General features: G+C 61.6%; 43 protein-coding genes and 1 tRNA gene (1 of these 44 only partly in view). 24 read left to right on the forward strand and 20 right to left on the reverse strand.

The window, feature by feature from the left end:
- Positions 1 to 314, reverse strand: the 5' portion of a protein-coding gene (locus AC3WJM_RS02600; RefSeq protein WP_441437643.1) for a 5-formyltetrahydrofolate cyclo-ligase. It extends 292 nt beyond the left edge of the window; the window shows 314 of its 606 coding nt (coding positions 1-314); it begins with the start codon at positions 312 to 314; its stop codon lies beyond the left edge, outside the window.
- Positions 315 to 431: 117 nt separating this feature from the next.
- Here AC3WJM_RS02600 and galU point away from each other — a divergent pair, with 117 nt between their 5' ends.
- The 5 genes from galU (at position 432) to AC3WJM_RS02625 (ending at position 3,910) form a co-directional block, all read left to right on the forward strand.
- On the forward strand, positions 432 to 1,337 hold the full coding sequence (gene galU / locus AC3WJM_RS02605) for a UTP--glucose-1-phosphate uridylyltransferase GalU (protein WP_441437642.1): 906 nt from the start codon (positions 432 to 434) through the stop codon (positions 1,335 to 1,337).
- 6 nt (positions 1,338 to 1,343) lie between these two features.
- Positions 1,344 to 1,964 carry a GNAT family N-acetyltransferase gene (locus AC3WJM_RS02610; RefSeq protein WP_284991345.1) on the forward strand — a complete coding sequence of 207 codons (621 nt, stop codon included), beginning with the start codon at positions 1,344 to 1,346 and terminating at the stop codon, positions 1,962 to 1,964.
- 309 nt (positions 1,965 to 2,273) lie between these two features.
- A complete protein-coding gene (locus AC3WJM_RS02615; protein ID WP_492271124.1) occupies positions 2,274 to 2,999 on the forward strand; it encodes a hypothetical protein in 726 nt (241 codons plus the stop codon).
- 6 nt (positions 3,000 to 3,005) lie between these two features.
- Complete coding sequence (locus AC3WJM_RS02620; protein WP_492271125.1) at positions 3,006 to 3,806, forward strand: SDR family oxidoreductase; 801 nt, start codon at positions 3,006 to 3,008, stop codon at positions 3,804 to 3,806.
- A 31-nt stretch (positions 3,807 to 3,837) separates the two neighbouring features.
- A tRNA-Ala gene (locus tag AC3WJM_RS02625) sits at positions 3,838 to 3,910 on the forward strand.
- Positions 3,911 to 4,456: 546 nt separating this feature from the next.
- Here the strand turns inward: AC3WJM_RS02625 and AC3WJM_RS02630 are convergent.
- The 4 genes from AC3WJM_RS02630 to AC3WJM_RS02645 all read right to left on the reverse strand — a co-directional run bounded on the left by AC3WJM_RS02630 (position 4,457) and on the right by AC3WJM_RS02645 (position 9,339).
- Positions 4,457 to 6,913, reverse strand: coding sequence for a hypothetical protein (locus AC3WJM_RS02630; protein ID WP_492271126.1), 2,457 nt, complete (start codon positions 6,911 to 6,913; stop codon positions 4,457 to 4,459).
- 372 nt (positions 6,914 to 7,285) lie between these two features.
- The gene (locus AC3WJM_RS02635) at positions 7,286 to 8,305 is read right to left on the reverse strand and encodes a tyrosine-type recombinase/integrase (protein ID WP_492271164.1); all 1,020 of its coding nucleotides are present in this window, start codon (positions 8,303 to 8,305) and stop codon (positions 7,286 to 7,288) included.
- 171 nt (positions 8,306 to 8,476) lie between these two features.
- Positions 8,477 to 8,692, reverse strand: coding sequence for a helix-turn-helix domain-containing protein (locus tag AC3WJM_RS02640; RefSeq protein WP_492271127.1), 216 nt, complete (start codon positions 8,690 to 8,692; stop codon positions 8,477 to 8,479).
- On the reverse strand, positions 8,689 to 9,339 hold the full coding sequence (locus AC3WJM_RS02645) for a winged helix-turn-helix domain-containing protein (RefSeq protein ID WP_492271128.1): 651 nt from the start codon (positions 9,337 to 9,339) through the stop codon (positions 8,689 to 8,691). Before AC3WJM_RS02645 ends, AC3WJM_RS02640 begins: the two co-directional genes overlap by 4 nt.
- On the opposite strand from AC3WJM_RS02645, the gene AC3WJM_RS02650 reads away from it, so the two are divergent.
- Complete coding sequence (locus AC3WJM_RS02650; RefSeq protein WP_492271129.1) at positions 9,268 to 9,738, forward strand: hypothetical protein; 471 nt, start codon at positions 9,268 to 9,270, stop codon at positions 9,736 to 9,738. The genes AC3WJM_RS02645 and AC3WJM_RS02650 overlap by 72 nt on opposite strands.
- On the opposite strand, the gene AC3WJM_RS02655 is transcribed toward AC3WJM_RS02650, so the two are convergent.
- On the reverse strand, positions 9,692 to 10,015 hold the full coding sequence (locus AC3WJM_RS02655; RefSeq protein ID WP_234749182.1) for an ArsR/SmtB family transcription factor: 324 nt from the start codon (positions 10,013 to 10,015) through the stop codon (positions 9,692 to 9,694). The two genes, AC3WJM_RS02650 and AC3WJM_RS02655, sit on opposite strands and share 47 nt — an antisense overlap.
- A 191-nt stretch (positions 10,016 to 10,206) precedes the next feature.
- Here AC3WJM_RS02655 and AC3WJM_RS02660 point away from each other — a divergent pair, with 191 nt between their 5' ends.
- From AC3WJM_RS02660 to AC3WJM_RS02670, 3 genes are read left to right on the forward strand one after another with little or no spacing between them, the layout of a single operon-like run.
- Entirely contained in the window at positions 10,207 to 11,103 is an 897-nt protein-coding gene (locus AC3WJM_RS02660; RefSeq protein WP_492271130.1) for a hypothetical protein, read from the forward strand.
- Positions 11,104 to 11,154: 51 nt separating this feature from the next.
- The gene (locus AC3WJM_RS02665) at positions 11,155 to 11,880 is read left to right on the forward strand and encodes a hypothetical protein (RefSeq protein WP_492271131.1); all 726 of its coding nucleotides are present in this window, start codon (positions 11,155 to 11,157) and stop codon (positions 11,878 to 11,880) included.
- Entirely contained in the window at positions 11,880 to 12,998 is a 1,119-nt protein-coding gene (locus tag AC3WJM_RS02670; protein WP_492271132.1) for a C40 family peptidase, read from the forward strand. Before AC3WJM_RS02665 ends, AC3WJM_RS02670 begins: the two co-directional genes overlap by 1 nt.
- An 82-nt stretch (positions 12,999 to 13,080) precedes the next feature.
- Here AC3WJM_RS02670 and AC3WJM_RS02675 read toward each other — a convergent pair whose 3' ends face one another.
- Entirely contained in the window at positions 13,081 to 13,329 is a 249-nt protein-coding gene (locus tag AC3WJM_RS02675) for a DUF4236 domain-containing protein (RefSeq protein WP_492271133.1), read from the reverse strand.
- 856 nt (positions 13,330 to 14,185) lie between these two features.
- Here AC3WJM_RS02675 and AC3WJM_RS02680 point away from each other — a divergent pair.
- From AC3WJM_RS02680 to AC3WJM_RS02720, 9 genes are all read left to right on the forward strand, one after another.
- Complete coding sequence (locus AC3WJM_RS02680; RefSeq protein WP_078108165.1) at positions 14,186 to 14,473, forward strand: hypothetical protein; 288 nt, start codon at positions 14,186 to 14,188, stop codon at positions 14,471 to 14,473.
- Between the two features lie 11 nt (positions 14,474 to 14,484).
- Positions 14,485 to 15,882: a type IV secretion system protein gene (locus AC3WJM_RS02685; protein WP_492271134.1), complete on the forward strand. Its 1,398-nt coding sequence runs from the start codon at positions 14,485 to 14,487 to the stop codon at positions 15,880 to 15,882.
- On the forward strand, positions 15,875 to 17,326 hold the full coding sequence (locus AC3WJM_RS02690) for an SCO6880 family protein (protein ID WP_492271135.1): 1,452 nt from the start codon (positions 15,875 to 15,877) through the stop codon (positions 17,324 to 17,326). Before AC3WJM_RS02685 ends, AC3WJM_RS02690 begins: the two co-directional genes overlap by 8 nt.
- Positions 17,327 to 17,445: 119 nt before the next feature.
- The gene (locus tag AC3WJM_RS02695) at positions 17,446 to 18,783 is read left to right on the forward strand and encodes a putative type IV secretion/conjugal transfer ATPase (protein WP_492271136.1); all 1,338 of its coding nucleotides are present in this window, start codon (positions 17,446 to 17,448) and stop codon (positions 18,781 to 18,783) included.
- Positions 18,783 to 20,600 (forward strand): type IV secretory system conjugative DNA transfer family protein, encoded by a 1,818-nt coding sequence (locus AC3WJM_RS02700; RefSeq protein WP_492271137.1) that lies wholly within the window; start codon positions 18,783 to 18,785, stop codon positions 20,598 to 20,600. Before AC3WJM_RS02695 ends, AC3WJM_RS02700 begins: the two co-directional genes overlap by 1 nt.
- A complete protein-coding gene (locus AC3WJM_RS02705; protein WP_492271138.1) occupies positions 20,587 to 21,096 on the forward strand; it encodes a hypothetical protein in 510 nt (169 codons plus the stop codon). Before AC3WJM_RS02700 ends, AC3WJM_RS02705 begins: the two co-directional genes overlap by 14 nt.
- Before the next feature lie 79 nt (positions 21,097 to 21,175).
- Positions 21,176 to 22,339, forward strand: a complete 1,164-nt coding sequence (locus tag AC3WJM_RS02710) for an ArdC-like ssDNA-binding domain-containing protein (protein ID WP_492271139.1) — start codon at positions 21,176 to 21,178, stop codon at positions 22,337 to 22,339.
- A gap of 55 nt (positions 22,340 to 22,394) precedes the next feature.
- Positions 22,395 to 22,907 carry a single-stranded DNA-binding protein gene (locus AC3WJM_RS02715; protein ID WP_492271140.1) on the forward strand — a complete coding sequence of 171 codons (513 nt, stop codon included), beginning with the start codon at positions 22,395 to 22,397 and terminating at the stop codon, positions 22,905 to 22,907.
- Between the two features lie 287 nt (positions 22,908 to 23,194).
- Positions 23,195 to 23,818: a hypothetical protein gene (locus AC3WJM_RS02720; protein WP_492271141.1), complete on the forward strand. Its 624-nt coding sequence runs from the start codon at positions 23,195 to 23,197 to the stop codon at positions 23,816 to 23,818.
- Positions 23,819 to 23,842: 24 nt separating this feature from the next.
- Here AC3WJM_RS02720 and istB read toward each other — a convergent pair whose 3' ends face one another.
- The 6 genes from istB to mobF all read right to left on the reverse strand — a co-directional run bounded on the left by istB (position 23,843) and on the right by mobF (position 33,057).
- Positions 23,843 to 24,601 (reverse strand): IS21-like element helper ATPase IstB, encoded by a 759-nt coding sequence (istB, locus tag AC3WJM_RS02725; RefSeq protein WP_492271142.1) that lies wholly within the window; start codon positions 24,599 to 24,601, stop codon positions 23,843 to 23,845.
- Positions 24,598 to 25,842 (reverse strand): IS21 family transposase, encoded by a 1,245-nt coding sequence (gene istA, locus AC3WJM_RS02730; RefSeq protein WP_492271143.1) that lies wholly within the window; start codon positions 25,840 to 25,842, stop codon positions 24,598 to 24,600. Before istA ends, istB begins: the two co-directional genes overlap by 4 nt.
- Before the next feature lie 525 nt (positions 25,843 to 26,367).
- A complete protein-coding gene (locus tag AC3WJM_RS02735; RefSeq protein ID WP_492271144.1) occupies positions 26,368 to 26,970 on the reverse strand; it encodes a hypothetical protein in 603 nt (200 codons plus the stop codon).
- Positions 26,967 to 28,547 carry an RNA-directed DNA polymerase gene (locus tag AC3WJM_RS02740; RefSeq protein ID WP_492271145.1) on the reverse strand — a complete coding sequence of 527 codons (1,581 nt, stop codon included), beginning with the start codon at positions 28,545 to 28,547 and terminating at the stop codon, positions 26,967 to 26,969. Before AC3WJM_RS02740 ends, AC3WJM_RS02735 begins: the two co-directional genes overlap by 4 nt.
- Before the next feature lie 368 nt (positions 28,548 to 28,915).
- The gene (locus tag AC3WJM_RS02745; protein WP_492271146.1) at positions 28,916 to 29,488 is read right to left on the reverse strand and encodes a hypothetical protein; all 573 of its coding nucleotides are present in this window, start codon (positions 29,486 to 29,488) and stop codon (positions 28,916 to 28,918) included.
- A 20-nt stretch (positions 29,489 to 29,508) separates the two neighbouring features.
- Complete coding sequence (mobF, locus tag AC3WJM_RS02750) at positions 29,509 to 33,057, reverse strand: MobF family relaxase (RefSeq protein WP_492271147.1); 3,549 nt, start codon at positions 33,055 to 33,057, stop codon at positions 29,509 to 29,511.
- A 134-nt stretch (positions 33,058 to 33,191) separates the two neighbouring features.
- On the opposite strand from mobF, the gene AC3WJM_RS02755 reads away from it, so the two are divergent.
- On the forward strand, positions 33,192 to 33,380 hold the full coding sequence (locus tag AC3WJM_RS02755) for a hypothetical protein (RefSeq protein ID WP_492271148.1): 189 nt from the start codon (positions 33,192 to 33,194) through the stop codon (positions 33,378 to 33,380).
- Between the two features lie 477 nt (positions 33,381 to 33,857).
- On the opposite strand, the gene AC3WJM_RS02760 is transcribed toward AC3WJM_RS02755, so the two are convergent.
- Entirely contained in the window at positions 33,858 to 34,046 is a 189-nt protein-coding gene (locus tag AC3WJM_RS02760; protein WP_492271149.1) for a hypothetical protein, read from the reverse strand.
- A 274-nt stretch (positions 34,047 to 34,320) separates the two neighbouring features.
- Here AC3WJM_RS02760 and AC3WJM_RS02765 point away from each other — a divergent pair, with 274 nt between their 5' ends.
- Positions 34,321 to 34,671, forward strand: a complete 351-nt coding sequence (locus tag AC3WJM_RS02765; protein ID WP_492271150.1) for a hypothetical protein — start codon at positions 34,321 to 34,323, stop codon at positions 34,669 to 34,671.
- A gap of 493 nt (positions 34,672 to 35,164) precedes the next feature.
- Here AC3WJM_RS02765 and AC3WJM_RS02770 read toward each other — a convergent pair whose 3' ends face one another.
- From AC3WJM_RS02770 to AC3WJM_RS02780, 3 genes are all read right to left on the reverse strand, one after another.
- Entirely contained in the window at positions 35,165 to 35,353 is a 189-nt protein-coding gene (locus AC3WJM_RS02770) for a hypothetical protein (RefSeq protein ID WP_492271151.1), read from the reverse strand.
- A 1,508-nt stretch (positions 35,354 to 36,861) separates the two neighbouring features.
- A complete protein-coding gene (locus AC3WJM_RS02775; protein ID WP_492271152.1) occupies positions 36,862 to 37,152 on the reverse strand; it encodes a hypothetical protein in 291 nt (96 codons plus the stop codon).
- Positions 37,153 to 37,396: 244 nt separating this feature from the next.
- Positions 37,397 to 38,449, reverse strand: a complete 1,053-nt coding sequence (locus tag AC3WJM_RS02780) for an aldo/keto reductase (RefSeq protein WP_492271153.1) — start codon at positions 38,447 to 38,449, stop codon at positions 37,397 to 37,399.
- 450 nt (positions 38,450 to 38,899) lie between these two features.
- Here AC3WJM_RS02780 and AC3WJM_RS02785 point away from each other — a divergent pair, with 450 nt between their 5' ends.
- From AC3WJM_RS02785 to AC3WJM_RS02800, 4 genes are all read left to right on the forward strand, one after another.
- Positions 38,900 to 39,094, forward strand: coding sequence for a ferredoxin (locus tag AC3WJM_RS02785; RefSeq protein ID WP_492271154.1), 195 nt, complete (start codon positions 38,900 to 38,902; stop codon positions 39,092 to 39,094).
- Between the two features lie 2 nt (positions 39,095 to 39,096).
- Entirely contained in the window at positions 39,097 to 40,299 is a 1,203-nt protein-coding gene (locus tag AC3WJM_RS02790) for an NAD(P)/FAD-dependent oxidoreductase (protein WP_492271155.1), read from the forward strand.
- Between the two features lie 147 nt (positions 40,300 to 40,446).
- Positions 40,447 to 41,718, forward strand: a complete 1,272-nt coding sequence (locus AC3WJM_RS02795; protein WP_492271156.1) for a serine hydrolase domain-containing protein — start codon at positions 40,447 to 40,449, stop codon at positions 41,716 to 41,718.
- Positions 41,719 to 41,898: 180 nt separating this feature from the next.
- Entirely contained in the window at positions 41,899 to 42,630 is a 732-nt protein-coding gene (locus tag AC3WJM_RS02800) for a cysteine hydrolase family protein (protein WP_492271157.1), read from the forward strand.
- 665 nt (positions 42,631 to 43,295) lie between these two features.
- On the opposite strand, the gene AC3WJM_RS02805 is transcribed toward AC3WJM_RS02800, so the two are convergent.
- The 3 genes from AC3WJM_RS02805 to AC3WJM_RS02815 all read right to left on the reverse strand — a co-directional run bounded on the left by AC3WJM_RS02805 (position 43,296) and on the right by AC3WJM_RS02815 (position 46,784).
- Positions 43,296 to 43,511, reverse strand: a complete 216-nt coding sequence (locus AC3WJM_RS02805; RefSeq protein ID WP_492271158.1) for a hypothetical protein — start codon at positions 43,509 to 43,511, stop codon at positions 43,296 to 43,298.
- A 111-nt stretch (positions 43,512 to 43,622) separates the two neighbouring features.
- On the reverse strand, positions 43,623 to 43,922 hold the full coding sequence (locus tag AC3WJM_RS02810) for a hypothetical protein (protein WP_492271159.1): 300 nt from the start codon (positions 43,920 to 43,922) through the stop codon (positions 43,623 to 43,625).
- Between the two features lie 1,347 nt (positions 43,923 to 45,269).
- Positions 45,270 to 46,784: an MmgE/PrpD family protein gene (locus AC3WJM_RS02815; protein WP_492271160.1), complete on the reverse strand. Its 1,515-nt coding sequence runs from the start codon at positions 46,782 to 46,784 to the stop codon at positions 45,270 to 45,272.
- Positions 46,785 to 47,039 lie beyond the last annotated feature (255 nt).

Here is a 47,039-nt window from a genome sequence, read left to right on the forward strand (position 1 = left end):
ATCGGGGCGTAGTTCGAGCGGACAAAAGACGTTTCCGGTGTCCAATAGACCCAGCTCAGATGCCGTTCCGGTTCACAGACGGGAAGGAGGACCCGGTGCCCGGCGGCGTGGAGCGCAGCGAGCAAGGGCATTGTCGGCGGCTCGGCAGCCACGCCGACATAAGCCGCGAAAGTCGACGGATTCCCTTGGGTAACCGCATCCGCCCACAGGAGGCCATGGCGGGCAATCCCCGTTCCAGCGTCAGCACGCTGTTGCGCGGTCAAGGTGAGCCTGCGCTTGCGGTTGTCCCGGCGGATATCGTCCTTCAAAGTCATCTTTGCTCCAGTTCTTGCTGCTGTGCGGCCCGGGGATGGGCAGGAAAGGGAGCTTCACCGCTGTGCGCCCCGGGACTCTTTTGCCCAATGTCCAGCTCCTTCCGTTAGATTAGTCCGGTGACTTCCAATAGCTGCGCCGTCCGCAAGGCCGTGATCCCCGTTGCGGGGCTCGGTACCAGATTCCTGCCGGCTACAAAGGCCATGCCCAAGGAAATGCTCCCGGTGGTCGATAAGCCGGCCATCCAATACGTGGTTGAGGAAGCCGTGGGCGTCGGCCTCAACGACATCCTGATGATCACGGGACGCAACAAACGCGCATTGGAAGACCACTTTGACCGTGTCCCGGCTCTTGAAGCGACCCTTGAGGCCAAGGGAGACCTCACAAAGTTGGACGCTGTACAGGCCACGAGCGGCCTGGGCGACATCCACTATGTTCGCCAAGGCGACCCGAAGGGCTTGGGCCATGCGGTGCTGCGTGCCAAGCAGCACGTCGGCTATGAACCGTTCGCGGTTCTTCTCGGTGACGATCTGATCGACGCCCGGGACACTCTCCTCAGCGACATGATTGAGGTCCAGCAGAAGACCGGCGGATCCGTCGTAGCCCTCATTGAGGTGGAGCCCTCCCAGATCAGTTCCTATGGCTGCGCTGACATCGAGGATATCGGCGAAGACGGCTACGTCCGGATCAAGCAGCTTGTGGAAAAGCCAGCCGCAGATGAAGCTCCATCAAACCTGGCCGTGATTGGCCGCTACGTGCTTCACCCCGCCGTATTTGACGTCCTTGAGCACACCGAGCCGGGACGCGGCGGGGAAATCCAACTGACGGATGCCCTCCAGGTCCTGGCCGCCGAGGAGGGCGAAGGCCGCGGCGTGTATGGAGTGGTCTTCCGTGGCCGTCGATACGACACCGGGGACAAGCTGAGCTACCTCAAAGCCTGCGTCCAGCTGGCGTGCGACAGCGAAGATCTCGGTCCCGGTCTGCGTGAGTGGTTGCCCGGCTTCGCCGCCGGCCTCAGCAAGTAGCTCATCGTGTGGGGGTCGGCCATTTGGCCGGTGACGTTGGAGAGCGGCGACCTCATCTTGCGTCCCATTCACTACCGGGACAAGAAGGAATGGACCGAGGTCCGCTCACGCAACAGTGATTGGCTGGCGCCTTGGGAGGCCTCCAACCCGGCCCCTGGCGGTCGCCTGCCGAATTATCGGCAGATGGTGGCTTCCCTCAACTCGCAGGCTCGGCAAGCGAGTGCCCTTCCGTTCGTGATCACGGAGCGCATTCCCGGGTTCCCCGAGCCCAGGATCGTCGGGCAGCTCACGGTCTCCTCGATAATGTGGGGGTCGGCGATGACGGCCACGCTTGGTTATTGGGTCGACCAGGCGCGGGCCGGCCGCGGAATAGCTCCCACCGCGGTTGCCATGGCCACCGACCATTGCTTTGAGGCTCTGGGCCTGCACCGGATGGAGATCAACATCAGGCCCGAGAACGGGCCGAGCCTACGCGTCGTTGAGAAGCTGGGATTCCGTGACGAAGGCCGCCGTGAGCGTTTCCTCCACATCAACGGGGAATGGGCTGACCACCGAAGCTTTGCGTTGACCTCGGAAGAGGTCCCCGGCGGTTTGCTGGCCGCTTGGCTGAGACGCGGAGCCAACTAGTCGGCCAAGGTGGATGAGAGCCGGTAAATCCATTGATTTGCCGACTCTCCGACGACACACCGTGGGCAATGCGGCGGCCTCTGCGTATTTCCTTCTACGGTTTTCATTGTGGACTTCCCTCTCAGCAGCTCGGTGATATTGGTCATTGCTGTCGCGCTGTGGATTGTTTGGGTTGCGCCATACATACTGCGGAATCGTCACAACCACGTCCAAATGGCCGGTGACATCCCGGCAGATGTCATCGACGAAGACGCTCATGAACTGCAAGCCGGGGTGGTTCTGTCAATCACCCCTCGGCAGGAGAAAGCAATGGAAACCATGCAGAGCACCGCAACCGCATTGCCCGAGGTATCGGCCGGCGCCGGCGAACGGCGTGATGCTGCATCGGATGCGGCGGTCTTCAAAGTCAGATACGGGCGCTGCGCCCTTGCACTCGGCGGTCTCCTCCTGCTGTTCACGGCGGCCGTTTCAGGCGTTCTTCGCATTCTTGGCCTCGTTTCGGGTTGGCTGCCGCTGGCATCCATCGTCGGTGTGGTCGGGACCGTTTTCCTGCTTCGCCGGCTCGCCATCAGGGACCGCCGGGCGAAGATGAACAGGGCCTTCCGTAATGCAATGGGTCCCGCGGTCGAGAGCCCCCGAGAAAGTGCGCCGGCGTCGGACCGGCCTGCGACCAAGATCTTCGACGCCGAAGCCCACGCCCGTGAGGCCACCCGACTGACCGCCGTCGAGCTCCGTCAGGCCGCCCTTAACGTTGCCGTCGCCGCGGGCGACAACACAGTCCGGTTTACGGCGGAATCCAAAGAGTCTGAATGGCGGCCGGTGGACGTACCCAAACCAACATACGTCGACGCCGCCAAGGCGCCTCGACCGGCGCCCGAACCCCTCGACTTGCCTGAGGCCCCCAAGCCGCTAGGCAAGCCGACGTTGAAGCCGGCCAGCGCGCCGTCCGCGGGTCCGTCGGTCCAGGTACAGCACGGCAAGCCCCAGAGTGCCCTCAGCAACCTCGACGACGTTTTGCAGCGCCGCCGGGCATAGCCTCCCTTGACTACCGTCTGCGTCGCAGGTGGCACGGGACAGGTGGGCCGTGAAGTCGTCCGCTTGGCGCTCGACGCCGGACTCGACGTGACGGTGCTGAGCCGCCGGCCGCCGTCGGGCACGTCGACAGCCCATCACGACGGCGCCCGCTACTTTCAGGCTGACGTCACCACAGGGGCCGGGCTGGCAGAAGCCCTGCACGGGGCCGACGTCGTGATCGATTGCTTGGAAGGGCAGTTCGGGAAAGCCCTCAAGAATTTCGCCGACGGCGGCGCGCGCCTGCTCGCTGCGGCCTCCGGTGCCGGTGTCCGCAAGGCTGTTGTCCTCTCGATCATCAACTGCGACCAGAGCAACGCGGCGTTTTATGTCTCCAAGGCAGACAAAGAACGGGTCTACGAGAATTCTGCGCTTGAGACGGTTGTTGTGCGGGCCACCCAGTTCCACAGCCTCCTGACGGCGGTTTTCCAGGCCGCGGCGAAAATTCGCCTCATCCCGGTCTTCAAGGGTGCCCGCTTTCAAACGATTTCGCCTTTGGACGTGGCGTCGGAGTTGCTTGCCGAGGCCATGGGGGAACCTTCCGCTGAGCGACACCGGACACGAACCATCGGCGGACCGGACATCCGGACCATGCGTGAACTCGCTGAGATCTGGCTCAAGGCGACCGGGCGTTCTGGACGGATCGTAGAGGTGCCGTTGCCCGGAGCGATGGGCAAATATCTTCGAAACGGACTGAATTTGGTGCCAAGCCAGCGGACCGGGACAGACACGTTCGAGTCGTGGTTGGCAAAGCGCGAAGATAGTTTGTAGCCTAGGGACACTGGCAATGCACAGTTGACCAGGGGCTATAGCTCAGTTGGTAGAGCGCTTCGTTCGCATCGAAGAGGTCAGGAGTTCGAATCTCCTTAGCTCCACAGTGAAGCCCTTTGACCTGCGGAAACGTTGGGTGGGAGGACATTTCTTGTGCCGAAAATGGGGCTAACTCGACGTTTACCCGACGTTTTGGGATGAAAACCAGTGGCAGACGATGGCGATCGTTGAGGGTTGCTCTTGGAGTTCGGGTGTCCGTCGCCCTCAGCAAACTATGTCCGAGAAGCCCGTCGTAAGATGATTTGCTCCGGTCTTGGCGGACACTGACCGTCGTCGGCTCGCTTGCGAGAGGCTCGCCAAGGGCACGAGTCAGCCCCCTGTGCCGCGCTCAAGCGGGTGGGAGGATTGGGCGCGCCAGGGAGTTGCAGTCCGGTTCGATGCCGAACCTGCAGCCGCTAAACACAGCTGGCACCGGTGATTGGACAACTTATCCGAGCAGCCGACGGGAGTTGGCGGCCAGCCTGGAGGCGTTTTCGGCCGTGCAGGCACGACTCAGGGCCAATTTGCCGCCGATTCGCCCAACCGATTCGAGGACAGGCGGCCGGTGAGTTGGGCGTGATTGCTGCTGTGGTAACAGGTCTTTCGCACGTCTACCGTCGCTTGCGCTTTTTCTTACCAGCGTTCAATCGCTTCGTGGTTCTTCGAGCAGACGGCGGTATTGCTCTCGCTGTGAATTCCGGGGGTAATAGGCCTATTGCGTGGCTGAGCGCATCAAGATCCCGATGGTCTCCGAGTGGGCTGTTGTCGTAGCGCACAGATCGAATACTTCCGCGTTGATCCAACAAAACCATGAGGGCTCGATCTGACTTGATTTGGTGTTTCTTAGTTGTCCCATAAGTTGCCAGTCTGTGACTCGCGTCCGCCTGAGCCATCCCGTTTGGTTGAGTGCCGATGAAAAGCGTCGGATAACCCCAGGCACCGGCGAAGCCGACGAAAAGGCTGTGTGGCTGGCCGTCATTCTTCGTCGTGGTGATGAGGTTTTTCATCTGACGGGAGAGGTCTTCTTGAGAGTCGCCGCCGAGATTCAGCAAATCTGCGGAGAACCGGAACCATCCGGGCTTCTTCCCATCTTGTAAGAAGTCGACGAGGTTGAGCACATCGGGATGGGATTCGAAGACGGGTTTGGATGCCGGCTCTTGCACCGACCCCTCTTGGTAATAGACCCAGGCATCGAGCGGATCCGTATGCGTCATGACGCGCGTCGGGACGGCTCTGCTGCGATATCTCCGCCTATCACCGGCGGATGGACGGCGGACTCCCAAAAACTCCTCGCTGACACGGTCTGGGTCGGGTTCCACGTATAACTGTCCGGACAAGAACAGCATGAACAGATCGAGCTCATCGATGGCCCAGAACTTAAGCGAAACCTCCGACTCGGTGCGGCGGCGAAGATAAAGAAGAAACTCCGCTGGCCGGTCAAGTACCTCCGCGATGATCGCGAGATCATGCAGCGAGACAATCCATGGGAATCGATCACTCTTAATGACATTCCCGCGGACCAGTTCATCGAGTGCCGTGCCGAGGGGGCCAATGTCGTCGAGGCATACTGCAATGGATCGCACCTCTCGGACTCCGGATAAATCGAGCCAGCTCTTATCCTCGAGCCAGAGCCCACCGTTGGTGCGAATCAGTCCCTCGAGTCGAAGAGCTTGATCGGTGGCCTCGCCCACCGTGGACTTGAGGTCTCCGGTCAGGCGCTGAACGTGCCCGCCCCGCGCCTGATGCGACACACTTCGACCCTTGACCTCAACACAGACCGCGACATCCTCAATAAGGAACAGTGAATCGGACTCTGTCTGCTCGGCGATGGATGTGATTTCGACTGCCGTTGAGCCTAACTGCGTTGGGTCAACTTCAGGATTCGGCCTGAAGTATTTGAGGTTCACATGGGTGGCGTGTGCTCCGAGCAGCTTCGTCAGATACTCAACGGAAAACTGTTCGCTTACCGTCACGCGACGCTTCTCGTACCGCCGCCACCGGGTCGAGTTCTTCTTGAGTTCGGCCTCAATAACCTGCCGGAAACAATCTGTGCCGATGGGCACGTTCATGGTCACATAATTGCCGGCGTCGTCAGCGATAAGTGACGCATTCCGGAAAGGATTGTCGCCTGCCAAGAAGGACTCGATCAAGGCGACGGGGTCGCGCTCCGCGCCGAACGAGACGCTGAATCGCTCAAGTACGCGCTCTACACGATCTGCTGGAACGGATGATGCATCCGCGATCTCTGTCGCCGTGAAGCTCGCGCGCTTCCCTGGAAAGAACATGAGATCGGACCAGGCCGCTCTACCTTGCTCAACACGTTCAGGCGACTGGTCGTTCCGACCGCCGGTCTCCCACTCCTGCGCGACTTCGCCGAGTATGTCTCTCGCTGCAAAGAAGCGGTCCAAATAGACCGATTTGATGGCTTCGCGAACAGCCAAGAAATCCTCGTATGTAAAACCAAAGGCTTCGAGAAGGAGATCTCCGAGGAGCTTGCTGCTGAACAGTGCTTCATTAAGCCGATCATGAACGTGCGCATATTGCTTGAACTTCACGTTGAGCTCGTGGCCTACATATGTAGCCGCCAAGCTTGTCAGGGGGCCGAATTTCTCTGTCTCGCCGTCTGACAGAAGCATGAACTGCCCCACACTGAGCAATACTCCCGCGCGTTCGTGAAGGTCGGGAATTACTTGGGCGGGGCGCGCTGCGTTCGGGTCTGCGTCCGGCAAAACGCGCACGCCTCGTGCGAGCAGGATCAGTGCGACCAACTCGACCGCCGCGAGCCGCTGATCGGAGAGGCTCTCTCTATAACCCTCGAGCACCATCGGGGTTTCGCGAAGCCGCATCAGTTCGATGACATCAAAAGCGTCCGCATTGCGGAGCGCCTTAGTAATCGCTTTGACATTCTCGCGTATCACTTCGGGCCCGCGAGCTACAAAGTCGAGAAGTGTTTCGCCTGGGTGGAGGCTGGCAAGGGTAGCCGCCATGCTCTGAAAGGCAGACTGCATACCTTCGTCGTCGGCAGTGATAATCCGCCCGTCAGGCAGACTCTTAGCCTTCCTTGCCATGTTTGCTCTCTTCCGTTGGGTGAACGCCACATCGCGCGTTGGGTCCGTAGTCGCCTACGCCGTCATCACAGCCTAGGACGAGTGCCGAAGAAGCGTGACATAGTGAGTCGGCCGGGTGCCTAAGACAGTGCGGTCGGTCCTCATGCGGTAGCGGCGAGCATGGAGCGGCGGCGGCCTTCGGGGTCTTACAGTCAGTCAGGAGACCGGCGGAACACGATCCGCGCTGGGCGTCGAGGGTGACCCCCTGGCCCCGATCTCTAGTGAGTTTGGCCAGTCAGACCCACTGATGGCGGTTGACAAATCGGCGACGGTTTGCCAGTCCCGAAAGTCTACGGGCGCAAACAGAGCGAGCCCTGTCAGTTTGCTCCGGATTCATACGGTAGGACCACTGTCCGGTTCTTGGCTGCCAAATCGCTCAAGTGCCGCCGTAAGGTCCGGGGACTCGGTCGCCTTGGCGATGTAATGCTTTTCCGTAATCGCGGTTCCTGAATGACCGAGCTGCGCAGCAGCATGTTTGGAGCTGTATTCCTTGTCAATAAGGGTTGCCACGGACTTTCGGAAGACGTGCGGAGTCACCCATTCATAGGGCGAGCCTGCGCGCGCGTCCCGCCACTGCCTGCGGAAGTTATGAGGACTCCGCACGGTTCCGGTAGATGAGGGGAACAGCATATCCTCGGGCATAGGCTGTTCCGTCGCGTACTTGCGCTCGAGAGTATGCGCGGCGAAAGGGGGTATCTTCATCGTCCTGAAACCGGCTTTTGTCTTGGGATGGTCCTGCCGGTAGGCGCTTTGCCCCCTTTCCATCACAACCGTTCCAGAGATTGTGATGGTTGGTGGCTTTGCCTCCAGGTCGACGTCTTGCCACCGGATAGCTAGGACCTCGCCAATGCGGGCACCGGTTGCGAGGAAGATGTCCAGCACATCAAGCAGATCTGTTGTCCGGGGCCGCCCCTTTTGGGCAGGGTCGTTCTGCCAGTCGCGGATGATCGTGCGGAGCTTCTGAACGTCCTTGACAGAGAGGGCTTTGACGTTCTTCGTTGCGACCTTGATGGGTCCGACGTCACGGATCGGATTGCTGTGGAGGGCATCGTGTCTTACGGCCAGCCCGATGATTCCTGTGAGAACGATCTTTGAGTGTCGCGCGGTGGCCGGATGGTCAACGGCCACGCTTTTCAAGAATCGGTCGAGGCGGCCGGTTGTCAGTTCGTTCAGTCGCAGCCCTGATAACGCAGGTGCTATTACACGCTTGTAGGTGTCCTTGTAGCCGTCGATCGTCCGCCGACCGGCGCGGCCGCTGCTTTCGATTTCGGCGAACCACAAGGCGCTGAGCTCCGACAGCCGCATGCTGCGGTTGATCTCGGATTTGATCGGGGTCTGCCGGTCCTTGAGCATGGTCACGAGAGCCCGTTCTGCAGCAGCGCCGGTGTCTCCCCAGGCTTCAGCAGCCCGAGTTATTCCGTCTGTGTCGCGGTATCTGGCAGTAGCCCGCCACCTGCCGCCTGGGACCTTTTGGCGGCGGATTTTGCCCCAGGTACCGAGTGGAAGCGGTGGTCGCGGGGACATCTAAGCTTCCAAGCGGGAGGACAACCACGAGTTGAAGTCGCTACGGCTGATCCGGAGATGTCGGCCGATTCGGTAGGCCCGTGGGCCGAGGTGCTTCACGCGCCACTGGTAAAAGGTCTGCTCAGGAATCTGCAACTGGGTGCAGATGTCCTTCGGGGTCAGCCATTGTTCTTCGGCAGCTTCCGATGTCATGCTGCGTTCTGGCGTCGTTGTCATCTGTATCTCCGTCGTGTCCGCGGGTTGATCGCTGGCGGAAGGGCCCGCCGTGTTTCCTCGTTCATGGGAGCGGACGGGATAGGCGGCATGACGGTGTTGTGGAAGCTCGCGCCCAGGTCATTGATCTGACCCTGGACTCGTTCGGGGGAGGCATCAAACTCCCCGGAGGATCGTTGCACCAGACCGACCCGATGCAGCAAATTGAGATGGCGGCGGATGGTGGACGACGAAGTCTGCAGTCCAGTCGATATTTCCGTGCATGTGGCCGGTCCGTTTCTGACTAGGAACCGGACGATCTGGCTTCGCGTTTTGTTCATCAGGATGTTCGACATGGAGACCAACTGCCAGAGTATCAATGACGGTTTTGCTGTAGACGGGTCTACAGCAGCAGGGTACGCCGTGGGAAGTCTTGATGGAAGAGATACGCAGTAAGCACCATTTTTGATTGCCCGGGCATGCCACCCACGGAATACTGGGACGCAGCAAGACTCCGGTTCGAGCGGGGCCGGTCGGCGCAGACAGCTGACGATGAGGAGTGGGTAATGCGGGAAGATGGGGCACGACGTGGCGACTCGTTGTCTCCCCAGGCGCAACTTGCCCGCCGTCTGAATCTGTTGCTCGACGTCGTCGTTGCCGAGCGCGGGCATCCGGTGACTTTCAAGGAAGTTCAGACGGAACTGGCCGCCAGAGGCATCAAACTCTCCCGCGCCCGCTGGTTCTACATGAAGGAAGGATCCGGTCGACTGGTGACAGACCCGGTCCTTTTGACCGGCCTGTGCGACATCTTCAATGTCGATGCCTCTTATTTGGTCGGCGGTGACGACGCGCTGCCGGATCGCATCGACTCGCAGCTTGAGTTCGTCAAGTCTTTGCGTGCCTCCCGGGTCAAGTCTTTTGCTGCCCGGACCTTGGGGGATGTGTCACCGGAAACGCTGCGCGCCATCTCGGAGTTCCTCAACAAGGACATTGGCCTCCATCCTGAAGGGGAACGCGCTGCGGCTACTCCTCCAGCAGATACTGAAGATGAGCCGCCAGTAGTTCCTTGATCCGCTCAGGGTTGGCTGAGTAGCGCGGTGAACGGCCGTGCCTCCGGCCGGGTTCAACATCGACGACGATCGCCCCCGACTCTTCGAGAGCCAGCAGGTGCTTGGCCACGCTGGGTTCGCCGGCGCTCACTGCGTCCACAATGTCTCCGCGGGTTGCCGGGCCGTGCGCTGAAAGGTACCGGAGGATCTCATTCCGGGATCTGTTGCCGAATGTCGCGACGGCAGCCTCGACGTCGGCCGACCAGGCGTCGTCGTGAGGCTGCGTAATCCGTGGCATGGATCCATTCTGGTCGAACTTATGCGAAAAAGTAAGTCTTGCAGTCTTGACGATACTTTAACTATTCTTGACAATAGTTTGTATAGCTTTATTGCGATTGTGGGTGGTGTCGCTTGCAGACTGCTACCCGTAGGTCCCGGGGGAGCCCGCGGCAGAGTTACTGGAATCTGTTTGTCTAAGCGGTGAAGACCATGAGTCTCGATGCCAGGGCGAATCAAGCCCAACAGAAGCAACCACCAACAACCACTATTGATGTATCTCTGAACAGGCCACCCGACCCTGTTCAGATCCCGGTTGACCAGATCATGGTGGCAGTTGAGGGAGTGCGGCGGTATGTCGTTTCCCACCTGTCCCGGATCGGCCGGGCGTGCGACGTCGACGACGTCATGCAAGACATCCGGGTGGCTGTATGGGACGGAGTCGCCCGCGGCCACTACCGCCAGTTCCCCGGCGTCCGCTTTGAGGCGTGGGTGCAGGGCGTGACTGCCAATGTGTGCGCGGCGCATATTCGTCACGAGCTATCCCACCAGACGCTACCGCTCCTGGTAGAACCGGGCGACGACGGCCCGACCCCGTCGAACGGGCTCGCGGTCTTGGGGCTCGACCGGAGCGGGGATAGAGGCGCCGAAGGGGTTGTCGACCAGGAGTGGGCGCGAACAATTGTCGCCCTCACCCACGCCAGCGTGCATGAGGGGATTTGGGAACTTGCCTTAGACAGCCTCAACAGTCCTCGGCGGTACGGACCGCCGTCGTCACAGGACCGACGTAGATGGCATGCGGTGACAGTGGTGCGCCAGACGGCGCGGACTGTTCAAAGGGCTCTGGAGGTTGAGCCTTCTGAGTTACAAAGCATCGACGACGTCTGCCAGCACGCTGCTGAATGCTTGCCGACTACGGTGCTGCGCCGAGTCGCAGCAGAAATTGTTCGTCGCGATGTTCATGGGCCGGAGAGAAACCGAGCCCTGCAATCCTTGGCCGTCGAGCTAGGAGTTACCGATCGCTATCTGGCTGTGCAAATCGGTTTCGCTCGGCGGCTGTATCAGGCGTCGTGGAGGATTCTCCGGAATGGAATGGCGCCCGCCTGCTGAGTCATGTCGTGAGGCCGTGCTGCTCGCAATGAAAGCGACGAGGAGGCAGACATGGGGCTGTTGCGGAGGGGTATCCTGCTGGGTTCAGTGAAACGGCGGTCCTGGTGGATCGGCGTCCTGGCAATTCTGAGCGTAGCGGGGGCAATGTTCATTCTTGCGCGTCCCTCAGGTGGGACTCGAACGGAGCCCATTCCGGCTTCGACGGCGGGCCCGGCACCCACTGGACCGGCGACGTCATCGACCTTCTCCCCGGTCGCATCGCCGACCGCAGCTTCCGCGTTGGAGACTCCACCCGCGATCGGCGAACCGCGCACGACGGACTATCGCAGACTCGCTGGCGCGGCAGCGATGGCGATTTACACCTGGGACACGCGAACGGCGTCGTACTCCGAGGTCTACTCCCGGCTCCGAGACTGGTGGGACGTTCTGCCGGACGGGTCCAACCCCCTAACGGTGTTTGTACAGGAGTTCGAAGCGACCGGCGTCAACGCGGGAACCTACGCAACCTTGGCGGGGGAGCAGGCGCGCCGTTCGGCGACGATCCGGTCTCTTGTGTGCGACGACGAGCTGGCCAAGGTGCGCGACCACCCGGCGCCCTGGGTAGGCCTCCACGTCTGCACAGCCACTCTGAGCGTTGTGGATCAATCGAACTCGGACCGCAACTCCTATGCGGCTCCCGTGAGCGTCATGGTGAATTGTCCACCGGCCAGTACAGCCCCGATCGATCATTGTGTTGTCGTTGGCTTCTACGCGATCCCGAGCAGGATCGTCTACTGATGCCTGCCCCCGCGGTTCTGGCCGGCTTGGCGAAGCGCCGGGCTATTCTGCGGGCATCGACGGCTGTGGTTATGGCAGTGACCCTGATCTGTGCCTTTGCGTTTTGCGCTGGAGTGGCAGTGTTTGCCGCCAACTCGGCGACCACCGCTGGCACTTGCTCGTTCGGTGCGATGGCCGATGACCGCCCGCCCGCGGATGGAATCGGTGGTCTCGAGATTCAGCCACACGGCCAGGCTCCGACCACCCTAACTTCGGGACAGGTGTCGGTCGCCCGGATCTACGTTGCCGTCGGAAAGCAAATGGGAGTGCCGAGGGACGGCCAAATCATCGCGATCATGATGGCCCTCCAGGAATCCGGACTAAGAGTCCTGGCGAACACGAGCGTTCCCGCTTCGCTCCTGATTCGGCACGACGGCGTCGGCAGCGATCACGATTCCGTTGGCACCGCTCAGCAACGTCCAACCGCCGGATGGGGGACCATTGAACAATTGATGGACCCCACCTACAACGCGCGCGCCTTCTACGGCGGACCGGGCGGTCCGAACCACGGCAGCCCGCCCGGGCTGCTTGATGTCCCCACTTGGCAGTCCATGGACAAGGGCGAGGCTGCCCAAGCTGTCCAAGTGTCGGCCTTTCCCGAGCTCTACGCGCGCTGGGAACCTGAAGCAACAGCCATCGTTGACGCGCTCGAAGGTGGTACTCCACCAGCTTCTTGCGACAGCTCGCCTTACGGGTCGGCGGCCCCGGTCATGCCGACGAATCTGAGCCAGATCCGGAAGGAGATCCTGTACTTCGCTCAGGAAGGGTTAGGCGGGGCGTACGTGTGGGGTGGAACGGCGTTCAAAGCGTGGGACTGTTCTGGCTACGTCCAATGGATCTATAAGCAGGTGGGAATCGACCTCCCACGTGTAGATCAGTGGACCGTTGGGCGTCAAACTGACAATCCGCAGCCTGGGGACCTAGTGGTGCAGAACCCGCAGGGACCCAACAACTGGGGACACGTCGGCATTTACGCCGGTGATGGCACGATGTATAGCGCTCTTAACCCAGCTGTTGGGACTTTGTTGCACCCTGTCGATTGGAACTCGGGGACCGCGTATTTTGATTTGGTTCCGTAGGCATATCCTCGGGACAGTGCTGAGACTCAGCAATCATTGGGAGTCACGACTTTGAGGTGTGGCTAACCCAGAAGGCTGACGGTCAACGCCGTTTTCCGCCAAAACGAAAAGTCAGGCGAGGAAGCAGCCGCACTGTTATGCGTCCTCGGCTATTCAAAGTGAGTGGCCCGATCCTCTCGGATACCGAACCGCCTGATTTTGAGAGGTTGAGAGCGGACCGTTTTCCAAGCCGGATTTTCTTGCGGAATATGAAGCCCATCGAGCTCTCCTTATGAGTTCCAGTGGTAGTGGCCATTTTTGTCCGGGCCTTTGCCTCCGCAGGTGTAAACATTTCCCGCGGCGGAAATTCCTTGCATTCCAACGTCGGCGTTCGGGCAGAAAGCGCCAGGGATCACCCCTTGCACCAGGTTTGTTGCTGGAGCTGGAGCCGGAGGGGCTGCTGGGGCAGCGGGTACTGCGGCAGGTGGCGCCACTGGGGCTGGGGGTGCTGCCGGGACGACGGGTGCCGCAGGCACTGCGGGTGCAACGGCGGGTGTACTTGGCTCGGTGGCGATGGCTTGTGTCGAGGAAGGTGTTGGTGTCGGAGTGGGCAACGCAGTTGGTGTAACGGCCGCGCTCGAGGTGGGAGTATCTGAAGGCGATGGGCTCGGGCTTGCCAAAGTTGAAGTCGGAGCCGTGGAGGGCTGGCTTGAGGTGGAAGGCTGCACATGCGAAGTCGGCGCAACGGGAGTGGCAGCGACGGCTCCGCTCATAGCGACGAAACCGATGACCAGGCTACCCACAAATGCCGCCAGGCCTAACTTGCGGCTCGGAAGATGGGCCCAGGATCGCCGTCCAGTGACCATGGTGTACAAAGCCGTCACGAGGAGCAAAAGGAAAAGGAGCAGGACCCATACTGCGGGGGCGCCTGTTGTAAAAGTCAAAATAAGCAGCAGCAGCGTAACGGCCAAGCCCACCTGTGTGGAGCGGCCAAGAGATCGAATGGTTTTCAAACTATTCCCCAATATTTATGAGAGCCGGGCATGCGCCGCTCGCGATAGACAAGTCCACTCATTAGTACAGGATATAAGTGGCATTTGGAATGCATGAAAAGAAATCGCCTCGTCATGTCGCTCCACGCCGTCGCCTCCATGAAGTCGTGAGCCCAAGCAGCTCATTCCTCTGGAAGACGACGGACGGAGCACTCAATGTTGTTGGCGGCGGTAGACCCCGGGATCACCCCGAACCCTAACTTTCCTTTTCTTGCCTCGTTGAAGGAGATCGGTGGGGGCATTCTCGTCGGTGCCTTCATCGTGATCGCCATTGTCGCGATCGTTGGGGCAGCAATGCTCCTGGCGGGCAAGTTGAGCCAGTCGTCCCGTCTGGCTTCGGGCGGCGGTATGATTTTGCTCTGGACCGGGCCGGTGGCGGCGATCCTGGGCGGGATCAACGGCTACATTCTCTGGTCCCAGTCGGCGTTCCCACTCGGATTTTAGGCCGTGTTGTCATGCCGGTTCAGTGTGACCTGAACGGATGGTGGCCGCCCGGCTGCGGTCTTGTCTCCCAGGCGAACGACGGCGTCATGGGCTCGGTCACGTCCCTCTTTGCCGAGATTCTCCAGAACATCGCGTCGTGGATTTGGTCATTCATCACGGGAGCATTCAGCGTCTCGAAAGTGGATGACTCGCAGTGGACGGCTGTCGAGGGCTTGACGAACTGGTGGGTCATCGTAATGATGACCCCGCTCGTCGTCGCGATGATCCTCCAGCTCGTTTCCGGGCTGATCAGCCAGCAGCCCCGCCGCCTGGTGAGGGCCCTGGTCGGTGGCGCAGTCGCCCTTCCGATGGTCGCCGGTGCGGTCTACCTGGCCCGGCAGCTTACGAAGGTGAGTGATTCAGCTTCCGAGGCGCTCCTCGCCTCGATGGGATCTGATCCCTACGTGCTGTTCATGCGGCTTTTCGGTTTCGAGCGCGCGCCGGCGGGATCAGGCCGGGACTGGAATATCGTCTCCCTCTCTCCAGGTTCGGGAAATGGCGCGGCTGGCGGGGTGATCGTGACGGCGATGGCCGTCGTCGTGGTCTGGATTTTGGCGTTCATCCTGATGTGTTCGATGATCTTCAGGTCGTTCGCGCTCATCGTTCTGGCCGCCGTCGCCCCGGTCGCTCTCATGCTGATGCCTTGGGAGAAGACCAGATCGTGGGGGCGGCGGTGGTGCGAGATCGTCGTCGCGCTGCTCCTGGCCAAGCCCCTGGCCGCGACCGTTTTGGCAGTTGCTATCAAACTCTTCGCCGAGTCGAAGTCGTTCGCCGGACTGGCTGCCGGCATGGTCGGAATGGCGCTTGCCTGCGGTGCCCCGCTGATGGCATTGAAGCTGGTCAGCTTCGCAGGAGGCGAGCTCGCTGCGGCCGCCCAGACCGCCGGAGGAGGGCATGTCCTCTCGCGGAGCACCGGTTTTACCGCCCGGCAAATCAGCCGGCAGACCGGCGGCCGATTCACGCTCGCGGCGATGGCCAGCCGCTCGGCGATAACCCGGCCGATCCCGTCGAGCCGCCCGCAGAATCCGCCACAGGTATTGCCGCCAAGAGAGCCGCGGCCGGGGACAGTTTCGGAGGCTAAGCCGTCGCGGAGTCCCGGTGGGAAACCAGCAGCAATGCTCGAGGCCGCGCCGTCGGCTCCGGATCAAACATCCCATCGGGCGCAAAGTGTTGGCGGGCAGCGGCGATCGAATTCGGGGTCACCGACAGCGGGGCCGGTTTCCCGCACCGTTGACGATCCGCCTCTTCCTTCAGCGTCGCATCCCTCGCCGGTTCCCAAGGCCTCTCCATCCATAGCGCCTACGTCGCCACATTTGCCCCGCTCACAAACGGTCACGCAGCCCTCGAAGGACGGTGATTCCCGTGTCTGAAAATTCACGCACGCTCAAGCCTGTGAAGTTTCCGCGCTACGAGCGTCGAGGCTTGTTCATGGGTTTGAGGTGGTACCAGCTGCTGTGGCTGGCGGCCGGGGTTCTCGTCGCGAGCGTGGCATCTGCAATCGACGGCCCGGGTGGCCTGTTCGCTTCCGGGCCGTTGTGGTTGGCCATGATGCTCCTCGGATTGTTGCAATATTCGCGGATTCCGTATCCGGTATGGGCCAGCCACGCTGTCCTGTTCTTTTATCGAGCCGTTGTCAAACAGACAAGGTTTCTCGTCAGGCCGGAGCGGGCGGCCTTGGCTGGTCGGCTGGCGCTTCCGGGTGGATTGGGGAATCTGCAGCTGCGCCGGACGGTGCGTGGCGAGTCCTTCATCGTGGACGCCCGCGGTAGGGAGGCGATAGCGGTGCTGCGCTGCAGCACCCGGTCGTTCGCACTCTTGGATACCGATGACAAAGCGTGGGCAGTGCAGGCCTGGTCGCGCGTGCAAGCCGGCATGGCCCAACGAACAAGCGTCGCGCGGATCGCCGTCCAGGACTACACCGTTCCCTATCCCTCGACCGCCCTCCGGGACTTCTATGACCGCGCCGTGGAACCGATCGGCGACGGTGAGCTGAGCTGGGGCCGACGGGCGTACGAGGATCTGATCTCGGCGGCAGGCTCAGCCATGAGTCACGACCTCCTGGTAGCCCTGGTGATAGACACAGCCAAGGCCCGACGCCGGATCAAGGAATCCGGCGGGGGAATCGTCGGCACCGAAAGAGTGCTCCGCCTGGAAGTCGAGACTCTGACAACCGGGCTGGGGACGCATGGCGTCAGAGTCGAGGAATGGCTCCCCGAGGACGGACTCCTTCATGTTGTTCGTGGTGCCTTTGATCCGGCCGCGCTTGCGTCACCATCGGACCAGCGCTCACAAGAAGCTACCGCTGGCCCGATGGCCGTTGAGGAGCACTGGACCTACGTCCGGACGGATACGGGTCTTCATCAAACGTTCTGGGTAGCTGAGTGGCCGCGGCAAAAGGTCTTCCCGGGTTTCCTGCATCCACTGATCTACGTCGGCGACTTCCGCCACACCGTGACCGAGGTGATTAGGGCCGTGCCCACGACCGAGGCATTGAGGGACATCCGTTCCGCCCAGGAAGCCCACGAAACCCGGCGGCGGATCAATACACGGTTCGACAGGCCACTCACCCGCGAGCAGCGAGCCGAGGAGGAAGAAGTGGCCCAGCGAGAGGAAGAGATCGTCGCCGGCCACGGGGACGTGCGCCCGGCAGCGTACGTCACGATTACGGCGGCCACGCTCGAGGACTTGGCAATGTACAGACAGGAACTTGAGTCGGCGGCCGCTGGTGCGTTCGTTGAGTTGCGGTTGCTGGCCGGGCAGCAGTGGGCTGCGTTTGTCACCGGGGCTCTTCCATTCGGGAGAGGGCTGCGATGACGCGGACTGTCCAGAGTGTTCAGTACCTGCCGTCGGGCGGGAGCCGTCGTTTGCGGAAAGAACGACGGCGGGGCGACGCCAACACGGGCGGCCGGCCCTTTGTTTCTGGTCTCCAAAAGATGAGTGAGGCAGCCGGTGAACGCCTCGACGGTGCCTCGCCGGGTGGGGACTGGGGGAGCCGGGAACCAAACTCCCTGCGGGGCCCGCATCGCTTGCGGCCAGCACCTCACCGCGCTTCCACGCTGACCTTTGCAGCGGCATATCCATTCATCACGGAGTCGGGCCTCGGACACGAGGGGACGTACATCGGCACGGACGTCTTCGGATCTGGAGCCTTTTCCTACGATCCGTGGATTCTCTATGACAAGGGCGTTATCAGTGGCCCGTCGATCGTTGTCATCGGTACCGTAGGCACTGGCAAGTCCATGTGCGGTAAGTCTTTGGTGGCCCGCTCGATCACGCTGGGGCGCAAGGCCGCCGTGGCGTCTGACCCCAAGGGCGAATGGGTTGCCGTGGCCAAAGCTGTTGGCGGCAAAGTCATTTCCGTCGGCCCCGGTAGGGCGGCGCGTGTTAACCCGCTCGACGCCGGACCACGCTCCAGCGCCCTGACAGAGGCGCAATGGCAGGCCGTGGTGCGCCAACGTCGCCGCTACCTGCTGGTGGCGCTGGTCTCGCTCATGCGGCAGGGCATGCCGCTGCGCCCCGTGGAGCACACAGCGCTTGATATGGCACTCATGGAGACGGTGGCGCAGAACTCGAACCCGACCCTCCCCATGGTCCTGGACCACCTGCTGAACCCCTCGAAGGAAACCCTCGGTCTCGTGGGCAGGGACGGCGGAACCGCCGTCAGCCACTCGCTGCGGCGTACGGTGTCCGGCGACTTGGAGGGCATGTTCGATGCCCCTTCAACCGTCGCCTTCGACGCCGACGCGCCCATGATGGTGATGGACACGTCCGCACTGATCGGCGCTTCCGAGCAGGCGCTGTCACTCGCCGCAGCGTGCGGCGCTACGTGGCTGGAGGCAGCAGTTACCAATCCCGACGGCGGCAAGCGGCTGGTGGTCTACGACGAGGGTTGGCGGATGCTCGCGGACCCTTACATGCTGGCCAAGATGAGCGAGCAGTGGCGACTGGCCCGCACCTACGGGATAGCGAACCTGCTCATCATGCACAAGGTGGCCGATCTCAACGAGATCGGCGACAGCACCAGCGGACACCGCCAGAAAGCCCTTGGGCTCCTCACTGAGGCCGACACCCGGATCATCTACCGGCAAAAGCACGATGCCATGCGCCTGACCAAGGAAGCCCTCGGCCTGACCGAAGCCGAATGCGAACACGTGGAGGACCTTGCCAAAGGCGTAGGGCTCTGGAAGGTCGGCAACCGCTCCTTCATCGTTGCCAACCGCGTCACCACGGACGAGCTGGAAGTCTTCGGCACCGACGACCGGATGATCTGATGTTCACCCACTCCCGGGCAGGAAACACCAGCCCACTCATCACCGCCGGACTCATCACACTCTCCGGGCTCGTTAGCTTCTCCTTCCTGGTCCAAGGCGCCGCGCGCCTCCTCGTCACGTGGCGGTGCGGCACCACGCCGCCGTCGCCCCCAAACCCGGCGGCCGCCGTCGGACTCTTCACTGGCCGGATCGATTGGATCGTGCGCCGAACTCCCGACTGCGACGTCGGCACCGGAGATGTCTGGTGGCTGGTCGCCCCGGTACTGGTTCTGGTTGCTGCGCTCGCGGTGAGTGGGGTCTTGGCCTGGCGAAGATGGAAGCAATCAGGGTCGTGGCTGCGGCAGGAAATCCTGAACCGCGACGGCATCGCGCGCCGCTCGGAGATTCTGCACGATTTCGGTGCGAGAGCCGTCCGTAAGCGCGGGAAGTTCACCCGTCCCGGACTGAGCAACCCGACCGTTCAGGACGTGTCCTGGACACTCGGCCGCTCACGGGGAATTACGATTCACGTCTCCACGGAAGAATCCATGGTCATCCAAGGGGCGCCCCGCTCCGGCAAAGGACTGTACGTGGTGATCAATGCGATCCTCGACGCACCCGGTGCCGTGGTGACCACGTCCACGCGCGCGGACAATCTCGTGGTGACTATGAAGGCCCGTTCCGCGGAGGACCGGCCTGTGACCGTGTTCGATCCGCAGGGTATGTCAGGACTGGCCTCGACGCTTCGGTGGTCGCCGGTCCGCGGCTGTCAGGACCCAGACATCGCAACGCGCCGGGCCCTGGTTATCACCGCCGACACGGAGATGAAAGGTGAGAACGCTGCGTGGCAGAAACGGTCCCTGATCGTCTTGCAGTGTCTGCTTCACGCGGCGGCGTTGTCCGGGGAGGGTGTCCGCGCCTTTAGGCGTTGGTCCTCGAACCCGGTGCTCGCCCGTGAAGCGATAGAGGTTCTGAGCGGCCCTGGGGCCGCACTTGGGTGGCAGGCCGACCTGATGGGCATCCTCGAAGACGACCCCAGAAACACCTCGAACTCCTGGATCGGTGTCTCGGCAGCCGTGACGCCGCTATCGTCGCCCAAAGTCCTGGCCGCACTGGACCCGCAGGACGAATCGGAAGAGTTCGACCCGAAACAATTCATTCGGGACCGCGGAACGCTCTATCTGATCGGTACACGGGCAGGGGCCGCCGCGGCAGGGCCGTACCTTTCCGCTCTGATTGACGACATCGACAACGCCGCCCGCGAAATGGCATTCGTCTCGCCCGGAGGCAGGCTCGATCCGCCCTTGTCTTTGATCCTCGACGAAATCGCCAACCTTGCGCCGTGGCCCGGACTGCCCATTGCCCTTTCGGATGGCGGCGGAATCGGCATCTCAACCCTTGTCGTGCTCCAGTCGCTGTCCCAGGCCCGGACCGGGTGGTCCATCGACGAAGCAGCGACGATCTGGGACTCGGCCATCATCAAGGTGATCTTCGGCGGCGGCTCCGACGAACGCGACCTCCGCTCGCTCGCCGGACTGCTGGGGGAGCGGAGCCTCACGCTGACCACGCGGTCATGGTCCTCGCAAGGACGCCAGGACGGCGAACAAATCCGCGAGAGCCCCGTCATCGCCCTGGATGAGATTCGCCGGTTGCCGGTCGGCACGGCCCTCATGTTGGGCCGGCGTACCCGACCGATCCTGCTGGACCTGCGCGAATGGCACAAACGCAAGGACGCCGCCGAACTCGGACGCTCAAAATTGGAAACCGAACGCGCCCTGACCGAAGGACACCGACAACGCCAACAGACAGCCGAAGGAACCAACGATGGGGAACTATGACGACGTCGAGCACTTCGACATTCCCTCAGCAGGAGCGGACGACGATGAGCTGACGGCGGAACTCTTCCGCTCAGCCTTCCGCGCCACGGGCGGATCCCCCGGAACGACTCACCGCTGGCGGAACATGAGTGCGCAACAGGCCGAAAGCGTCTGGGCTTCGCTTGCGGCCTGGGTGAGGTGGCTCGTCGCGACCTATCAGCTCACGACGTCGGTGGTGCCGGATTGCTGGTGGCGCCACTCCGAGATCGTCGCCGAGCTCTATGCCCTGCAGCGGGCAGAGCAGGTCTCCTACGCTACCGACGATGCCGGTTTCGGCCCCTTAGCTTTTCACGAAAGGCTGCCACACGCCGTCGAACGCCTCCGGAACCACACCCGAACGGCCGGCTGTGTCGGGCTACAAACGCACAAAGAACCCGCCCCGAGGCTCCTCACCGTTGAGGATCCGGAGTTGCTGAAGTGGCAGGTCGCCCACCATCAGCCAGGGGTTGAGCTCTGAAGTCATGCCGTGAGCCCGGCATCGGGACATGAACAGATATCCGCGTTTGCGGACTTCAAGAAGCATGGAGGTGGCCATCGTGGCTCCCAGAGGTGAGAGCGCTCCCCGTTCAAAGCGGCCGGACGCTGGTGCGGTCAGACCCGCTACGTCGGGGCTGACACCGGAAGAGCGCATCGCGGTACTCACGGACGGTCTACACACGATCCTGGAAAAGGCCGTCGAATCGCCCTCGCATTGGCAGGTCCTGTTGGACGCTTCGGCCACACTCTGGCGATACTCCGGCGGAAACGTCGCTTTGCTGATGATGCAGATGGCACAGCGCGGCACCGAGGAGCCCACGCTCGTGGCCGGGTTCAGGGAATGGGAACACCACGGGCGTTCAGTTCTGAAAGGCGAACACGCACTGTGGGTGATCGCCCCGCGCACGGCACGCATGCAGGAGTTCACGCGACCCGACGGGACCCGACAGCGGATCCGTGTAGGCGAGAAGCCTCCCACGGGCGCCGCCGATGAGGGGAAAAAGACCGTCATCACAGGCTGGCGCGGGCAAGCCGTCTTTGATGTCTCGCAGACTCAAGGGACTCCGCTGCTGGTGCCGCGGGAGGTGGCTCGACCCGGCGTCGTCGCCTCGGAGCTCTTTGACTCGCTGGCTGAGGTCGCAGACAAGCATGGCTTCGAGGTCCACGTCGATGACGCCCAGTACGGGCTGACCAGCGGCTACACGGATTTCGCCAAGCACCGGGTCCAGGTGGGTGCGTGGCTGAGCACCGAGGAGCGCACCGCGGTGCTCGCTCACGAGCTTGGGCATGTACTGCTGCACGGCCCGGACGACGACGTCGGACGCCTTTACGGCAGCAGCGCGGACCACCGCGGGCTGGCCGAAGTCGAAGCGGAATCGGTCGCCTACACGGTTCTGCGGGCGCACGGGATTGACCGCGGATCCCAGTCGGCGTCGTACCTGGCCGGATGGGCAGACGCCGTGATCGAGACAGAGACCGGTGCATCGGGGTGGGATGCGGGCAGCAGAATGCCTGTCTCCCGCGTTGACATCGCCAAGTCCGTGCTCGGACGAGTCACAGCAGCAACGAAGGGAATCCTCGAAGAGACCCAGCCGACCGGATTCGGTGGCAAACTTCCCGCCGTCGGCGCGGGCCCCCGGCTCGCCGAACCGGTGTCCTACGTCGGCGTTGGGCTGCCCGGGCCGCGTTTGGAAGGGCCTGTGATCGCGGGTCCTGGAGTTTGACTCCACTTATTTGTCCGGCGGGAGAGTCCCGCCGGCAGCGGAAAGGACAGGACCAATGAGCACCAAAATCCCGATCAGCATCGCCGGCAACCTCGTGGCCAACCCTGAGCTCACCTACGGCGAGTCCGGAGTGGCCCACGCCAAGCTGCGCGTCGCTGTTAACCAGCGAATCCAGGGAACGGACGGGACCTGGGAAGACGGCGAACCCGTCTTCCACAACGTTTCGGCCTTCCGCGCACTCGCAGAGAATGCATCGAACTCACTGAAGAAGGGCGACCCCGTTACTGTGGCGGGGGAACTTGAATTCCGGTCCTACGAGAAGGACGGCGAGAAGCGCGAGGCCCGCCGCATCGTCGCCGACACGATCGGGCCGGACCTCCGCTTCGGTACCACCTCCTACCAGAGGTCGGCTCACACGGCAGTTGGTGGGCCGGATGCTGGAGTTCATGCCGCCCCGGAAGTTTCGGCTGCTGCCGAGGCCGCCGCGCCCGTCTACAACCTTGCGACGAAGAGCCCGGCGGTGGTGCCCCCTTTCGGGGCGGCCGCGGGGAATGAGATGAGTTATTAGGGAGACCCCTTTTCCACCTTCATATGTGGATCCCATCCGATGTGCCTTCTTGGCACATCGGATCCTTTTTCTCGATTCTTGTCGCAGAATTGCACGGGACACTGATGGCATGCGGTTGCCTCTGGCCTTCAACACTTGGTGGCGGCATTCCGTGATGGATCGGTATCACAAATCCCAGGACTTGAGTCACTCTGCATGGGCGGTTTGTGAGGCTCTTAGATAGCGCGACACGTGACCCAGGGCCTCGAAGATGCCCGCTGATTGTCCGGGCAGACTAGTCTTTCCCGGTGAAGGAAATTAGGCACTGGCTGCAACACACTGGCATCAAGGTATTCTTCTGGATCGCCCTCATCATCGTAGCGATCCTCGTTGGCTACAGTTACACAGTCCCCACTACTGTGCCCGCTCCGGGCGAGCTGCAGACAACTCCCCTCCCATGGCTTGCGGACTTGTGCATGGCCTATATCGGCGCGTACTTCTTCCACTACCTCGTGGTCGTCCTGCCCGGGAGAAGCAGGTTGGAAAGCCGCCTGAAAACACTTCAGACACCACTCACGACCATTGCCTTTAACGGCTTGGATATGATCCGAGAACTTGAGCGCATTGCCCAATGTCCACATCGTCGCGTCACCGAGAAGCATCTAGGAATCGTCCTGAGGCAGCTGAGCTACAACGACCAGATCCGAACTCACCTCACCAAGCGTATGGATGAGGCAAAAGCGGCCTACCTTGCCGTCGTTCCATATGCTGCCGACCTGCCATTGGACCTACAAGAACGCCTCCAGGATGAGAACCAGCACTTCTCCCACCAAGCATTTGACCTGGAACCGGACAAACGTGCACAGTACGTCCACCTAACCGGGCTGCGGGTGTTAACGCCAACCCAAAACAGGGCCATTAGTGCCAGTTGAAAACAGGGCCACTGGTTGTTCGTTCTATTGTGCCGTAGTGGCCGTGGGCTGGTGTTTTCTGAGCCGGTAGCTGTTGCCTTTGAGGCTGATGACGTCGGCGTGGTGGACGATCCGGTCGATCATGGCCGAGGCGATGGTCAGGTCCCCGAAGACGTCGCCCCAGCGGGCGAAGGGCAGGTTGGACGTCAGAATCATGGACGCGTGTTCATAGCGGCTGGAGACGAGCTGAAAGAACAGGTTCGCGGCGTCCTGATCAAACGGGATATAGCCGACTTCATCGACCACCAGGAGACTGTAGCGGCGTAGTTTGAGCAGTTCCTGGGCGAGTTTCCCGCAGGAATGAGCCTCCTGCAGCCGGGCGACCCAGCCCGTTGCGGAGTCGAAGAGGACCCGGTGCCCGGCTTTGGCCGCTTTGATGCCGATCCCGACCGCGAGGTGGGTTTTGCCGGTGCCGGGTGGCCCGAGCAGGACCACGTTCTTGGCTTCGGAGAGGAATGCGCCGGTGCCCAGATGGGCGATGAGGTTCCGGTCCACGGAGGGCTGGTGGTCGAAGTTGAACTCCTCGAGGTCCTTGTGCGCGGGGAACCTGGCGGCCTTGATCCGGGTCGCCGCGCCGGAGGCTTCGCGTTCGGAGACTTCACGGGAGAGAACGGCGGCCAGGTATTCCTCGTGCGACCAGCCGGAGTCCCGGGCCTGGTCCCCGAGGCGGCGGAACCCGTCGCTGATCCGGGGTGCGCGCAGAGCCCGAGCGTAGTACTCGATCTGTGAGGGTGTCCCGCTCATGACGCCACCTCCAGCAGCACGGCCGGGTCCTGGCCGAGGTCGATGCCGAAGATCTCGTCGTAGGCGGCGAGATCCCGGATTTGCACGGCTTCCTCAGGGTCGGGGCGGCGCACCCGCTGGGTCCGGAAGTCCCGGCGCATCTCGGCGGCCCGGGCGACGTGGGCCGGGTCGGTCACCACCAGATGCCGCGCCCAGGCCCGGACATGGGTGGCGATGATGACGCCGCCATGGGTGACCCAGACGGTGTCCAGATCAGCGGTAACATCCACGATCCGCCCAATGAACGAAGGATCCACGGAATAGTCGTTGGAGAACACCCGCACGTAGTAATCCCGCGGCAGCCGCACCGCGTTGCGGAACACCGTATCCGGTGTCACCGGCGGCAGTTCCCGCATCTTCTCCCGGTCCAGGACGATCAGCTCGTCGGGGCGGCCGTGGCGGGCCCGGGAATACCGGTGGTTGGCCTTCGGCAGCCAGTCCTCCAACTGGCCGTTGAAATCCCCTGGCGAGCGGAAGTCCCGGCCCGGCATGAAGCGCTGGCGGAAGAACCTGTTCATCCGCTCGACCATGCCCTTGGACTCCGGATCCCGCGGCGGCAGCAGCTTGACCTCCAGCCCCAAGGATCCGGCGAACGCTGCCACCGGCTCCGTGGGCCGGCGCCTCCCAATGCCGGACTCGTTGTCCCACAGCAGCCGGGACGGGACGGCCTGCGCGTCCTGCAGCAGAGTCCACATTCCGCCCAGAAGGTCGGGCGTCGTGCGCGACGGCAGCATCCGGGCCTGAATGAACCCCGAGAACGCCGAAGTCATCACCAGCACCGGGGGCGTGTCAGTCTGGCCCTCACCAACGGGCAGCGGATCATGCGGGAACCAGAGATCGCACTGGACCTGGAATCCCGGCACGTGGACCAGACGGTCGGCCGGGTCCGGCGGCGCGTATTCAGGCCGGATCGCGGCGACCTTCGCCCGGAACAGCGATGCGGAACCGGGCCAACCCACCCGCTCCGCGAGCGTCGCGGCCGGCATCGTCGGCGTCTTCGCCAACAGCTCCCGCACTCTGGGGGCAAACGCATCAAAACTCGACACTCCGGCTGCCCGCTGGTACTTCGGCGCCCGGTCCGACTCCAGCGCACGCTCCACGGTTCCGCGGGAAACCCCCACGAGCCTGCCGATCTCACGCTTCGAGTGCTTGCCCGTCGAAAACAGGTGGCGTATCTCCGCCCAATCATCCAAATTGATCACCTTCCATAGTGGTCGGTGGCCCTGTTTTCAGTTGGCGTTTCTGGCCCTGTTTTGGGTTGGCGTTAACAGCGGGAAACCAAGGACGATAAGTTCCCGCTAGATTTCTGGCTGCCTGTAATCTTCCGTTACTACGAAAAAACCGAGGTAGTCCGCTTACTTCTGGAAAAGTACATACCCTCCAGCCGTAGCTACCGCGAGGGAGAGAGAACCCTAGAACAGGGAAAGAAACCACAGCCGAGGCCAGGACGGTCCATTGAGATGTTCGGGATGCATCGGAAGCCTGAATACCCATACTGGAGTTACCCAAGACCCAGTAGTGCTGAGCTTGAGAGTGATGAAAAACCCGAGACCAGTGAAGTTAACGACGAGGAGCCAAGCAAGCACTAGCTGCTTCTCTTTCCCGTCGTGCACGCGGGTGTCCCCGTAAACGGAACCAAAGGTGGTGGCTCATCTGCAAGTTGATAGCTTGTCTCAAAATCTGCGGAACCGAAACGTTCCGTCACCGTCGGGCGCGGAACGTCATCTTTAGTTGACGTCGCCCGTCTTCGCTTGGACAAGGCCGTCAACTTCAGAGATCAGATCTGCGCACGCATCCTTGACGCTCTGAAGGTTGGCTTCTTCGAGAACTATGCGGTCACCGCTGAGGCGGATATTAGCCAGGGCGATCTTGGCAGTGGCGGATGCGCGTTTGGCGCGCTGAACACGAGTGAGTTGTCCCAGGCCGTGTGCTATCGCGTTGCGAACTTCGATCAGCTGATTGAGTCGAGTCCAGCTCGGCTTGATATCGTACCAGTTCTTGTAGGCGTCCTGGATACCTGACCAGGTGCTCACAGCGGACGTTGACGCTTTGTCCCAGATGAGGGCGCGGATGTTGTTTCCTGCCGGCGAGACCTCGTATTCCGCCAGTTCGAGCAGGCGATCCACGCAGAAAGCTTCAGTAATCGAGATCAACCGTAAGAATGTCGCTTGGCGCTGCACCTGGAGACCATCAAATGCCGGCGCCGCTAGTCGAGCCGGTCCTTTAGCGTCTTGAGTGGTGACGGCCTGCATTCGGTGAAGCCCGAGCGTTTGATTCAGAAGGCGGCAAGCCGCCTCGGCGCGTGAACCGAGGACGATTGGCAAACTCACGGTTCGAGCGTTTTCAGAAGCAGTCGCTCCATCTGGTCCTCGGCGGCCGATTGGGCAGCTTGAAGGTCAGTTTGCGCGATTCCCCAAAGCACCAATGACCGCCATGCCGGCCCTACCTGGTCCAGCGCAGCCGTGAGCTTGCCGACGTCGCCGCGCCGCAGCTTGCCGAGCGCCACCGCCGCCGTCGCCGCCAGCGCCGGATTCGGGTCGGACACGCACTCCTGCAACCATGCGTAGTGCTGATGCTCGGCCTTAGCAGGACGAATGCTCCCGGCTGCTTCAGCCAGCCAAACATTCTGCCAGACACTGAAGCTCTGTTCTTCTACTAGATTATTCAATCTGCGACGAAGCTTCGTTCTAGCTGCTGGGCCAGTGGCCGCCAATTCGGTGATGTATATGCTGATCTGAGGAGTGAGTGCCGGTTCGAAGCGCAAGAGGTGCGAAAGGTAAGCAACGGGTTCATCGTCGCCCGAGCGGCCCAGAATAGGAAGAGCCCGTCCAAGAAGAGTCTCTGTGATGGCAGCCTCCGTGGTTGACTGCTTCGCGTCGGACTCGTCCTCGTCCACCCAAATGGCCCAGGCTTTCTGCGCAGCTCGCGTCTGAGCCGGGTTATCTACGGCTACTTCGTCAGGTGGTGCGGAGTCCAGCGCGTCTTCCTCGAGCACAGGCCGTGCCGCCGAGGCTGCCAGAGTCTGTGGTGTATCTGATGCGCCCTCATCAGTCTCGTCCGCGTAGCCGTCCAGATACAGCAAGCGTAAGTCCTCATCGAGACCGTCGCTCTCCTCGAATAGTTGCTTTTCCGCTTCACTGAAAGCGCTGAGCGACACGAGGTAGTTCGGGGCGGTGTAGGTGAAGGTCTTCGCCTCATTGAGAGTGAGGCCGAGCGAACGGACCTCGCGCGCGCATGTTTCGAGTGCCTGCCGTGCATGAGCGAGGGATGGTGACGCTATACGGAAGTCATCCGAGTAAGTGGTCACTTGGTAACCGGCTCGGCGCATTCGCCGCCGCACGGGGTCGATATACGTATCGCCTAGGATGTCACTCGACCGATGCACCTGAGGGAGGCCGACTCGGCGGCCCATCACCCGGAACAAGAGATCCATCAACGCAGCGATGGCGGGTGCTTCACCAGTCTGGGCTTCAAGTTCGTCTGCCAGCCGGTCGTGATCGACATACTCGTAGTAGGACGTGACGTCTGTCTTGCTTACGTACCGCACCTTGTCCACCTTCAAGGGCGACTTTCGAAACTCTTCATGCGGCATTCTGGTGACGAGGTGCATCGGCAGGGACTCAGCGATCAGATCGACCAGGGCCCGGAACAGCACCTTGTCCCGCAAGGTCATCTCGCTGATCGGGCGTCGTCCCCTCCTGTTCTTTTCGACGAATATGATATCCGCGAGATCACCAAATTGGCCCTTGGCATACTTGGGGCGGAACAGCCGGCGGACTTCGTCAGACTGCCCCGCGAGAGCGGTGCGATCGGGCCGACGGGGCATCAGCCGGTTCGACATTGTCAGTTCTAATTCGGCAGCGCGCTTCAGATCGAGTCGCTTGAGTAGCTCCGGGGCAAGGTTCACACTCTCATCATGACTTAACGGCCGTCAGTCTCGAGGCACCGAAGTGTTCCGCCGCGCCCCTTCGTCCTGGACCCGCACCCTGGATCGCGGCGGGTGGACAGGCCTATATCGTTTTGAACCGCTCGAGGAGTGGGGATACGCCGTAGCAGATTTCCCTGACCTGAGCTGCCAATGCCTTGACAGCGGCCCTGTCCGGCGCGCTTTATGGGCCAGATGCTCGGCGCTGTTGGCGATGCGGCTAACCGTGTGAGGGCGCGGGCTTGTCCGCGTGTCCTTGCAAAGAACTTAGACACGCCATCCGTTCTAAAGCGCAGTCAGCATCTGACTGACGGCCTTAGGGCACGGCTTAGCCGGCAGGACCAAATGTGCTACTTGAAATTCCTCGACCTTGCGATGGCTTCCAGGCCAAGTCGCGGTACCGAGATAGTCACCGGAGCCCAGGCTACGACGTGTGAAGCCTCAATGAAATAGGTTGCCGGCCATGGGGTACCAGGCCTGACCTGGGTCGGATCCGGCGAGATCAGCAGGACGGATCCGACCCAGATAGGTTCTTCCAGTGCTTCCAGCCATGCGCGCTGAACGTGTCCAAAGCGGTTCCAATTAATGGTGATCCAAGCTCCGGTGGGTTCGAGGGCATCGATGCTGAGGACGGTGATTTCGGCCGTCGTCCGGTGGGCCCGCTTCGCCTCCTCGAAGTGGCTCCACCTCACCCTGGCATCTGCCAGCCAATCACGACGGCGGTGCATCCGAATCAACCAGATCATGCTCACGATGAGGGTGGAGGGCAGCACGGCAGCCCAGCCGAATACTTGGACTGCACCTGGAGGCCAACTTATCGTCAGGTTCTGCAAAACGAACACCGCGCATAGGCCGAGCACCGCGCTGGCGAGAATCAGTGCGGGCGTCGCAACTTTCGGCTTGATGACTGGGTTTGAGACCATGGGATGCCTTCTTGCCCAGTTTAGAGCTGCCAACCGACATTGATAAGGTCCACCTCGCGGGAAACGGAGTCTGCTCCCCAGATGCCAGCCTGTTGACGCCAGACGGTCTGTGGCACTGTCCGGCTAATGAGGCGCTGGATGGTTTCGTACTGCGATGCCCGTTCCCATTCACACTCGCCGGGAACAGGCCCGAGGGGGACCGGTGAGTCATCGATGCCCCACCTGTCTCGGTAGACGGCGACCCTACCAATCATGGAAGGCACGTCGTCCTGTGGCCACAGGTTCGCCAGGAGATTTCGCTTCCACTCGGTGTCGTGCATCAAAGCCGCCGCCGTGACCTTGGTAGCCCGACGCCGGATCCGTTCCGATACCTGGTTGATCATGTCGGCGAGGTCGGGCCGATCAGTGTGAACAGGCTGCGGGATGAGAGGCGGGTCACTTACGGGCATTGAGGACACAAAACTGAGGAGCCGGGAATGAATTATCGAAGCCAGATCCCTGGCTGACCCGCTCGTTTCCAAAGCCTTGGCAAGGGTCCGCTGGGCGCCTGGTCGACTGATCCCCGTGGACCGGCGCCATGCGGCCACCGTTGCACCCCAGGACGGGGAACGCTGCAACTCGTCGAGCCGCGATCGGGCAAGCGCACCGAGAAACTCTGCTAGGTCCTCGGCGGCAGCAATTTGCGCTAGATAGTCGTATTCGGCGCTGAGCCGCTCAAGGCTGTCGGCGCGCAACTGCTCGGCGTCGCGGACTTCGTGGGCGGTCCGTTCGGATCCTTCGGCTGCGAGGACTTCGCCCAGGATCTGCTGCCACGAGTTTTGGAGGGACGGATCGAGAGGTTCGTGATCTGCGGGGTCGTTTTCGCTGATGTACGCGTAGTTGCCTCCGCGGCCGCGGGTCATGCTCACGTAGAGCAACTCACGCGTCAGCCCGCCTTGCGTCACGACGGTATGGCCGGTGTCCACAGTGATTCCCTGGGAGCGGTGAGCCGTCGTCGCGTATCCCAACTCCACTGAAGCCTCAACGTAATCGCGGTGCAGCGAAACGCTTGCGCCGGTGTCCCGCCGAACCGCTACAAGGGTGCCGTCACGCCTTGTCACGTGTACGACGTCGAGCAGTGCGCCGTTGCGGATGAAGTCACCGTTGCTGTCGGCGACAGTGCGGTCGTTCCGGCGAGCGATGACCGTGTCGCCGCGGCCAGCTCTGAGATTGTCGCACAGAAGGACCGTGTGTTCGGCGTCCACAAGCCCCTGGATGACGCGGTCTGCTTGGGCTCGTTCGTTGAGCATGCTGACAGTGTCGTTGTCCGCGGCAATCAGGATGGACGACTTACCGGCCCGGATGTCGGATTGCCAGTCCAGATATGCCTGGTCGACCATGTCGAGGTAAGTGCCGTGCCGGATGCGCTGGTGCTGCTCGTAGTCGCTGATGGCTGCGACGTCCCCGGCACGGAGCTTCAACGAGGCATCCCGTTCCCAGGCGTTCTCGAAGCGCCAGATGGTGCTCAATCGGGCGGTCTTGCCCTGGCGGTCCAGCCAGCCGAGAACACCGCCGGCGTCGATGGCATCCAGTTGCCCCGGGTCACCCACCAACAGGACCTTGGCGTCCGCGTCCCGGGCCTGCTGCACGAGTGCAGCGAGTTGGACGGTGGAGACCATGGAGGCTTCGTCGACGACGACCAACTGGTTCGGATGGAACCGCCACCGGTTATGTTCGGCGGCCAAACGAGTCGCTTCCTGTGCCGGACGGGTGCTTGGAACCACGGCGCTGCTCAGGCGCTTCTCGGCGTTGTAGAAGCGCTCCGCCCGATGGATGGCCCCTTTCCCGACCGACTCGTAGAGCCACTTCGCGACATTTTCCGTGACCATGGATAGCTCCCGGCCCAGGACCTCGGCGCTCGCGGCCGCGGGTGCCAGGCCTATCACGCTTCCCGGGCCGAAATGCCCCTCCCATGCGGCTTTGATCGAGCCGAGCGTGGTGGTCTTGCCGGTCCCGGCGGGCCCGACGACGGCGTCAAGCCGGTTGCCGCTCAGCAATATTTCAGCGGCGGCGGCCCGCTGGTCGTAGTGCAAACTGAATTTGCCGTGGTGGTAGCTGGCGAGTGCCGCCATGGCGACGGTCGCGCGAACGGCCGGTCCGCCGTCGTCGTTCCTTGCTGTGATGACGGCCTCCTCGCAGGCGAGCGTCCCGGCGTCGGTGTAGAGGCGGGTCCCATGGAAGTCGAAGACGCTCCGTCCGCCGATGCGGAGATCCGGCTGCGCGTCCGCCGGGACGCTGTATCGGGATTCGTTCAGGGGGACCGATTGGGCTTCAGCCGCGGTGGCAACGGCGCCGATCAAGGCGTTGCGGTCACTTGGCGTTTGGCAGCGGATGTCGGCGCAAACGCGTTCTGCTTCGGCCAGCAGGTTCCAGCGGTTCCAGGTGGCGCGCTTGGCGGCCACCCTAATCTGGGTCAGGGACGCTACAGCGTCCACCCAGTCGACGGCGAAGTCGCACGAACGCAAAGGGTTGGTCCGCGACCGTCGGATGGTGGCAGCCAGCACGAGTTGAGGGTCGAAACCCTTGGACGAGGCCCGTTCGCGCCACTGAGCCGAGAGCTGGTGCAGCGGCGTGATGGTTTCCGGCTTCGCGGTTCGCGTGGAGAGGGTTGCTTGTTGTCGGAGCTTGATGGTGGTTGTCGCTGTTGGGGGAGTGCCGTGCGCGGCCGTCCATTCGGCGACGAGACGGTCGGTTTCCTGGTCTATGAGGCGGGAGCGGTTGGAGAATTCGCGGATCAGGATGTCGTCGATGCCGGTGAGCTGAGCGCTTGGATTGTGGGTGTTGGCTGCGGGATTACGGATTTCTGTATCGGTGCCGAGGTCCCGTTTGAGGGCGTCGAAGAGGAGCCCGTTGTAGTGCTCGCTGGCGGCGACGGCGGCCTTGTAGAGCGTCCGCGAATCGAGAGTGACCCAGGCGCCGTCTGTGGTCCGTTGGATCCGGTTGGCAATGACGACGTGCGTGTGCAGTTGCGGGTCTCCCGAGCGTGATTCCCGGTGGTCGAATGCTGCGGCGATGGCGCCGCGGGTACCGACGTGCGCGACGCCGTTCCGCCCCGCTCGGGTGTGGATGACGAGATCTTCCAGCCAGTCCAGGGTGGCGTTGATGGCGTCGTGGTGGGTTTGAAGGATCTGGTCCTGGAGGCTCCGCGGGCTCAGCGCCCATAGGACGGACACGGACTTGGGGACGCTGAAGGTTAGGTCGAAGCCGGCGACCGCGCGGCGCACCTCGGTTTGGCCTTGTTTGGTTTCGACCACGGTCGGCTGGCCGTGTGGACGGCCCAGGGAAGCGCCCGTGTCCGGGTGGGTGGCACTGTCGAAGATGGCTCTTGCGTCGGATTCGGTGACAGGATCCCCAGCTGTGCGGTTGATGCCGCTCAGGCCGGAGCCGAGCCATCGGCCTTGCGGTGTCCCGGCCTTCATGTAGTAGGCGGTCGCGTCAGGGGGAGCCGTCGTTAGGTCGTCCATCATCGTGGTCTTGAAGAGGTATTTCAGGCCCGACTGTGCGGAGAGCCGGGCGATGGACATAGTCATCGCTGTTTGGCTTCTGTCTTTCCGGCGGCACTGATCCAACCGCGACAGCGGAACAGTTCCAGAACGGTGTTGTCGAGCTCGACGCCGGTGGCCTGGGCGAGAGCTCGTAGCCTGCTGGCGAGATGGACCAAGTCGTGCGCGTCGGCTTGCTGGATGGTCTTAAGGCGGCCGATCTCTGTTTGGAGGCTTTTGATGGTTGCGCGTTGGTCAGCGTTCTCGGCTTCGAGGTGGTCGACGACGGTGGACTGGGAGCGGAGATGGGCATGAAGGAGATCCTGGGTCTGCTTGCTGGCGGCGAGATCGGCGGTGAGTCTGGTTCCTAGGTTTCCAAGATGAGCTTCAGGTTCGATGACCCTGTCCTGGGCAGCAGCGAAGGGCAGCGCTGGACTCGCTCCGGCAGTCCGGTTCCGCCGTCGACGATCTCGCTTTCTGTTGGCACACCGGGCTGAGCAGAACCGCTGCGACGTGCGCGACGGCTCGAATGTCTCCTTACATTCCTCGCAATTCTTCCCACTCACGATCGTTCATCAAGGTGGACCCGATCGACAACATGACTTCGCCGTGAGCCAACGCTCACGGCGACGGCCTTTGGTGCCAGAGGTGTGGCACTGTTCGCTGAGCTTGCGCGCGGAAGAGGGTGCGCTGACGGATCAGCAGTGAGCGATATCGCCGGGCTGAACCGACGCTCGGGCCGTTGGCGGCCACCTCGGACGAACTGTCCCGCACCGCGCAGTTGGGCGCACCACCGCAACACGGCAAACCGCTCGCTCTGCCGTCGATTGCGGGAACCGCCATGTTGTTCATGGCTCGAATCGGGGATCCAGGCCATCACGACGGAGCATGCCCGGCAGGATGAACTGGCACGCAGCCAGGGAGAGACCCGGAAGGCGGCCGCCGAACACGAGAAGGCCATGGGGCTGCTCGCAGCGTCCCGCGCCGAAGATCTCCGCGCCCAGGCCGCGACACTGGCCCCGGGAATGGAACGCCACCAGGTGCCTGTCGGGTTTCTGGCCAACCCCGACCTGGCACAGGCACTCCAGACCGCATACACAGCAAGACCCCCACGGCACTGGAAGCAGCGGACGCCACCGTACAGGAACGGATGTTCCTCATCGGCAAGGACGCGTCAAAGGACCGACCTTGACCAACTGCGGAAGGTAACCACCGCAAACGTCAACGGCGCCGACAACTCCCACTTCAAGGATTCCGCGTTCGTGAAAGCCGCCAAGGACATGCACGACGCCAGATTCCTGGCCGGCGTCCGTGGAACAGCGGTACGAACGTGCCGAGGAGGAACTCTTCGCCTGGATGGAGGGCGTCGGCCGCGAGATCGAGAACCGTGTCACCGGCAACAACAGCGGCCGGCTGAAGGGCCAGGGCCTGAAAGCGGAGAGCACCTCGGCCGCCGGGTACGGCTCGGCCGAACACGCGAGAAATTCGCCGAGTCCCTGGCCACCACCGGCGCGAATGAACCCAGATCCGCGGACGCCTCGCCGCGGCCCGCAGCGAAGGGACACCCCCAGCGCAACCGTGACCATGGGCAAGGGCGCCGCCAAAGCCAGGAAGTCCCGCCCAGGAACAGCCGTAGGTCCGAGAGGGGTAAGAACGGCCTGAGCCGCTACACAACCTAGCCACACAAATGAGGGGAGCAGCTCAGCACGGAGCAGCGCATCGGGTTCAAAGGAAACTTCGGACACGGGAACAGGCGGCCCCGCCGCAACGGTGCCCGGCCGTCATGTCTCCGACGGCCACGCCGAAAGCGCACCGGGAATCGCGACAACGGTCAGCGGACCGGACTTGGCGGCCCGACCGGCCGCCGGGCTGAGGAAACCATCCCTGCGCACACGGCGGAACAGTGCCGTGCGCTGGTTTGATGGAGGTGGCCCACACCCTGCTCCGCAGGAACGGTGTCGAAGACACCGAGACAGTGTTCGCGCGGCTGGAGAAGGCCGGCTACCCGGTGAAGGCCGACACCGACGACGATCCTGCTTCGTCTGGTGGGAGGCGACGACCCTCGGAAACGCCTTGGCCATGGCCAGCTTCGGGAAACTCCATCACCCGATCAACGGCGGACCGTCTCGTCGTCGGCCTGCTGGAACGGGCCGGGCTACACAACGCGGATCCCGGGATGCCGTTGTTCGTGGAACGGCTCAGGATCTTCGGAAGCTACTTCGACCCGACCGTCGACCCGCTCGGGGACGTCACGTTTACTGTCCTTCGGCATGCGCACCCGGGACCACCAAAAGATCAGCGCCTTCGTGCGGGCCAGCGGCTGGATGACCTTCGATTCGTTCATGGGAGCTCTTCTGGCCGCAGAAGGAACTCATCCAAAAGCTCAGAAACCGTTCGGCAGCCATCAACATCACAACGGAAAACATCAACAACATCACCAACAACTCGTGCGTCGTCTCCATCAAGGATGACTCAGACGCGGTTCCGCCACCCGCGGAAGCGGCAGCGGAACAGCCGTCGACGCGGTCCGACGGCATCCTGCCGATGTAACCGTTCGTTGGCCCTGACAAACCCCCGGCCGGAAGCCGAACTCCAACAGGCACCCGGGTTTGGCCACCAAGCAGCGTTCACAAGCCGGCCGGGAGCAGGTCGGCCTCGCCGGATGAGAATTTCCGCTGATCACCCGATGACGCGCAACGATTGGCATTCACGAAAATGGAAAGATCTCCTCACGTTGTTGGCGTCTCTTATCCAGATCACGAGCCCGTCATCGGTTCTGGACTCGATTGTCCCGACCCAGTCCCGCATGCCGAGCCCTCGAAGCGACACGACATCACCGGGGCTAAGACCTGCCCAGAACACCAGGGGATGCTTCTCTGTCTCTTTGTTACGCTGCTCCTCCAGGAGCGGGCCGCCTTGATCCGGCTCTGCCAAGGATTGTCCTTTCGGCGGGTGCAATATCTACAGTGCGATTGATTAAGCGGGATGACCGGAACGCTCAGGCCTGCTCTGATTCAGAGCAAATCGAACTTGGGTGAGGCCGAATGGGACCTCGGAGCCGTCCGGTACATGCTGATTCCCGGTGCGGTGGCCGGTCGATATGGCGGGCAGAAAAATGTTGATGGGTCGTGCCGTGGACCAAGGCTATTATGGCCTACGCTCCCTTAATCAGAACGCCGTTGCCAGGTTCAACTGATTCCGAGTGACGGCTCCGGTGCAACCGACCGCTAAAACGCCCGCCTGTCAGTCAACGGAATCGACGACCTGGAATGACAATTACGTCGGTTCCGGGCATTTGCTCCACCAGCCGGCGGGAATCTATTCCTTCCTGTGCCAGCCACAGAATGCATCCGTCGTTTGTTACGGCTTCTACTCTGCCACGGTCGATGAACCTTCCGTTTTCATAAACTTCGACGTTCAATCCTTCGAGTGGTGCCCAATCTGCAGGTTGCCACGTCTTGAAAGCCTCAGGTGTCTCGGTGGCTGTTTGGACCTGTCCGTCACCCGGTCCTGTTACCACCTTGTTTCTCCCTCATGAACACAAACGGCATCATAAAAACAAACGGCGCTCCGTGGTTGAGGGCGACGGTCAAACGACCCCGGATGCCAGAATATCTGGCTACCAGAATGGCTTCGGCCACCACGAGGTCTTTCCGCGACATGCCAGAACTCTCGAAGAGGACCGGCCGACCTGAGGCAATCGGTGTGCCTCGCAGGACCTGCGTCGTTGGGATCCGTTGCCGGCTCGACCTCCACGTCCTCGATCGCGCGGACCAGCCGCTCCACAACCGTCCGGCCCGGGAGCGGAGCGTCCGCCTCAATGACTATCCGTAATTTCTGCATGGCCATCATTCATTCCTCCGGCCCTGTATAGCTTTGAGGCAGTCCATGGCACAGATCGGTCACGGTGCGTAGTTGGTCTTCGGCCGAAGACGTCACTCGCAAATCGAAGCCGTCAGCAATATGGAGGAGCCGCCGTTCGCCGATATGGTCAACGATCCAGATGATGCTGCCGTCCCAATTGCGATCGTCGACCACCCCGGAGTGCCGGGGTCTCCAAGCGTGCACCAACTCAATTTGGTCTCCCTTGCATAATGAAGCCCAGCGCCGTATTTGAATTTTTCGCAGGCTATGCTCATTCATGATTGGACCCCCAGGGCCACGGACATCCGCGATGATCCTTTCAGTGGAGTACTAGTAATCGAGCGGGGTCCGACTCTTGGGCGGGAGCTCCCTAGCTACGCTCATGACGGTCCAAAAGGTGGCACGCGTATTAAGAAGGAGGGTCACTCAACCAACAGGACCGCCGCGCGGTCTCGTCAGAAAGCAGAGCGTGCCCGTATTCCGAGTTCGGCCCGTTAGGGGAAACTCCCGACTGGAGCCCTGGCTATTTCTGAAGGACAGCATCGGGCGGCGCCGCGTCGCTAACAACGGACATGTCGGCGTATCGTGCACCAGCTGCTGCATTCAAGGGGAACAAGTCGTCGATGCGTGCAATTTCGGCATCTGTCAATTCAACATCCAGGGCCCCCACATTTTCGGCCACAAAAGCGGGTTGATCGGCGCCCGGAATCGGGACAACAAAATCACCTTGCTTCTGCAGCCAAGCAAGAGCGAGCTGCGCTGCGGTGCACCCCTTGCGTGTGGCTATCTCAGTGATGTGTTTGACGAGTTCAAGATTCCTGGCAAAGTTTTCGCCTTGGAACCGGGGTGACCGACGTCGGGGATCGTCCTCAGCCAAATCCTCGAAGGTTTGGAGCTGACCGGTCAGGAATCCTCGTCCGAGCGGTGCGTACGGCATGACTCCGACGTTGAGTTCTCTCGCGGTCTGCAGCACCTCGTACTCAAGATCTCGGGTCCACAGGGACCATTCGCTCTCGAGAGCTGTAATGGGGTGCACCGCCGCGGCTTTTCGAAGAGAATCTGCCGATACGGCTGACAAGCCGAGGTAACGCACCTTGCCTTCTTCAACCAACTCGGCCATGGCACCGATGACCTCCTCCACCTGGACGAGCGGGTCGAGGCGATGACAGATGTAGAGGTCAATATGTTCGACGCCGAGGCGTAGGAGCGAGTCGGAGCAGGCTTTTCGGATGTATTCGCGGTCTCCACGGATCGTGCGACCGTTCGTTACTTCTGCAGGGTCAAGGAACCCGAATTTGCTAGTCAAGACCACTTGATCGCGGCGCGTCCGAATCGCCCTGCCGACGAACCTCTCGTTTGCTCCGAAGCCAGCATACGGTTCGGTCCTTTCCCTATGGCTACCGTACTCGTCGGCGGTATCGAAGAGCGTGACACCGAGGTCAAAGGCCGTGTTGACCGTCGCAAGCGCGGTCTTTTCGTCAAATGGCCTTCCATAGCTGCCCGTCAGGTTCTGGCATCCCAGTCCTTGAGCACTAACTTTCAAACCAAGGGGACCCAGTAGCGTCGTTCTGATCATTGTCCTCTAATCCCGAAATTTCTATGCAGCCCTTTAGCCAATATGGTTCTTGTTCGCCGCGTACCCTGCGCCTAATCGGGCCGGGTACCTTCGATGGCACCGGGAAAGTCTGCATGTAGATACTTGCCCGCGAAAATGCACGCGAGGCTCAGCCCATGAATCCTGTCAATTAGGTTGAGCTACTTTCCGTAGAAACCATATGCGCTGTTCAGTCGCATCCTCCAAGACCAAGTTCGTGTTGATTCATTCCTCTCTGCTATGTCTCGGTCAGGCGGTAGGAATTCTATTGGCTCGACGTTCGACCCTCAGCTGATACCAAGTCAGTCTCAGCGAGCCCAACTTTCGGTATTGGACCCAACTTGGAGCAGCACCTAGCGTGATTAGAAATAGACGTGGCACGGCCTCGAGACGTGGAAGGTCTCGAGAGGATGCTGAAAGGGCTGGTGGAAAATGCGAATCGAAGTTGACCAGGAGAAATGCGTGGCAGGCGGCCAATGTGTTGTGGCTGCGGCGAGGGTGTTTGATCAGCGAGATGAGGACGGCGTCGTCGTGCTCCTAGACGCTGAGCCGCCTGCTGAACTGTATGAGCAGGTGCGCAGGGCAGCGATACTCTGCCCTGCAGCCGCGATCCGAGTCGAAGAGTGACCGTGGGGCTCGGCCGCGTTGTCGTCGTCGGGGCGTCAGTGGGTGGCCTAACGGCCGTTGAGACACTTCGTCGCCAAGGTTTCGAAGGCTCAATCAGCTTGATCGGCGACGAACCCTATCCCCCATATGATCGCCCACCGCTCTCGAAGCAGCTGCTCATGGGGACGCTGGGCGCCGATCAGCTGACTTTCCGAGACGCGGTTGCGCTCGATCATCTCGATGTTGACATGCGCCTCGGCACCCGCGCGGTCGCACTTGACATGAACGAACGCAGCGTCATGCTGCAGTCCGGTGAGCACCTCGCCTATGACGGACTCATCATCGCGACTGGCGTCTCAGCACGCCGTCTACCCTTTGGACACGAACTCGCCGGGGTGCATGTTCTGCGTACTGTCGATGACGCACTCGCCCTGCGAGCGGACCTGCGGCCGGGCAGACGCCTCGTCGTAATAGGCGCTGGCTTCCTCGGCTGCGAGGTCGCAGCCTCGGCCCGGCAGATCGGGCTGCATGTCTCCATTGTGGATCCGCTGCCCGCTCCGCTTGTACGGCAACTTGGGGGGGATATAGGAGGGCAGGTGGCGGCGCTGCACCGCCAACACGGAGTCGAAATTCACTGCGGTGTCGGTGTCGGTCGCTTGCACGGCGACGGCGATGGCGCGGTGACGGGAGTGGAGCTCTCATCGGGCCTTTCCCTCCCGGCCGACGTCGTACTCGTTGCCATCGGTTCATCACCAGCGACGGACTGGCTCGCCAGCAGTGGCCTTAGCCTTGACAATGGCATCGTGTGTGACTCTACATGCCGTGCCCGGCCTGGAGTCTACGCAGCCGGCGACGTCGCGCGCTGGTGGCACCCCTCGCTGGGCGCCTATGTCCGCGTGGAGCACCGCCTGAATGCCACTGAGCAAGCGATCGCGGCCGCTACTAATCTGCTCGGCGCAGACATACCGTTCGTCCCAATTCCTTATTTCTGGACCGACCAATACGATACAAAGATTCAAGCCTACGGCACTTTCTCTTCGGATTGTCATGTCTCAGTCGTCCGTGGTGACTATCACGAAGGGCGCTTCATTGCCCACTACATCCGCAACGACCGTATCTCCGGTGTCTTGGGGTGGAACATGCCTAAAGAACTGCGAGCCGAACGTGCACTGGTCGGACAGCCGATAGCCGCGCTATCCCAGCATGGTGCGGCCGCAGCTCTCTAGATCTGACAGGTGCTAAACGAGATCCGTCCTGATCAAGATCGATTGGCTAGGCGTAGCGGATTCTATTCCGAATCAACTTTTGAGAAGCATCGACGGCTCGGTCAGCTTGAATGATCGAGCGAGGTGTGTGAGGAAAAAGAGAGCGAAATGACTACAGATATATTCGAATTTAACGGTCTTGCGTATCCAGATGCTCGGGCTTCTGATCCGCGCGCGCTAGGTTGGATGGAGGGCTTCCCGCCTCCGGTGGACAAGCAGGTCACCTTCGCGAGCGACCAGTTTTTCGATTTCCCCCGACTCCGCTGGAGCTTTTCGCATATGCGCGAACTGGTACCGACCGCGGCGGTCTGGCGCGGCGACTCGACTCGGGTGTCATTGGGCACCCCGTCGGCGGCCGATGCCGCGGCAATCGAAGCGCTCACCTTCATGGACCTAGACGGTCGCCCCCACGGCTGGGAGGACGCGCTGTACGACACCTACACTGACGGGATTCTGGTCCTGCATCGCGGCCGAGTAGTCTACGAACGCTATTTCGGTGTGCTAACCCCTGAGCGGCCCCACGCCGGCTTTTCGATCACTAAGTCATATGTAGGGCCGCTTGCGGCTTCACTGGTCCATGAAGGGGCACTCGACTACAGTAGGACGGTCTCGCATTACCTCCCGGAGCTGCGTGGTACAGCGTGGGAGGGCGTCACGCTCGGCCACGTGATGGACATGAAGACCGGCCTGGCGTACTCCGAAGATTATGACGATCCGGCCTCCGATGTCTGGGACTATGCCCGCTCAGGGGGACTGCTTCCAAAGCCGCGCGATTACGAAGGTGCGCACTCTCTGTGTGAATACCTCCAAACCGTGCAAAAATCGGCGCCGCACGGCGGAGCGTATGCGTACCAGACGGTCAACACCGAAGTCATGGCCTGGGTCATGGCACGGGTCACCGGTCGGTCTTTTGCAGAACAGTTGAGCGAACGCATCTGGGCCCCTCTCGGCTGCGAAGAAGATGGCTCTCTGATCATCGATCAGGCCGGTATGCCGATGGCGGGTATCGGATTGAGCGCGACCGTGCGGGACCTCGCCCGGTTCGGGGAGTTGATGCGGCGTGAAGGGGATTGGAACGGCAAGCAGTTGATTCCAGCTGCGGTGGTTCAGGAGATTCAGCGTGGTGGCAACCCCGCTGACCTCGCGCCAGTGGTCCCCAGAGTTTCGCGCGGCTCTTCGTACCGAAACATGTGGTATGTGACTCACAATGACTTGGGCGCATTCATGGCCGGTGGGATTCATGGCCAGCGGCTCTACGTTGCGCCAGAAGCGGAAATGGTCGTGGTTCGCCTCTCTTCCCACCCTAATGTCCTAGCCAACGCGCTTGACCCAATCACATCGCCGATGCTTTCTGCGCTCGGACAAATGCTACGAAATTAGGGCCACCTCAGCCGTTTCTATAGAAGCAAGGGACGAGGTCTCCTATGCTTGAGCCTATTTCCTTGCCGGATTTTGAATTTCGCGAGTGGGTGTTCCGCCAACAAGATACCAAAGACTACATCGTCCTCGGGCATTGGAACGATTTTGGAATGAGAATTAGAAAGAATAGGGGCATGAAGAGTGAGTAACACCTTCAAACAAGAGGGAGCGTTAGTTGGGGTCGGACAGCTGCCAGATTTTACTGTGACGGAGGCCTCGACCGCTCTGATGATCATCGACATGCAGTATCTTTTTGCACATCGAGATTATGGGATGGGGGCGAAAGGAAAGGAGCTAGGTAACGGGTCCTTGACGCCGGACGTAGAGAATTACTTTCACCGTCTGGAAACAACTGTAATTCCCAACATCGCGCGCCTGCTCGAGCGGTGTAGATCGGCTGATCTTCCTGTGGTCCATGTGCGGATTCGTCCAAAGGCGACAGATGGTTCGGACTCCGCCTGGCGTCTCAAGCATCTGAACTCTATTGCCGCTTTCGAAGATATTGAAAGTCAGTTTCTTCCCGAACTTTCGCCACAAAAAGGCGAGCTTGTAGTCGATAAGACGACCTCTGGCGTATTCAATTCGACGAATGTTGACTCCATCCTGAAGGATTTGGGCATAGATACGCTTATCATTGTAGGAGTTACCACAAACGGTTGTGTCGAAACAAGTACCCGCGGAGCTGGCGACCTAGGGTACCGAGTCTTACTTGTCGAGGACGGGTGTGCGGCCACTAACAAAAAATGGCACGATTCAGCTATGGTGCACTTAGATAGGAATTTCGCTTTAGTTCGTAGTTGCAACGATGTCTTGGCCCAGATTCAGCCTGCTACAGTACGCCCCCCGATTGATACCCCTACAGTAGGAGCCTGACGACAGGAAGTCCAGCCGGTTCGGGGATTGTCAGAAGGGGGTGCCAACGTCATTATCTGATCGGAAGAATAGACGATGACGGCCCTTCACAGTTCGTGGTGAATGTTCTGCCGTGATGGATGTTCATGCCGTTGTCGCACCCGTGACGATGAGGACTTCGAATTCTTTCCACGATCGACAGGAACGTGCGCCAGAGCCGGTTCGTCTCCGGCTACGAGGCTTGTTCGACCAGATTCTGAAGGCGGTCTTTCGCCGCGATCGCGTCTGCAAGGACCCCGGTGGCGAGCAGCGCCCGACACTTCCCATTCCAGCAACCGTCCGTCTCGGGACCGACAATCTCGGCGGTCTCCGTTTTGGTCGCGCGTGAGCACGCCGCCGGGCATTGGTATCAAGCGGCCACCGAGAACTGTTGCTGTCGCTGCGATGAACTAGGCCTGCTGCTCGGCGCGCTCCATCAGGCCCGCGAGTCCATCCCGAGAGCGAGGGCGCCGTAGGTCTTGCCGTGTACGATCTCGAAACGGTTGTTGGAGGCACCGTCCTGGCGCGCTGCGACGACATGCACCCCCGCATCAAGCGCGACGGCCGTCAGCGCGGCTTGAAGCCGAGGTGCTGACCAGTCGCGAGTGCCTCTGCGCCGATGGATTGGTCGGCGGCGAGATTTATGCTCATAAGCGCTCCTCGTGAGGTGGTTGGCCGTGGGGAACGCACGGTGTCAATCGTGGGGATATTGGCGTGTAATCGGGTTCGGACGCATTCTGCTGATTGACGACCACGGCCATGCGTCGCAGGGAGACTTCCACCTCTTCCTCTGTGATGATGCCGTGGAGGGGCCAGTTGGAGCTGTGCGGGGAACTGATGCGGCAGGTGGCACGGGCCTCCATCAGGGGCGTGACGTGGAGCGGCGCGATCCGCTGAGCTCGGGCCTGCCAACATCGACGTCGACCAGGTGGTAATGGATCGCATGGAGGGTCGCTGCGATACGCGAAGGAACCTTAGCGCAGTTGGCGCCAGAAGCGGATTGCCTGGGCGGGCATGTCCCCCAGGCTATCCGGAGCCTCCCACATCCCTTTGCCGATCTGGGCACGTCCGCGGAACCCGCACTCCAGTCCGATATCAACGATCCAAACTGAGCTGCGCATGTCTGCCTTGCGCACCATGGGCCTGGCTAACATCGAAGGATGGATCTCGTCTCCAGTGTGGTCCAGGAACCGCGTGTTGATGAAGACTAGGCGATCCCGCGCCTCCAAGCTGCACGCCTTGAGGTTCACCGGTGTGCGGCGAACCTCGCCCATGATCCCGATCTTCAGAGTGAGCGGATCGAGGCCCAGAACTGACTCTGTGCCCGCGAGGAGGGGCGCAGGCGACGGCTACTTTGCGTTGTGTCCTCGGTTTCACGATGTTCACGGAGCCGGTCCGCGAGCTGTGACGAGCGTGCGGTCTTCGCAGGTCGTGCACGGCGCCTAGGCGGCGAATAAAGGGTCTAGGATCTCCTCAGGCGCCGGGTCGCTGGCCTCGTTGAGCACCACCATCGCTGGTCATGAGGTGCCAAACCTGGCGGATGAGCAGCAGCAGGCGTCCGGGCGTTGGTCAGCTCGGAACCATCGGGGGCGGTATAAGAGCGGTCGGAGTTCATTCCTCGGTGATAGGTGCGACCGCCACTGGTGACCTCCGCCGTCAGGAGGCCGTGCATCAGCTGCAACCAATTGCGGTAGCCGGCTACCCTATCCTCGGCATCGACGGCTGCCACAGAGTCATCGAGGTCTATGATCGTCGTGACTGCGGATTCCAGCGCGATTTCCTTCACCCTGGCAGTGTCCGCCCGAACCAACTTGGTCGGCCCGGTTGATCTGGATCTCTACGTGCAGCCCGTGGCGCACGAGCAGCACGGGCTGGGGCTCTGTGGCGCCCAAAGTAGCCTAGCGAGCTAGGTGGGATCAGCGAGCCCCGTCGCGCCGTCGGCGGTCTCACCGACGAGTGCCCCGTCCTGGATCCGGTGAGCAGAGACCTCTGCTTGGGGGCGTTAGCGAGGGGGATGTGCTAGTCGAGGAACTGCCGTCCGCGAGCAACGACAGCGGCTCCGCGGACAAAGTCGTAGCCGGACGTGCGGTGGCGTCCCTCCGCATCATCAATGACGTCGGAGCCGTACATTGCGTCGTACACCGAGCCCCACCGAGCGTTGGGCGCGCTGGCGGCGAAGCGGGCGTTCAGCTGCGGAACGACAAGCTGGGGGCCGGAGACATTCGCGAGCTCACGATCGACCCCGTCGGTCTTGAGCGTGAAGTCCCCGGGCTCCTCGACAAGGTAGCCGATCGAGCGAGGGATGGCCTCATGGGCTTCTGGGTTTATGTGACCCGTGCCGGGCGGACGGTGAGGTCGAGGACGACTTGCCCCTCGTGGGTGCTGGCCCCGGCTGTTAGGCCGGTGCCAGCACCCACGGGGACGATGGGAATCCCTTCTGCGTGAGCGAGCTGAGGTATCCGCTGCTCCGACTTCTGCAATCCTGCAGCACCCCAGGCTATGAGGTACTCTTCCAAATTCGACCTCGTCAGCGAACAGTGCCTTCTCGACTGCGCTTCGAACCTACTTCAATTGTTCGAGCTAAGCTCGGCCTTCGCACCAGTCCCAGCGACAATAGGAGATCAGCTTGCTCTTGGCCGGAACAAGTCCGCCGCTGCCCGCGGCGGTAGGTCACGAGCAGCTCGTGTCAGCACGTCGGCGAGGACATGTAGGTCGGGCTGATGCTCAAGGTTCCACACATATTGCAGAAGTTGATCGGCAATCTCCGGAGCGACCAAGGAGCGAACCTTCGCTTCAATCTCGGCGTCACCCCAGCGCGTCTCATCTTGCCAAGGGTCTCCGCTCGCAAGTTCCCCCTCGATACGGACAGTCGAACTGGATGTCTTGATCACCACGGCACTGGGCACGAAACGCAAAGTCCCATCGCCTGTTTCTTCCATCCGCTTGGCGACTTCCCAGGAACGCGGATGTTCGATGACACGTGTAGCCTTCCGCAGCCGGCGCACATGCGGCATGTCCTCCGAGGCGTCCGAAAGCCATTCTGGCCCCACAGGCACACCGGTAAGCATCATCGCCATGACGTGGGCGAAGCTGACCTGCCGGCTGAAGAAATCCAACGGCCCCTGGTTGAGGAATTGGGGGATCATCGCACAGGGATTCGTCTCAACGACCACCTCTTCAATGTCGGCGGGGTCGATCCAGTGCTGCGTCTGCCACTGCCGCAAGGCCGTCATCGGATAGTGCAGCCAGCGGCATGCTGGCCACTGCTTGTACATGATATTGCGGATCAGCCAGCGCTCACCGAGCCCGCCGACCACCGCATCCATGTCCGGCTTGGGAACGCCCGCCATGCGAAATAGGCCGCGATCGCCGTCCATAATCCCGGGAATCCCTGTTGATCCCTCGGCGGCAGAGGTGGCGCCGAAAACGCCAGCGACCGTGCACCACCCGGTGTCGATGTACTTAGTGTTCGGCAGATCGGCGAGCTCTGCCATCTTTCCACCGCTCGGCACCGGTGTAGCGGCGCCCGCCAACCCATATGCCTGGTCGGTCAGATGGGCATCCAGCCCTAAAATCTTGGCGGCGGCGCCGACCGCAGCAAATGTCACGGGGGTTGAGATGCCCCACACATCCGGGCGTCCGATGATCTTGCCATCTGCCACCTTCATCGTGTAGCCAGGTGCCTCTGCGACCCGGGCGCCGAGTTCGTATCCTGCGATAACGGAGAGGAGGAATTCCGCGCCGGAGGCATGCCGGGCCTCCGCAAGGGAGAGTGCTGAAGGAAAGGCGCCGCAACCGAAATGAGCGCCGGCTGGGTATGCCTCCTCGAAATCCATGGAGTTGCCCAGACGAGAGTTGGCGTAGGCCGCAGCGAGCACACTGGCCTTTTCCTCGGCTCCAGCGATCGATGCCTCCCCTCCTGTCCCGAACGATCGGCTCAGGTTGACGGCAAGTGGCCCGACCTCGGTGCGTGCGGCCGCTACAGTGCAGGCCATCATGTCTAAGACAAACCGCTTGGCCTCTTGTAGTACGTCGGACGGTACGTCGTCAAGCTTAAGCCCACTGAAATACTCAGCGAGGGCCCGGGTGGGGGAGTCGAGCGCCTCACGAGGCGAAGGGCGGCGCAGATCGTTCATTCTTTGTCTCCGTTGTTATCTATACTCATGTTATTCGTGATGTCATCGCGTACCGTTTGATGCCAGCGGAGCGCTTTGGGCGCAAGATAGCGCTGCGTCGCATAAACCTAGTGCGGCGGAGACAGTAGCGATCCGGGACGGCGTACGTCATGAAAGCTCCATCGGCCGGCGCCCACTTGGACTCTGGGTGTCGATGACGTGGGTGCGGGTGGTGTCGATGCGGAGTGTCACGGGTGTTCCTTCGTCGATGTGGTC

The organism is Arthrobacter sp. FW306-1B-G06A (assembly GCF_058781765.1).

What these genes read in the sequence shown, in the direction of transcription:
- AC3WJM_RS02615 (WP_492271124.1), top strand. Translation starts at nt 2,274, where the DNA reads ATGGAAACCATGCAGAGCACCGCAACCGCATTGCCCGAGGTATCGGCC.
- AC3WJM_RS02630 (WP_492271126.1), bottom strand. Translation starts at nt 6,913, where the DNA reads ATGGCAAGGAAGGCTAAGAGTCTGCCTGACGGGCGGATTATCACTGCC.
- AC3WJM_RS02635 (WP_492271164.1), bottom strand. Translation starts at nt 8,305, where the DNA reads ATGCTCAAGGACCGGCAGACCCCGATCAAATCCGAGATCAACCGCAGC.
- AC3WJM_RS02640 (WP_492271127.1), bottom strand. Translation starts at nt 8,692, where the DNA reads ATGACAACGACGCCAGAACGCAGCATGACATCGGAAGCTGCCGAAGAA.
- AC3WJM_RS02645 (WP_492271128.1), bottom strand. Translation starts at nt 9,339, where the DNA reads ATGCCCGCGCTCGGCAACGACGACGTCGAGCAACAGATTCAGACGGCG.
- AC3WJM_RS02655 (WP_234749182.1), bottom strand. Translation starts at nt 10,015, where the DNA reads ATGCCACGGATTACGCAGCCTCACGACGACGCCTGGTCGGCCGACGTC.
- AC3WJM_RS02660 (WP_492271130.1), top strand. Translation starts at nt 10,207, where the DNA reads ATGAGTCTCGATGCCAGGGCGAATCAAGCCCAACAGAAGCAACCACCA.
- AC3WJM_RS02665 (WP_492271131.1), top strand. Translation starts at nt 11,155, where the DNA reads ATGGGGCTGTTGCGGAGGGGTATCCTGCTGGGTTCAGTGAAACGGCGG.
- AC3WJM_RS02670 (WP_492271132.1), top strand. Translation starts at nt 11,880, where the DNA reads ATGCCTGCCCCCGCGGTTCTGGCCGGCTTGGCGAAGCGCCGGGCTATT.
- AC3WJM_RS02675 (WP_492271133.1), bottom strand. Translation starts at nt 13,329, where the DNA reads ATGTTTACACCTGCGGAGGCAAAGGCCCGGACAAAAATGGCCACTACC.
- AC3WJM_RS02680 (WP_078108165.1), top strand. Translation starts at nt 14,186, where the DNA reads ATGTTGTTGGCGGCGGTAGACCCCGGGATCACCCCGAACCCTAACTTT.
- AC3WJM_RS02685 (WP_492271134.1), top strand. Translation starts at nt 14,485, where the DNA reads ATGCCGGTTCAGTGTGACCTGAACGGATGGTGGCCGCCCGGCTGCGGT.
- AC3WJM_RS02695 (WP_492271136.1), top strand. Translation starts at nt 17,446, where the DNA reads ATGAGTGAGGCAGCCGGTGAACGCCTCGACGGTGCCTCGCCGGGTGGG.
- AC3WJM_RS02700 (WP_492271137.1), top strand. Translation starts at nt 18,783, where the DNA reads ATGTTCACCCACTCCCGGGCAGGAAACACCAGCCCACTCATCACCGCC.
- AC3WJM_RS02705 (WP_492271138.1), top strand. Translation starts at nt 20,587, where the DNA reads ATGGGGAACTATGACGACGTCGAGCACTTCGACATTCCCTCAGCAGGA.
- AC3WJM_RS02715 (WP_492271140.1), top strand. Translation starts at nt 22,395, where the DNA reads ATGAGCACCAAAATCCCGATCAGCATCGCCGGCAACCTCGTGGCCAAC.
- istB (WP_492271142.1), bottom strand. Translation starts at nt 24,601, where the DNA reads ATGAGCGGGACACCCTCACAGATCGAGTACTACGCTCGGGCTCTGCGC.
- AC3WJM_RS02745 (WP_492271146.1), bottom strand. Translation starts at nt 29,488, where the DNA reads ATGGTCTCAAACCCAGTCATCAAGCCGAAAGTTGCGACGCCCGCACTG.
- mobF (WP_492271147.1), bottom strand. Translation starts at nt 33,057, where the DNA reads ATGACTATGTCCATCGCCCGGCTCTCCGCACAGTCGGGCCTGAAATAC.
- AC3WJM_RS02770 (WP_492271151.1), bottom strand. Translation starts at nt 35,353, where the DNA reads ATGAACGAATCGAAGGTCATCCAGCCGCTGGCCCGCACGAAGGCGCTG.
- AC3WJM_RS02775 (WP_492271152.1), bottom strand. Translation starts at nt 37,152, where the DNA reads ATGAATGAGCATAGCCTGCGAAAAATTCAAATACGGCGCTGGGCTTCA.
- AC3WJM_RS02780 (WP_492271153.1), bottom strand. Translation starts at nt 38,449, where the DNA reads ATGATCAGAACGACGCTACTGGGTCCCCTTGGTTTGAAAGTTAGTGCT.
- AC3WJM_RS02785 (WP_492271154.1), top strand. Translation starts at nt 38,900, where the DNA reads ATGCGAATCGAAGTTGACCAGGAGAAATGCGTGGCAGGCGGCCAATGT.
- AC3WJM_RS02795 (WP_492271156.1), top strand. Translation starts at nt 40,447, where the DNA reads ATGACTACAGATATATTCGAATTTAACGGTCTTGCGTATCCAGATGCT.
- AC3WJM_RS02805 (WP_492271158.1), bottom strand. Translation starts at nt 43,511, where the DNA reads ATGGAGGCCCGTGCCACCTGCCGCATCAGTTCCCCGCACAGCTCCAAC.
- AC3WJM_RS02810 (WP_492271159.1), bottom strand. Translation starts at nt 43,922, where the DNA reads ATGGGCGAGGTTCGCCGCACACCGGTGAACCTCAAGGCGTGCAGCTTG.
- AC3WJM_RS02815 (WP_492271160.1), bottom strand. Translation starts at nt 46,784, where the DNA reads ATGAACGATCTGCGCCGCCCTTCGCCTCGTGAGGCGCTCGACTCCCCC.